The sequence below is a fragment of the Massilia rubra genome (assembly GCF_011682065.1).
Lineage (GTDB): Bacteria > Pseudomonadota > Gammaproteobacteria > Burkholderiales > Burkholderiaceae_D > Telluria_A > Telluria_A rubra.
Window position 1 is genome coordinate 1 of the sequence record NZ_VUYU01000006.1, and the last position, 57,671, is coordinate 57,671.

At 64.6% G+C, this 57,671-nt stretch carries 49 protein-coding genes and 2 tRNA genes (1 of these 51 running past the window's edge); 34 read left to right on the forward strand and 17 right to left on the reverse strand.

What is annotated here, in order from left to right; translation table 11 throughout:
- The first annotated feature begins 39 nt into the window (after positions 1–39).
- From F0185_RS10355 to phaP, 5 genes are all read left to right on the forward strand, one after another.
- A tRNA-Leu gene (locus F0185_RS10355) sits at positions 40–124 on the forward strand.
- A 69-nt stretch (positions 125–193) separates the two neighbouring features.
- Positions 194–278: transfer RNA gene (locus F0185_RS10360), tRNA-Leu, on the forward strand.
- 127 nt (positions 279–405) lie between these two features.
- Positions 406–1,461, forward strand: coding sequence for a serine hydrolase domain-containing protein (locus tag F0185_RS10365; RefSeq protein ID WP_167224091.1), 1,056 nt, complete (start codon positions 406–408; stop codon positions 1,459–1,461).
- A 116-nt stretch (positions 1,462–1,577) separates the two neighbouring features.
- The gene (locus tag F0185_RS10370; RefSeq protein ID WP_167224093.1) at positions 1,578–1,784 is read left to right on the forward strand and encodes a hypothetical protein; all 207 of its coding nucleotides are present in this window, start codon (positions 1,578–1,580) and stop codon (positions 1,782–1,784) included.
- Between the two features lie 74 nt (positions 1,785–1,858).
- Positions 1,859–2,404, forward strand: a complete 546-nt coding sequence (phaP, locus tag F0185_RS10375) for a TIGR01841 family phasin (RefSeq protein ID WP_166898760.1) — start codon at positions 1,859–1,861, stop codon at positions 2,402–2,404.
- A gap of 227 nt (positions 2,405–2,631) precedes the next feature.
- Here phaP and F0185_RS10380 read toward each other — a convergent pair whose 3' ends face one another.
- Positions 2,632–3,123 carry an Hcp family type VI secretion system effector gene (locus F0185_RS10380; protein WP_167224095.1) on the reverse strand — a complete coding sequence of 164 codons (492 nt, stop codon included), beginning with the start codon at positions 3,121–3,123 and terminating at the stop codon, positions 2,632–2,634.
- 251 nt (positions 3,124–3,374) lie between these two features.
- Between F0185_RS10380 and F0185_RS10385 the strand changes: the two genes are divergently transcribed.
- The 3 genes from F0185_RS10385 (at position 3,375) to F0185_RS10390 (ending at position 8,140) form a co-directional block, all read left to right on the forward strand.
- The gene (locus F0185_RS10385) at positions 3,375–4,142 is read left to right on the forward strand and encodes a hypothetical protein (protein WP_167224097.1); all 768 of its coding nucleotides are present in this window, start codon (positions 3,375–3,377) and stop codon (positions 4,140–4,142) included.
- Positions 4,143–4,244: 102 nt separating this feature from the next.
- Complete coding sequence (locus F0185_RS34415) at positions 4,245–5,888, forward strand: VRR-NUC domain-containing protein (RefSeq protein WP_223164488.1); 1,644 nt, start codon at positions 4,245–4,247, stop codon at positions 5,886–5,888.
- Complete coding sequence (locus F0185_RS10390; protein WP_370663999.1) at positions 5,885–8,140, forward strand: helicase C-terminal domain-containing protein; 2,256 nt, start codon at positions 5,885–5,887, stop codon at positions 8,138–8,140. Before F0185_RS34415 ends, F0185_RS10390 begins: the two co-directional genes overlap by 4 nt.
- A gap of 219 nt (positions 8,141–8,359) precedes the next feature.
- Here F0185_RS10390 and F0185_RS10395 read toward each other — a convergent pair whose 3' ends face one another.
- The 5 genes from F0185_RS10395 to F0185_RS10415 form a co-directional block, all read right to left on the reverse strand.
- The gene (locus F0185_RS10395; RefSeq protein ID WP_167224101.1) at positions 8,360–9,082 is read right to left on the reverse strand and encodes a LytR/AlgR family response regulator transcription factor; all 723 of its coding nucleotides are present in this window, start codon (positions 9,080–9,082) and stop codon (positions 8,360–8,362) included.
- Positions 9,073–10,131 carry a sensor histidine kinase gene (locus tag F0185_RS10400; RefSeq protein WP_167224103.1) on the reverse strand — a complete coding sequence of 353 codons (1,059 nt, stop codon included), beginning with the start codon at positions 10,129–10,131 and terminating at the stop codon, positions 9,073–9,075. Before F0185_RS10400 ends, F0185_RS10395 begins: the two co-directional genes overlap by 10 nt.
- Positions 10,131–10,865 (reverse strand): LiaI-LiaF-like domain-containing protein, encoded by a 735-nt coding sequence (locus F0185_RS10405; RefSeq protein ID WP_167224105.1) that lies wholly within the window; start codon positions 10,863–10,865, stop codon positions 10,131–10,133. The genes F0185_RS10400 and F0185_RS10405 overlap by 1 nt, the downstream gene beginning before the upstream one ends.
- Entirely contained in the window at positions 10,855–11,229 is a 375-nt protein-coding gene (locus tag F0185_RS10410) for a LiaF transmembrane domain-containing protein (protein WP_166898749.1), read from the reverse strand. The genes F0185_RS10405 and F0185_RS10410 overlap by 11 nt, the downstream gene beginning before the upstream one ends.
- A 111-nt stretch (positions 11,230–11,340) precedes the next feature.
- Positions 11,341–11,955: a LysE/ArgO family amino acid transporter gene (locus tag F0185_RS10415; RefSeq protein WP_167224107.1), complete on the reverse strand. Its 615-nt coding sequence runs from the start codon at positions 11,953–11,955 to the stop codon at positions 11,341–11,343.
- A 112-nt stretch (positions 11,956–12,067) separates the two neighbouring features.
- Here F0185_RS10415 and F0185_RS10420 point away from each other — a divergent pair, with 112 nt between their 5' ends.
- The gene (locus tag F0185_RS10420) at positions 12,068–12,961 is read left to right on the forward strand and encodes a LysR family transcriptional regulator ArgP (RefSeq protein ID WP_167224109.1); all 894 of its coding nucleotides are present in this window, start codon (positions 12,068–12,070) and stop codon (positions 12,959–12,961) included.
- Between the two features lie 73 nt (positions 12,962–13,034).
- On the opposite strand, the gene F0185_RS10425 is transcribed toward F0185_RS10420, so the two are convergent.
- The 3 genes from F0185_RS10425 to F0185_RS10435 form a co-directional block, all read right to left on the reverse strand.
- Positions 13,035–13,793, reverse strand: coding sequence for a hypothetical protein (locus F0185_RS10425; RefSeq protein WP_167224111.1), 759 nt, complete (start codon positions 13,791–13,793; stop codon positions 13,035–13,037).
- Positions 13,794–13,936: 143 nt separating this feature from the next.
- A complete protein-coding gene (locus F0185_RS10430) occupies positions 13,937–14,113 on the reverse strand; it encodes a hypothetical protein (RefSeq protein ID WP_167224113.1) in 177 nt (58 codons plus the stop codon).
- 95 nt (positions 14,114–14,208) lie between these two features.
- Positions 14,209–14,367 carry a hypothetical protein gene (locus F0185_RS10435; RefSeq protein WP_166888914.1) on the reverse strand — a complete coding sequence of 53 codons (159 nt, stop codon included), beginning with the start codon at positions 14,365–14,367 and terminating at the stop codon, positions 14,209–14,211.
- Between the two features lie 452 nt (positions 14,368–14,819).
- Between F0185_RS10435 and F0185_RS10440 the strand changes: the two genes are divergently transcribed.
- Positions 14,820–15,908, forward strand: coding sequence for an N-acetylmuramoyl-L-alanine amidase-like domain-containing protein (locus tag F0185_RS10440; protein ID WP_167224115.1), 1,089 nt, complete (start codon positions 14,820–14,822; stop codon positions 15,906–15,908).
- A gap of 188 nt (positions 15,909–16,096) precedes the next feature.
- On the opposite strand, the gene F0185_RS10445 is transcribed toward F0185_RS10440, so the two are convergent.
- Positions 16,097–16,747: a glycoside hydrolase family 19 protein gene (locus F0185_RS10445; RefSeq protein WP_167224117.1), complete on the reverse strand. Its 651-nt coding sequence runs from the start codon at positions 16,745–16,747 to the stop codon at positions 16,097–16,099.
- Positions 16,748–16,859: 112 nt separating this feature from the next.
- Positions 16,860–18,788, reverse strand: a complete 1,929-nt coding sequence (dnaK, locus tag F0185_RS10450) for a molecular chaperone DnaK (RefSeq protein ID WP_167224119.1) — start codon at positions 18,786–18,788, stop codon at positions 16,860–16,862.
- A 547-nt stretch (positions 18,789–19,335) separates the two neighbouring features.
- Here dnaK and F0185_RS10455 point away from each other — a divergent pair.
- The 15 genes from F0185_RS10455 to F0185_RS10525 all read left to right on the forward strand — a co-directional run bounded on the left by F0185_RS10455 (position 19,336) and on the right by F0185_RS10525 (position 35,863).
- Positions 19,336–21,264, forward strand: coding sequence for a polysaccharide biosynthesis protein (locus tag F0185_RS10455; protein WP_167224121.1), 1,929 nt, complete (start codon positions 19,336–19,338; stop codon positions 21,262–21,264).
- A 77-nt stretch (positions 21,265–21,341) separates the two neighbouring features.
- Complete coding sequence (locus F0185_RS10460; RefSeq protein WP_167224123.1) at positions 21,342–22,670, forward strand: nucleotide sugar dehydrogenase; 1,329 nt, start codon at positions 21,342–21,344, stop codon at positions 22,668–22,670.
- Positions 22,671–22,721: 51 nt separating this feature from the next.
- On the forward strand, positions 22,722–23,783 hold the full coding sequence (locus F0185_RS10465) for a Gfo/Idh/MocA family protein (protein ID WP_167224125.1): 1,062 nt from the start codon (positions 22,722–22,724) through the stop codon (positions 23,781–23,783).
- 2 nt (positions 23,784–23,785) lie between these two features.
- Positions 23,786–24,376 (forward strand): acyltransferase, encoded by a 591-nt coding sequence (locus F0185_RS10470; protein WP_167224127.1) that lies wholly within the window; start codon positions 23,786–23,788, stop codon positions 24,374–24,376.
- Positions 24,377–24,401: 25 nt separating this feature from the next.
- Positions 24,402–25,517, forward strand: coding sequence for a DegT/DnrJ/EryC1/StrS family aminotransferase (locus F0185_RS10475; RefSeq protein ID WP_167224129.1), 1,116 nt, complete (start codon positions 24,402–24,404; stop codon positions 25,515–25,517).
- A gap of 13 nt (positions 25,518–25,530) precedes the next feature.
- Positions 25,531–26,781, forward strand: a complete 1,251-nt coding sequence (locus F0185_RS10480; RefSeq protein ID WP_167224131.1) for a lipopolysaccharide biosynthesis protein — start codon at positions 25,531–25,533, stop codon at positions 26,779–26,781.
- A complete protein-coding gene (locus F0185_RS10485; RefSeq protein WP_167224133.1) occupies positions 26,778–28,043 on the forward strand; it encodes an O-antigen ligase family protein in 1,266 nt (421 codons plus the stop codon). Before F0185_RS10480 ends, F0185_RS10485 begins: the two co-directional genes overlap by 4 nt.
- The gene (locus F0185_RS10490) at positions 27,949–29,085 is read left to right on the forward strand and encodes a glycosyltransferase family 4 protein (RefSeq protein ID WP_167224134.1); all 1,137 of its coding nucleotides are present in this window, start codon (positions 27,949–27,951) and stop codon (positions 29,083–29,085) included. Before F0185_RS10485 ends, F0185_RS10490 begins: the two co-directional genes overlap by 95 nt.
- 308 nt (positions 29,086–29,393) lie before the next feature.
- Positions 29,394–30,047: a hypothetical protein gene (locus tag F0185_RS10495; RefSeq protein WP_229476897.1), complete on the forward strand. Its 654-nt coding sequence runs from the start codon at positions 29,394–29,396 to the stop codon at positions 30,045–30,047.
- A complete protein-coding gene (locus F0185_RS10500; protein ID WP_229476899.1) occupies positions 30,044–30,817 on the forward strand; it encodes a polysaccharide deacetylase family protein in 774 nt (257 codons plus the stop codon). The genes F0185_RS10495 and F0185_RS10500 overlap by 4 nt, the downstream gene beginning before the upstream one ends.
- 28 nt (positions 30,818–30,845) lie before the next feature.
- Positions 30,846–32,075: a glycosyltransferase family 4 protein gene (locus F0185_RS10505; protein ID WP_167224138.1), complete on the forward strand. Its 1,230-nt coding sequence runs from the start codon at positions 30,846–30,848 to the stop codon at positions 32,073–32,075.
- 160 nt (positions 32,076–32,235) lie between these two features.
- Positions 32,236–33,432 carry a DegT/DnrJ/EryC1/StrS family aminotransferase gene (locus F0185_RS10510; RefSeq protein WP_167224140.1) on the forward strand — a complete coding sequence of 399 codons (1,197 nt, stop codon included), beginning with the start codon at positions 32,236–32,238 and terminating at the stop codon, positions 33,430–33,432.
- Entirely contained in the window at positions 33,429–34,019 is a 591-nt protein-coding gene (locus F0185_RS10515) for a sugar transferase (protein ID WP_167224142.1), read from the forward strand. The genes F0185_RS10510 and F0185_RS10515 overlap by 4 nt, the downstream gene beginning before the upstream one ends.
- A gap of 10 nt (positions 34,020–34,029) precedes the next feature.
- Positions 34,030–34,623 (forward strand): hypothetical protein, encoded by a 594-nt coding sequence (locus F0185_RS10520; protein ID WP_167224144.1) that lies wholly within the window; start codon positions 34,030–34,032, stop codon positions 34,621–34,623.
- Between the two features lie 106 nt (positions 34,624–34,729).
- Positions 34,730–35,863, forward strand: a complete 1,134-nt coding sequence (locus F0185_RS10525) for an acyltransferase family protein (protein WP_167224146.1) — start codon at positions 34,730–34,732, stop codon at positions 35,861–35,863.
- Positions 35,864–36,050: 187 nt separating this feature from the next.
- On the opposite strand, the gene F0185_RS10530 is transcribed toward F0185_RS10525, so the two are convergent.
- The 4 genes from F0185_RS10530 to F0185_RS10545 all read right to left on the reverse strand — a co-directional run bounded on the left by F0185_RS10530 (position 36,051) and on the right by F0185_RS10545 (position 42,808).
- Complete coding sequence (locus tag F0185_RS10530) at positions 36,051–36,764, reverse strand: class I SAM-dependent methyltransferase (protein WP_167224148.1); 714 nt, start codon at positions 36,762–36,764, stop codon at positions 36,051–36,053.
- A gap of 54 nt (positions 36,765–36,818) precedes the next feature.
- Positions 36,819–39,170 carry a right-handed parallel beta-helix repeat-containing protein gene (locus tag F0185_RS10535; protein ID WP_167224150.1) on the reverse strand — a complete coding sequence of 784 codons (2,352 nt, stop codon included), beginning with the start codon at positions 39,168–39,170 and terminating at the stop codon, positions 36,819–36,821.
- Positions 39,171–39,403: 233 nt separating this feature from the next.
- On the reverse strand, positions 39,404–41,677 hold the full coding sequence (locus F0185_RS10540; protein ID WP_167224153.1) for a polysaccharide biosynthesis tyrosine autokinase: 2,274 nt from the start codon (positions 41,675–41,677) through the stop codon (positions 39,404–39,406).
- A gap of 21 nt (positions 41,678–41,698) precedes the next feature.
- A complete protein-coding gene (locus tag F0185_RS10545) occupies positions 41,699–42,808 on the reverse strand; it encodes a polysaccharide biosynthesis/export family protein (RefSeq protein WP_167224155.1) in 1,110 nt (369 codons plus the stop codon).
- Positions 42,809–42,986: 178 nt separating this feature from the next.
- Here F0185_RS10545 and F0185_RS10550 point away from each other — a divergent pair, with 178 nt between their 5' ends.
- Both F0185_RS10550 and F0185_RS10555 read left to right on the forward strand, forming a co-directional pair.
- Positions 42,987–45,080, forward strand: a complete 2,094-nt coding sequence (locus F0185_RS10550; RefSeq protein WP_167224157.1) for a PAS domain-containing hybrid sensor histidine kinase/response regulator — start codon at positions 42,987–42,989, stop codon at positions 45,078–45,080.
- 47 nt (positions 45,081–45,127) lie between these two features.
- The gene (locus F0185_RS10555; RefSeq protein ID WP_167224159.1) at positions 45,128–45,721 is read left to right on the forward strand and encodes a hypothetical protein; all 594 of its coding nucleotides are present in this window, start codon (positions 45,128–45,130) and stop codon (positions 45,719–45,721) included.
- A gap of 39 nt (positions 45,722–45,760) precedes the next feature.
- Here F0185_RS10555 and tolA read toward each other — a convergent pair whose 3' ends face one another.
- Together tolA and F0185_RS10565 are read right to left on the reverse strand one after the other, a co-directional pair.
- The gene (gene tolA, locus F0185_RS10560) at positions 45,761–47,551 is read right to left on the reverse strand and encodes a cell envelope integrity protein TolA (protein WP_167224161.1); all 1,791 of its coding nucleotides are present in this window, start codon (positions 47,549–47,551) and stop codon (positions 45,761–45,763) included.
- 145 nt (positions 47,552–47,696) lie between these two features.
- Positions 47,697–48,506 (reverse strand): EAL domain-containing protein, encoded by an 810-nt coding sequence (locus F0185_RS10565; protein ID WP_167224163.1) that lies wholly within the window; start codon positions 48,504–48,506, stop codon positions 47,697–47,699.
- Between the two features lie 210 nt (positions 48,507–48,716).
- Between F0185_RS10565 and F0185_RS10570 the strand changes: the two genes are divergently transcribed.
- The 7 genes from F0185_RS10570 to F0185_RS10600 form a co-directional block, all read left to right on the forward strand.
- Positions 48,717–49,544, forward strand: a complete 828-nt coding sequence (locus F0185_RS10570) for a class II glutamine amidotransferase (protein ID WP_167224165.1) — start codon at positions 48,717–48,719, stop codon at positions 49,542–49,544.
- A gap of 47 nt (positions 49,545–49,591) precedes the next feature.
- Positions 49,592–49,810, forward strand: a complete 219-nt coding sequence (locus tag F0185_RS10575) for a TOBE domain-containing protein (protein WP_054267531.1) — start codon at positions 49,592–49,594, stop codon at positions 49,808–49,810.
- A 42-nt stretch (positions 49,811–49,852) separates the two neighbouring features.
- Positions 49,853–50,593: a substrate-binding periplasmic protein gene (locus tag F0185_RS10580; protein ID WP_167224167.1), complete on the forward strand. Its 741-nt coding sequence runs from the start codon at positions 49,853–49,855 to the stop codon at positions 50,591–50,593.
- A 230-nt stretch (positions 50,594–50,823) separates the two neighbouring features.
- Positions 50,824–52,206 (forward strand): MBL fold metallo-hydrolase, encoded by a 1,383-nt coding sequence (locus F0185_RS10585; protein WP_167224169.1) that lies wholly within the window; start codon positions 50,824–50,826, stop codon positions 52,204–52,206.
- A gap of 183 nt (positions 52,207–52,389) precedes the next feature.
- Positions 52,390–53,094, forward strand: a complete 705-nt coding sequence (locus F0185_RS10590; protein ID WP_167224171.1) for a FadR/GntR family transcriptional regulator — start codon at positions 52,390–52,392, stop codon at positions 53,092–53,094.
- 199 nt (positions 53,095–53,293) lie between these two features.
- Entirely contained in the window at positions 53,294–55,999 is a 2,706-nt protein-coding gene (locus F0185_RS10595) for a TonB-dependent receptor (protein WP_167224173.1), read from the forward strand.
- A gap of 30 nt (positions 56,000–56,029) precedes the next feature.
- On the forward strand, positions 56,030–57,671 hold the 5' portion of the coding sequence (locus tag F0185_RS10600; RefSeq protein ID WP_167224175.1) for a glycoside hydrolase family 28 protein. The gene runs 182 nt beyond the window's last position; only the first 1,642 of its 1,824 coding nucleotides appear in the window; it begins with the start codon at positions 56,030–56,032; the stop codon falls past the right edge of the window.

Here is a 57,671-nt window from a genome sequence, read left to right on the forward strand (position 1 = left end):
AGCAAAAGAAGTGCAGCAACAGTAGTAAAGCAGCAGCATGCCCACGTGGCGGAATTGGTAGACGCGCATGGTTCAGGTCCATGTGCCGCGAGGTGTGGGGGTTCGAGTCCCTCCGTGGGCACCACTCCCTGGAAGAAGTTTTCCGAGAGTACCAAGTAGTAAAGTAGTAAATTGTTGTAGTAGCTGTATCAGTGCCCACGTGGCGGAATTGGTAGACGCGCATGGTTCAGGTCCATGTGCCGCGAGGTGTGGGGGTTCGAGTCCCTCCGTGGGCACCACTCTACCGGGTTAGATTATTTCCCGCAAAATTCCGGAAGCGCCGCAGTCCTTGCATAAAGGCTGCGGCGTTTTGCGTTGCGCGGCCGGTTTCATGCACGCCCCATATATCCGATTCAGGAATACGCCATGATTGATCATTTGCCCGGCCGCGTGCTGGCTGTTGTCCTCCTCGCACTCTGCGGCGCCGCGCATGCCGACCCGGTTGACGACATCGTCAACGCCGAATTGGCGCGCCAGCGCATTCCCGGCGCCGCCATCGCCATCGTCAAGGATGGAAACACCATCAAGGAAGGCGCTTACGGCATGGCCAACCTGGAACACCAGGTCGCCGTCACGCCCGATACCGTGTTTCAGTCCGGTTCGCTCGGCAAGCAATTTACCGCCGCGCTGGTCCTGTTGCTGGCATCCGACGGCAAACTGACCCTGGACGACCCGATTTCGCGCCATCTTGCGGCCACGCCGCCAGCCTGGAAAAAGATCACGGTGCGCCATTTGCTCAATCACACCTCGGGTTTGCGCGATCCGGACCATATCATCAAGCTCAACCAGGACTACACCGATGCGCAATTGCAACGCGCGGGCAGCAAGTTGCCGCTGCAGTGGGCGCCGGGGACGGCATGGGCATACAGCAATTTCGGCTACCAGCTGCTGGGCATCCTGTGCACCCGGGTGGGCGGCAAGCATTATGGCGAACAGCTGCGTGAGCGCATTTTCGCACCGGCGGGCATGCAGGCGCGCATCATCAGCGAGCGCGACATCGTGCCGCACCGCGCCGCCGGCTACGACCTGGTCGAAGGCGCATTCAAGAACCAGGAATGGGTCTCGCCCACGCTCAACACCACCGCCGACGGCAGCCTGTACCTGACCGCGCGCGACCTGGCCAAATGGCATATCGCGCTCGATGGCGACCAGGTGCTGGGCGCGGCGCTCAAGCAAGCCATGTGGCGCCCGACCACGCTCGCCAGCGGCGGCGCCAAAGCCTACGGTTTCGGCTGGGAGACATCGCCCACCCTGGAGCGGCGCTCGGTCTGGCACGATGGCGCATGGCAGGGATTCACCACCCAGGCTACCCGTTTCGTCGACGATGGGCTGGCGGTGGTGGTGCTGACCAACCGCTCCGAGACCGACATCGCCAGGCTGCTCGAACTGGTCGCCGCCCACTACCTGCGCGCGCCACGCTGACCTTGGGGGCTGGCGCGCCTGCCGGCGGTCGCGGCCGGCGCGCCCGGGAGCTGAAGCGCTGCGCGCACGCCGCACACTTGACTTGCGGCGCCAACAGGCTATGCTCGCTCTGGCATATGACAACTTTCCGCAAATCCGCTGTGGCCTTTCTTCTCGCCTGCGCAAGCGCAGCGCTGCTGGCCGCCCCGGCGCCCTGGTTCACCTGGCGCAGCAAGGCCGACGGCAAAATGGTATGCCACCAGACGCCGCTCGGACCGGGTTGGGAAAAGGTCAACGGCCCCTATCGAGATAGCCATTGCATGAAGTTGCTTATTGCTAAATAATAGTGAAAAAACATAGAGGAGAAACTTGAAGGTTGAGGGTTGTCAGTACATCCATTCACACTGAGGAGAAGTCCATGTTTACGAATCCCGAACAATTTGCATCCGCCACCAAGACGCTGTTTGAACTCCAGATGATGACTTTTAACGCCCTCACCAGCAAAGCGGTGCAAGGCGTGGAACAGGTTGTCTCGCTGAACATGACGACTGCAAAAAATTCGGTGCAAGGTTCCATGGCGATGGGCAAGGAAATGAGCCAGGCCAAGGACCCGAAAGCGGCGATCGACGTTGCCACCGCCCACGCCAAGCCGATGGCCGGCGCGGTGCAGTACGGCGAGCAGCTCAAGGTGATCATCGACGACATCCACAGCGAATTCACGCAGGCCGCCGACGCCCATATCGCCGAAGCCAAGAGCGCCCTGACGGCGCTGATCTACGACGTGACCCAGAACGTCAAGCCGGGCTCGGAAAACGCCGTCGAAATCATCAAGACCGCGATCGACAATGCCTTCCAGGGCTACGAGCAGGTGACCAAGGCCACGCGCCAAGCCGTGCAAGTGGTGGAAGAGCAGATTGCCAAGGCCACCGCGCAGGTTGCGCCGGCCGAGAAAAACGCCGCCTGATTGCTTCAGGCATGAAAAAGCGCCGTTCCCGGCAATCCGGGACGGCGCTTTTTTCCGATTGGAATGCGCTGCGTCAGGCGACCACGCCGCTGCAAACGATGATCACCAGCACCAGCAGGGTAATGCGCTTGCGCGTGGCGAGGCGATCGACCGCCCGGTGTGCATATTGTCTCACTCTGTTCTCCCGATGGAGCCGCGGCGTGCGCCACGGCGGTTGCGTCTGCGTGTCAGACAACTTTGTTGGTGGCCAGGTCCCATCCGCCCGAGGTATTACCGCCCGTTCCGCCGCCGACTTTTTGCTGCGTGTACTTCCATTTCACCTTGGAATACTTCAAGCCCAGCTGCTCGTTCAGGATGTCGCCTTCGGTCACGGACGGGCTGACGGTGCTGATCAACACATTTTCCAGTTCCATCTCGAAATACTTGATGCGTTCCCCCTGGCCGTCTGCGCGCATGAATTCCAGCTTGGCTTTCGGCAGCGTCTTGCCGGACGAGCAGTTTTGCAGCAGCAGCGGCGTGGCCAGGTCGGCCAGCTTGGCGATGAACAGCTCGCTGTGTTCGCAGCGCTCGGCGGTATGGCCTCCGCCGGTCGACGCGGTGGCCGACTTGGGCTGCGACACGCTCCACGACACCGACTGGCATTCGATCCAGTCCTTGTGCAGGTTATCGGTCGATTCGCCCTTGATGCCGTCGATTTGCAAGTAGACGTCGATTGCCATGTTGAACTCCATGTGTGAGGAATAAGACCGCGAGATATTGAACGCAAACCCCATTATTGGAGCGGCGAAGCGACCCGCGATTGCGCACGATCAAGCTCGGCTCAGTTCGCTTGAGGTCTTGCTCAATCGAGGCACGATTGATCTCGATCAAACAGCGCCTTGCGCTGGAATGAAAGCACGACAAATATCATGAAGGTGCCGGGCGGAATTGTTTCTAATTGGAATGCATCCTCACCTTCAGGGAGTCGTCCGTGTCCATTTCCGCCCAGAATACTTATTCCAGCATCAAGCCCGAGCTGCGCCAGGGCAACCGGCGTTCATCCGATATCGAACAGCAAGCGTACGCGGCCGTGGGGCGCAGGTTCGCCACCGGCGCCGCCAGCAGGGTGCGCTACGTGCGCCTTGTGCTGGGTGCGGCGGCGTCGATCACGGTCGTGATGCTGGTCACGCTGGTGGCGCTGCTGACGTACGACAACATCAAGTCGCCGCATGTGCTCAAGGCCGCCTCCCCCGCCAAGGTCGAGCCGCGCGCGGCCGCCGTGGCGCTGGCGGCGCGTGCCAAGCCGGTCGTGATCATCGATGAAAAAGAGGATGCGCCGGTGCGGCCGGTGGTGGCCCCGGAACCGATTCCACCGCTGGTGCTGCTGGCGCCGGAGGCGGTTCAGGCGTCGGCGTCGCCGGCCCCGGCACGGCTGGCGAGCCCGGTCAAGGCGTCGGCCAGGCTGCGCGAGCACCTCAAACCGGCCGCCGCCGCGGGCAAGCATGTCGCCGTAAAAGCGGGGAAAACGGTGCCACAGCCGGCGCTGCGCAAGGCCAGCCGCAGCGAACCGCGCAAGGCGCCCGCCGCCGTGAAACGCAAGGTGGCGTCGATGGCGGCGCCGGCGCGGCAAAGCGAGCACGGCGGCGCGCTCATCACCGTGCTCTCGAACACCGGCGCGCAGCAGCGCTACCTGGCCCAGTCCGGGCCGACGCTGGCGTCCCGCCACGCGCCGCGCCGGCGCCACCTCGCCGAGCCCTGAAAACCACGCCGCCCCGTATCCGAGGCGAATTTGCTGGGGTTTGCCGGCCACTGACGATATACTGTACATAATTACAGGGTTTGGTCGATGGTCCGCAGCACAATGCGCAAAGTTCTTGAGAATGAGTTCTACTATCTGGATAATTTCCATCAGGTACTGGAATGGATTGCCGGGCGTTACAACGACTTGCTGACCGAGGAGGAGCGCGCGTTCATCGCCACGTTCCCGTCGCTGCCGCAAGCCTCGCGCGCGCTGCTGGTGCGCATGGTCATGCGCAAAGGCACGGTTTTTCGCGCCAGCAAGCTCAATTACGCCGAAATCGGCTGCGCGGTCGAGGCTGCGCGCCACCTGCTGCCCACCGGCTGGGTCCACGCCGACCCGGTGCTGACGCTCGACGCGCTGTTCGACCTGCTGCTCAAAGCCGAGATCGGCGCCATTTTCAGCCTGTCGCTGCACGAAAAGAGCGCGCGCAAGGGCGAACAACTGGCCGCCCTGCGCGATGCCTTCGGCGACGCGCGCGCGTTTTCAGCCTGGTACCGCGACTCGCCCGACACTGTCTACAGCATCACCGTCAAGGACCTGTGCGACCGCCTGCGCCTGATCTTCTTCGGCAACCTGCGCCAGGACTGGACCGAATTCGTGCTGTCCGACCTGGGCTTGTTCCAGTACGAAAAAGTGGAATTTTCGGCTTCCTCGCGCGGTTTTCGCACCCGCCGCGATGTCGACGATTACCTGGCCCTGCACCAGTGCAAGGAGCGCTTTCGCGCCGGCGACGCCCTGGACGAGGTGCTGGCCACGCTGCCGCGCGAGCGTTTTGACAACGAATGGATCGACAGCCGGCGCGAACGGCTGATGTTCCAGATCGCGCAACACGTGGAAAAGCAAAAAGACTGGGGCCAGGCGTTCGAGTTGTACGCCTGCTGCAATTATCCCGGTGCGCGGGCGCGCGCCATCCGCGTGCTGGAAAAACACGAGCGCCATGCCGAGGCGCACGCGCTGCTCGAACGCGCCCAGGCTGTGCCCGAGAGCGACGCCGAGCGTCAGCAACTGCTGCGCATCGCGCCGCGCCTGCGCCGCAAGCTCGGGCACCAGGCGCTGCCGTCGCGGCGCACGCCGGCGGTGCGGCGGCTCGACCTCTGCCTGCCGATGCCGCTTGAAGCGAACTGGTGGGTAGAAGGCATCGTGCGCGACCATCTGGCCAGCGCCGACGCACCCGTGTTCTACGTCGAGAACGCGCTGATCAATTCCCTGTTCGGGCTGCTGTGCTGGGGGCCGATCTTCAGCGCCATTCCGGGCGCGTTTTTCCACCCGTTCCACCGTGGCCCGGCCGACCTGCACAGCGCCGATTTCTATCGCCGGCGCGAGCGCGAATTCCGCGCCTGCCTCGACCAGTTGGACGACGGCCGCTACCAGGACAGCATCCGCGCCAACTACGACAGCAAGCGCGGCATCGTCTCGCCGTTCGTGGCCTGGGAAGCGCTCAGCGCCGAGCTGCTCGGGATGGCGCTGGCCTGCATCCCCGCCGAGCACCTGAAAAAATGGTGCGAGCGCATCCTGCTCGACATCAAGGCCAACCGCAACGGCTTTCCGGACCTGATCCAGTTCTGGCCGCTGGAGCGGCGCTACAACATGATCGAAGTCAAAGGCCCGGGCGACCGCCTGCAGGACAACCAGCTGCGCTGGATCGAATACTGCGCCGCGCATCAGATGCCCATTTCCGTGTGCTACCTGCAGTGGGCGCAGTGAGCTACGTCGTCGCGGTGCGCGCCCTGTGCGAATTTTGCGCCAAGCAGGGCGACCTCGACCTGCGCTTCACGCCCTCGCCCACCGCCCAGGAAGGCATCGCCGGCCACGCCGTGGTGACCGAGCGGCGCGGCCCCGGCTACCAGAAAGAGGTCAGCCTGGCGGGCGAATACGGTCCGCTGCTGGTGCGCGGGCGGGCCGACGGCTACGACCCGGCCCAGAACCTGATCGAAGAAATCAAGACCTTCCGCGGCGACCTCGATCGCATGCCAGCCAATCATCGCCACCTGCACTGGGCGCAGGTGCGCGTCTACGGGCACCTGCTATGCGCGCAGCTCGGCCTGGAGCAGGTGTCGCTGGCGCTGGTCTACTTCGACATCGGCAAGCAGACCGAAACGGTGCTGCGCGAGACCCACAGCGCGTTTGATTTGCGCGCCATGTTCGCCGACCAGTGCGAACGCTTCGTGGCGTGGGCCGCGCAGGAGCTGGCGCACCGCGAGGCGCGCGACGCGGCGCTGGGCGCGCTGCGCTTTCCGCATCCGGCGTTTCGTCCCGGCCAGCGCGACCTGGCCGAAACCATCTTCCGCGCCAACAGCGGCGCGCGCTGCGTGCTGGCGCAGGCGCCGACCGGCATCGGCAAGACCATCGGCACCCTGTTCCCGGCGCTCAAGGCGGCGCCGCTGCACCGGCTCGACAAGGTGTTTTACCTGGCCGCCAAGACGCCGGGACGCAAGCTGGCGCTCGACGCGGCCGACGCGATCAAGCGCAGCGCGCCCGGCCTGCCGCTGCGCGTGCTGGAACTGGTCGCGCGCGACAAGGCGTGCGAGCATCCCGACAAGGCCTGCCACGGCGACTCCTGTCCGCTGGCGAAGGGCTTTTACGACCGCCTGCCGGCGGCGCGCAGTGCCGCGCGCGCCGTGCCGCTGCTCGACCGCGAGGGCTTGCGCGCGGTCGCGCTGGCGCACCAGGTCTGCCCGTATTACCTGGGCAGCGAAATGGCGCGCTGGAGCGACGTGGTGGTGGGCGACTATAACTACTACTTCGACATGGGCGCGATGCTGTACGGGCTGGCGCTGGCGAACCAGTGGCGCGTGAGCGTGCTGGTGGACGAGGCGCACAATATGGTCTCGCGCGCGCGCAAGATGTATTCGGCCGACCTGGAACGCGGCGCCTTGCGGGCGGCGCGCGCGGTGGCGCCGGCGCACTTGAAAAAGGCGCTCGACAAGGTGGGGCGCAGCTGGCCGTCCAAGGATGGCGCCGATTACGAAGTACTGGGCGCGCCGCCCGAAAAACTGCTCGATGCGCTGCAGGGCGCGTCAAGTGCGATCACCGACTACCTGGCCGACAATCCGGGGCCGATGGAACCGGACCTGCAGCGCTTCTACTTCAGCGCCCTGCACTTCGCGCGGCTGGCCGAGACCTTTGCCGAGCATTCAATGGTCGACTGCACGCGTGACGGCGCGCACGCGTCCACCCTGGCAATCCGCAATATCGTGCCGGCGCCGTTCCTGAAACCGCGCTTCGCGCTGGCGCATGCGACGGCGCTGTTTTCGGCCACGCTCAGTCCCTGGAACTACTACAGCGACGCGCTCGGCCTGCCGGCCGATACGGCCTGGGTCGACATCGACTCGCCTTTTGTCGCCGACCAGTTAAGCGTGCATGTGGTGCGCGATATCTCGACGCGCTTTACCCACCGGGCCAGGTCGGTGGCGCCGATTGCGGCCTTGATCGCGCGTCAGTATGCGCAGGCGCCGGGCAATTACCTGGCGTTTTTCAGCAGCTTCGATTACCTCGAGCAGGTGGCCGAGCGGGTCGAGCGCGATTATCCCGACATTCCCGTGTTCCGCCAGCCGCGCCGTATGGCGGAGACGGAGCGCGACGCTTTTTTGGGGCGCTTCACGCTGGACAGTCGCGGAGTCGGGTTCGCGGTGCTGGGCGGCGCGTTCGGCGAAGGGATCGACCTGCCGGGCGCGCGCCTGATCGGCGCCTTCATCGCCACGCTCGGGCTGCCGCAAATGAATCCGGTCAATGAGCAGATCCGCCAGCGCATGCAGGCCACGTTCGGGGCGGGCTACGACTACACATATTTGTATCCCGGGATGCAGAAGGTGGTGCAGGCGGCCGGGCGCGTGATCCGTACGGAGGGCGACCGCGGGGTGGTGTATCTGATCGATGACCGCTTTGCGCAGCCGGAGGTGCGCGAACTGCTGCCGCGCTGGTGGCATGTGGACCAGGCGGGATTGCCGGTGTCGTAAGCCGCGATGACCAGCCGTCCTCAAAACCGTCGTCATTCCCGCGCAGGCGGGATTTAACCCGTCGTCATTCCCGCGCAGGCGGGAATCCAAGTTAGTAGATTCGCGACTGCGGTGCGAACTTGGATTCCCGCCAAGGGGGCCGCCGAGGCCGGGAATGACGGTTTCGAGGTTAGCGCAGGAATGACGGTTTTTGAAGGTTGACGCGGGAATGACGAGGTGTCAGCCGACAAGCGCCCTGACCTTCTGGTAGCCACTGCGGCTGATCGGGATGCGGGTGGCGTCCTTGAGAATCGCGGTATGGCTGTCCCTGCCCTGCTCGATGCGCTCGATCGCGCCCAGATTGAGCATCCAGGACCGGTGAACGCGCACGAAAACAGCCGGATCGAGCTGGCTTTCGAGTTCCGTCAGCCGCTGGTTCTTTAAATAGTGCCTGCCGCCGGCGCTGATGCGCACGTAATCGTCCTGCGCTTCGATATAGTCGATCTGCCCGGCGGCGATGATGTGCACGCGCGCGCCATCGCGAATCAGCACCCGCTCGAGCGGCTTGCTGCGTAGCGCCGACTCGCGCAGCACGGCGTCGACGCCGCCCTGCCTGACGCTGGTGCGCGCATGCGCCAGCGCCGCGTCGAGCCGCTGCTGACTGAAGGGCTTGAGCAGGTAATCGACGGCGTGGATATCGAAAGCCTTGAGCGCGTACTGGTCGAAGGCGGTCACGAAGATATAGCGCGCCCCGGCGCCGGCCAGTTCCACCACCTCGAAGCCGTTCAACTTGGGCATCTGGATGTCGAGAAAGACCAGGTCCGGCGCCAGTTCGGTGATGGCCTTGACGGCGTCGAAGCCGTTGGCGCATTCGGCCACGATCTCGATATCGGCGTGCATCGCCAGGAACTCGCGCACCAGGGCGCGCGCCAGGTCTTCATCGTCGACGATTATCACGCGCATGCTTGTCTCTCGGTGGTGTGAAAGGGCAGCGACAGCGCCACCCGGAACTGGTGCGCCTCGCGCGTCCAGTGGATGCTGGCCTCATTGCCATAGGTGGCCGCCAGGCGCTGGCGCACGTTGGCCAGGCCGATCCCGTGGCTGGCGGCGGCCGGCGGATCGTTGTCGATATCGTTTTCCACCACGATTTTCAAAATCGAGCCGGCGCGCCGCGCCGCGATGCGGATGGTGCCGCCGCCGGTCAGGTGGGCGATGCCGTGCTTGATGGCGTTTTCAATCAAGGGCTGCAGGATCATCGGCGGCAGCAGGCAGTCGAGCGCGCCGGCGTCGAGCGCCTGCTCGATGTTCAGGCGCGCGCCAAAGCGCACTTTTTCGATGGCGACGAAGTGCATCGCCATCGCCGCTTCCGCTTCCAGGGTGACCTTGCGGCTCGCCTCCAGGCCAAGGCTGTGACGAAAAAAATCGGCCAGTTGCAAGGTCATGTCGCGCGCGCGGGCGGGGTCGATGGAAGTGAGCGCGCTGATCGAATTGAGGCTGTTGAACAGAAAATGCGGATCGATCTGGGTGCGCAGCATGCGCAGTTCGGCGTCCTGCGAGGTCAATGCCGCTTCCAGTTCGCGCCGTTCGGCGGCGCGCGCGCGCTGGAATTCGAACGCCAGGTAATGCGCCACGGCGCACAGCGCGTACAGGATCACGCCCAGGCCGAAGATCGCCGCTTGCAGGGGGGCGCTCATGGCGATGGCGGCGCAGGCATGGTTCCAGCCGATGCACAGCGCGGTCCACGCAAGGCTGGCCACGACGGCGGCGACGGCGAACACCAGCAGCACGGAAATCGCGCTGCGCTCATTGAGCGGATAGGCGCGGCACAGGTAGTAGCTTGAAAACCCGGTGGCGCAGGCATACAGCAGCGTCACCGGTACGGTAAAGAGCAAGCCGTCGGTCCACGCGGCGCCGCTGGCGGCCACGATCAGGCCCGCGAACACGATCGCCAGCAGCAGCCACGCGAGCAGGTACAGCCCGGCGCCGCGCCGCGTGGAGAACGGTCCTTGCATCAGTTGCGCACTTCCACGCCGCCCATGATGGCGTAGCCGCGGATGGTGAGGCGCTTGCCGGCGTCCGCGGCGGGCGCGGTCCTGTCCTCGAAGCCGCCGAGCACCGGCACGCCTTTCAGTATGATGGTCCAGTCGGGCGGGCACTTGATGGTCACGCCGCCCATGACAGCGAACACATTGATCTCGGCCTCGCCAATGATCGACGACTCGCGCAGGTCGAGCATGCAGTCGCCCATGAATGCGCTGATGTCGCCGCCACGAAACGCCGGCGTGCTGAGGCGGCGCCGGAATCCGCCGAGGATGGCGGTGATATCGACCACGGCGTCGGCGTCGGCGTCGGCCGAGAACGTGGCGCCGGCATCGTCCTTGAGCGGCACGCCGGGCGCCGTATCGCGCTTGCGCAACGCTTTGTGGATCACGCCGATACCGAACAAAATCAGCAGCACCGGCCACAAGGTGCGGGCGTTGAAGAAGTAGCCGTAACCGAGGCGGTTGAGGGTGAGGACGACGCCGGCGGCGGTGATCAAGCCGAACAACATGCGCTCGTGGCGCGAATCGGCTTCGGCGAACTTGACCAGGCCGCCGATGATGACCAGCACGGGCCAGAAATGCATGACCTGGCGGCGGTCAATGATGTACAGGTTATCGAGCAGGTACAGCATGCCGAAGCCGATCACCGCCAGGCCGAGCCAGACCTGGTTGGGGACGCCGGAGGTGCGGGCTTTACTTTTCATTGGTCGGCTCCGTGCCGGGCGCGAGGCGGCGTTCGATGAACGGTTCCAGGATCATGGTCACGCCACAGAAGATGACCGGAACCGGCCAGCCGTTGCTGAAGGTCAGGCCGAACAGGTGTTCGAACACGGCAAACAGCCACAGGCTGCCGAACACCTCCCACAAGCCCCTGGTGAAGTCCTTGGCGGTCGGGAAACCGATCATTCTGTTCACGCCCATGACGGTGAGCACCAGTGGCGAGTAATGCCAGATGTTATCGACGTGGTACACATCGAGCCGGTCGAGCAGCACGACGGTGCCGAAGCCGATCAGCAGCAAGCCCCACATCAACTGCTTGCGCCATTCGTAAGAGGATTTATTGGACACGATTGCTCCTGTAGTCAGTTCAGGCGCCACGATACATCGGCGCGGCGGCGCTGCACAGGGGATTTCGGCCAATGGCCGCTGGCGCCCGGTGAACGGCGGCGCGAGCGGCTGCTAGGAACCGAACGCCACCGAGGCCGACAGCGCCAGCATCATGGTGCCGGTGAGGCCATCGATCCATTTCCATGCGGCGGGGCGGGCAAACAGGCCGGACAGCCGGGTGGCGCCGTAACCGAGCGCGCAGAACCACAACGCCGAGGCGCTCATGGCGCCGAGTGCAAAAGCCGGGCGTTCCGGTGGCGCGAAGTTGCCACCGATGGCGCCGAGCAGCACCACGGTGTCGAGGTAGACGTGCGGATTGAGCAGGGACAGCGCAACCACGCTGGCCAGGGCCTGGCGGGCACTGCTGCGCAGAGTGGCCGGCCCGACCGTGAGCGCGGCGTTGGCGAACACGGCGCGCCAGCTGCGCAGGCCGTACCACAGCAAAAATGCCGCCCCGCCCCAGCGCGCCGCGCCCAGCAGTAGCGGCGACGATTGCACCAAGGTGCCCACGCCGGCCACGCCGAGACCGATCAGGGCGGCATCGATGAGAATGCAGGCGAACACCGTCAAGCCCACGTGTTCGCGCTTGAGGCCCATGCGCAGCACGTGGGCATTTTGCGAGCCGATGGCGACGATCAGCCCGAAACACAGGGCCAGGCCGTTGAAAAAAGTGGAAAGATAGGGCATGCACACTCCGGTTGATCGCTAAGAGATGCGAGTGTGCAATATCGATGCGCGCAAGTGAAGCCAGATTAACTTCTTTACGTATAATTAAATTTTTCTAATGTTGGATGCGCAGATGCTCGATACACGCAAGGGCGAAGCATTGCTTGCCGTGCTGGACAGCGGCAGTTTCGAGCAGGCAGCCGCCCTGCTCCACCTGACGCCGTCGGCGGTATCGCAACGGGTCAGCGCGCTGGAAAGCGAGTTGGGCATGCCGCTGCTGGTGCGCAGCAAACCCTGCCGCGCCACGCCCGCCGGGCAGCGCTTGGTGCAATACCTGCGCCGCAGCCGGCTGCTGGAAGCGGAGTTTCTGGCGGAATCGGCCGACAGCGATGCGCATCCTTTGACCATTGCCCTGGTTGTCAACAACGATACGCTGGCCACCTGGCTGCTGCCGGGGCTGGCGTCCTTCCTGATCGAAGAACAGATCCTGCTCGACATCGCGCTCGACGACCAGGACCATACCTACACCTTGCTGTCGCAGGGAGCGGCGCTGGCGGGCGTGTCGAGCGAAGCGCAGCCGATGCGGGGATGCACGGTGGAGCGGCTGGGCGCAATGCGCTACCGCCTGCTTGCCACGCCGGCGTTCGTCGCGCGCTGGTTTCCCGATGGCTTGCAGCGCGAGGCGGCGCGGCGCGCGCCCGTGATGGTGTTCGACCGCAAGGACGCCTTGCAGGCGGTATTCCTGCTGCGCGAACTGGGGCTGCCGGCCGGCAGTTATCCCTGCCATTTCATTCCGTCGAGCGACGCCTTCACCCAGGCGGTGCGACTGGGGCTCGGTTACGGCATGGTGCCGGAACAGCAGTTCAGGGACGATATCGACAAGGGCGCGCTGGTCGACCTGGCGCCCGACAAGCCGACCGACGTGATGCTGTACTGGCACGCGTGGCGGGTACAGTCGCCCAAGCTCGAGCGCCTCAGTGCGCGCCTGATCGAGGTGACGCGGGCGGCGTTGCGCCAGCCGGCGTAAAGGCGCCGGCCGTCGGGCACGGCATCAGGGCGTGCTGGCGGATAAGCCAAAACAATTCACGGACATGTCGAGGCTATGGCTTGCATGTCGCGTTGACGTCCTTGCCGATCGAACGGAATCTGAGCAGTTGGCCTTGCGCATCCATTGTAATGACGGCCGTTCTCTCGTCTGCCAGATGGGCGTTGTAGCTCAGATTCCTATTCGGTTCAATCTTGACGCGCTCGAGCGTCGCCTTGTTCAAGTCGAAAACCTGGTCGGCCACTTTCACAATACCGTTGGCCAGCTGATAGTCAACCTCGGTCTCTTTCTTGCTCGTGTTGAACAGGCATGTCAACTTCATCTTCGCGTCGAGCGTGCCGGCATAGGTGGTGTACAGGCTTTGCCTGGCGATCTCGAAGGGCCGCTCGATCTTGCATCGCGTGGCGTTTGGCTCCACCCCAAAACTGGCGATCCGGGCTCCTTCCGCAGGCGCCATGAATGAAACCGTCCGGGCGTCCTTGTTCGCCAGGACCGACAACGACACTGCGCCATTCGGCTCGCGGAAGCGGCTCAACAAGACACCCATGTCAGCCAGGGAAGCCTGGGCCAAGCCGGCGCCGGTGACGTTCCCGTCCGCGCTCACCACGACCGGACCTCTGGTCCCGGCAGCGCCGGGCGCATCCGGATACATCTGGGTGCACTCGCTGTCGTAGGTGCCGGCGACGCTCGCCAATACCGGAGCCCAATAGTCGGTTTTCGGCATGGCCGCTGCTTGCGTCACGCCGCAGGCAAGTAACAGCCATGCTGCCGCCAATGGCATGGACAGTGGTTGCAGTCGAGGGGATATGCTCATCTACTTACTCCGGTTAAATGCAAAATTTACAATAGCATCATAATCGAAGTCGGACGGCACAGTCGGCATGCCGGCGAGTCGGGCACAACAAAAAACCCGCAGCGTTGCCGGTGCGGGTTTTTTGTTGTGCCCTCAGGCGGACATCAGGCCGGTGGCAGGAATACCTCTGGCGCAGGCTGATTGCGGACCTGGTTGCGGTATTTGGAAGCGGCAATCGCTTTCTTGATGGCTTCGCGCGCGATGTTGGTGCGCTTGATGTCTTTTTTCTCGGCTTTGCCACGATGCTGGGCGATGTCTTTGTTACCGATTCGATTTGTCATTTGAACCTCCTGTGTTGATGTTTTTAGGATTATGGTAGAACGATGCTACAGAAAAAATAGGACAAAGTGCAAGGATCTTGTAGGACAGGAAGCGGTCAGCGGCGGATCGGCGCCAGTTTCAAGCCCGGAAGCAGCAAGCCCCAACCGAGTTCGCGACGGATTTCTTCGGGCGATGGTGGCGGCTTCGGATCACGCGAGCGGCGCTGAAGATATTCGCGTACCAGGTGCTTGGGTGGCTGGGTGATGGCAGGCATGATGACCTCCGCTTCGGTTTGTTTATCAAAGCCAGCGCACAGATGCGCTGACATCAAGAATTGGTGCCGATCCTCGAGGCGACCGGCTAACCTGCTGAGGAGGCGTCACCGTTGGACTGTGCCGCTGGGCCCCTCACTCACACAGCTGCATCTTAAAGGCTGAGCCGGAACCCAACCGTTCGTTGGCGCACACTTGCGCCAACATCGCTCCCGCAATTGTTCGCTCCCATTGCAGGGAGCCTGTACCTGCGGGCGCCATGCGATGGGATGCGCTGGCGGCACATCGACGGCCTGGCGCGGACATCACGGCGCACGCATGCTATTTCATCTATCACTCCATGCAATGCCGGAACGGCAAGCTGCAACTTCCTTGTGCGCGCGCAACACATTTCCATTGTCAAACGCGGTGACAGCGGTTAGCTTGTCGCTTTAGCGTTCAATATTGATTCCCGATGCGTCTTGCTCCCCTCCTTGTACTTAGTGCCATCCTGGCCGGTTGCGCCAGCGCACCGCCGGCCCCGCCTGTCGTCATAGCGCCCGCCGTCGTGCCGCCGCCCGTGGCGCCCGAACCGGTGGCGCCACCCGCGCCCGCGCCGGTAAGCGCGGCGCCGCTGGCTCCGGTCGCGCCACCGTTCGACCTGGCCACCTTGCTGCGCAAGCAGATTTACCAGATGACGCCGGCCGAAGTCGGGCGTTACATCGCCTATATGCATACCGCCGAACCGGACTTGCGCAAGCGCATCGCCGCGATCGGCCGCAAGAATATCGGCCAGCCGTATGTATTGAACCTGCTGGGCGAGTATCCGTACGAGCTACACGACAACCTGCCGATGTTCAGCCTGCAGGCGAGCGACTGCGTGGTGTTCGCCGAACACACGTACGCGATGGCGCTGAGCCAGTCGTGGGAAGAATTCTTCTGGATGTTGCAGCGCATCCGCTACAAGGATGGCGTGATTGGCGTGGCCACGCGCAATCATTACACCGAAGTGGACTGGAATATCAACAATGGCTGGCTGGTGTCGGACGTCAGCGCCTTGCTGGCCGGCGCCGAGGCTGCGGCGTACGAGATGAAGATCGACCGCGCGGCGTTCCTCAAGATGCGTCACAACACGGCCAGCAGCATTCCGGTGCAACTGAGCCTGGAAACCTATGTGGCCAAGGACAAGGTTGCCAGCGTTGTCGGACAATTGCAGGATGGCGACCTGGTCAACGTGATTTCCACGCGCGGCGGCAAGCTGTGGGCTTCGCACGTCGGCCTGATCGTGGTCGATGCGAACGGGCAGCGTAACTTTTTGAATTCGGCCGAGCCGCAGGTGCGCGAAGATAGCTTCGACGCGTTTTTTGCACGCACGGCGGCGCGCGAGGAACGCAACGGCAAGAATGGCATGAAGCTGGCGGGGTTCAAGTTCTTGCGCCTCAATGATCATATTGTGGTGCCGCCGGCTGCGCCGCAGCCACGTCCGGGCGCGCCGGTCGCGGTGGTGCCAAGGACGACGGCGACGGCGGCTGTGAAAGGGCCGGCGGGGTCGGTTAGTCGTTGATCATTGCACAGAGGGCGCTGAATTGAACGCCTCCGCTGCGCACGGATGGGTTCAAGATTTCTTGTTCGTCGCTGGCCACGGGGCGAACTTGGACCCCCGCCTGCGCGGGGGCGACGGCGATACGCTAACGTTGACGGAAGCAAGTCGCACCACACTTTACTCGCGCAGCACTTTACTCAAACGACAATTTACTCACGCCACACCTCGCGCGTGCGCGCCAGCCAGCGGCGGCGCTCGGCAAGGCCGATCGTGCCGCCGTTGATGCGTGTCGTCACCAGCACGATGTCGTCATCGTCGGCTGCCTGGTTGCAATCCTTGGCAAGCCAGATCGCCGCCGCCGCGCCCAAACACCACCGTGCCGACAGCACCGCGTCCGGATCGGCGACGAAGTCCGGCGCCGATGGATAAGCGCTCTGGAGCGTTGCAGTCGCCTGCGCATAGCTGTCCTTTCCAGTCAGCTGCAACAATCCGCGACCGCGATACAGGTAGCCGTCGCCGGGACGATCGTTTCCCAAACGACCGCCATAGACTGCGTTGGCAAGCCTGGCTTCATCCTCGGCGTAGCTGGCGGGATCGAGCGGCCCGCGCGGAAGAAAACGCTGCGGCCAGACCTTGACCAGCCGCTGCGCGCTGTAACGCAGGTTTTCAACCGTGCGCGTCAGGGCCGCCGATTCGTGCATGACCTGCGCCATGAAATGGCTCACCCGCAATACGGACGCGGCGATGCCGAACTGAAGCAGGAAATGCTGCTCGTCGCTGAAGGCCGTGCGGTAGACCGGCAGCGCGCGCGGAGCAAGCTGGTCGATCTGGCCGAGCGTGATGACGACAGGCCCGGCCATGGCGGCTCCTTCGCTGTGCGGTAGCTCCCATCGTATTGACTCCGCCAGCGCCGCATACCGAGCGCATCAAACGATGCCGCTTTACCAGCCCCAGCCCATGCCGTATGGAATTTCAGCCGTCGCGCACCTCGCGGAAATCGGCATCCACCACGTCGTCACGCCCCGCTTTCGCTTGCCCGGCGCCAGCCTGCGCGGCGCCGCCCTGCTCCGGTCCTCCATCTTGCTGCTGGTACAGCTTTTCGCCAATGGCCTGCGCGGCGCCGGACAGGGCCGCGATGCGCGTTTCGATGTCCTCCTTGCCGCCGGTGCGCAAGGCATTGTCGAGATTGTCGATGGCGGCCTGGATGCGCTCGCGCACGGCGGCGTCGAGCCCGGCGCCATGTTCGTCGAGCTGCTTGCGCGTGGCATGCACCAGCGCATCGCCACGGTTGCGCGCATCGGCCAGTTCGCGCGCGCGCCGGTCTTCGTCGGCGTGGGCCAGCGCGTCCTGCACCATTTTCTGGATCTCCGTTTCGCTCAGGCCCGAATTGGCCTTGATCGTCACCTGGTTGGCCTTGCCGGTGGCCTTGTCGAGCGCGCTGACATGCAAAATGCCGTTGGCGTCGATATCGAAACTGACCTCGATCTGCGGCATGCCGCGCGGCGCCGACGCGATGCCGACCAGATTGAATTCACCCAGCAACTTGTTGCCGGCAACTACCTCGCGCTCGCCCTGATACACCTTGACGGTAACGGCCGGCTGGTTGTCGTCGGCGGTGGAAAACACCTGGCTGAACTTGGTTGGAATTGTGGTGTTGCGAGGGATCATTTTGGTCATCACCCCGCCCAGGGTTTCGATGCCGAGCGACAGCGGGGTGACGTCCATCAACAGCACATCGGAGCGCTCGCCCGACAGCACCGCCCCCTGGATGGCCGCCCCGACCGCCACCGCTTCGTCGGGATTGACATCCTTGCGCGCATCGCGCCCGAAAAATGCGCGCACCTTTTCCTGCACCTTGGGCATGCGCGTCATGCCGCCCACCAAAATCACGTCGCCAATCTGTTCCCGGGTGAGGCCGGCGTCCTTGAGCGCCAGCTGGCACGGCGCGATGGTGCGGTCGATCAGCTCGTCGACCAGGGCCTCGAGCGTGGCGCGCGACAGGCGCAGGTTGAGGTGCGCGGGCGCGCCATTGGCCATGCCGATGTAGGGCTCGTTGATCTCGGTCTGCTGGGTCGTGGACAGCTCGATCTTGGCGCGTTCGGCCGAGCTCTTGATGCGCTGCAAGGCGATCGGATCGCGCCCCAGGTCGATCCCGCTCTGCTTCTTGAACTCGCCGATGATGTGGTCGATCACGCGCTGGTCGAAGTCCTCGCCGCCGAGAAAGGTGTCGCCATTGGTGGACAGTACCTCGAATTGCTGGTCGCCTTCGAGCTCGGCGATTTCGATGATGGAAATATCGAAGGTGCCGCCGCCCAGGTCGTACACGGCCACCTTGCGCTCGCCCCGCGCAGCCTTGTCGAGCCCGAACGCCAGCGCGGCGGCGGTCGGCTCGTTGATGATGCGGCGCACTTCCAGCCCGGCGATGCGGCCGGCATCTTTGGTGGCCTGGCGCTGGGCGTCATTAAAATAGGCGGGCACCGTGATGACGGCGTCGCTGACCGGCCCGCCCAGATAATCCTCGGCCGTCTTTTTCATCTTGCGCAGCACTTCGGCCGACACTTGCTGGGGCGCCAGGCGCTTGCCGCGCACCTCGACCCAGGCGTCGCCATTGTCGGCGCGCACGATCTTGAAAGGCATCAGGTGGATGTCTTTTTGCACTTCCGGCTCGTCGAACTTGCGCCCGATCAGGCGCTTGACGGCGAACAGCGTGTTTTGCGGGTTCGTCACCGCCTGGCGCTTGGCCGGCGCGCCCACCAGGATTTCGCCATTATCCTGGTAGGCCACCACCGACGGCGTGGTGCGCGCGCCCTCCGCGTTCTCGATCACCCGGGCCTGGCCGCCTTCCATTACGGCGACGCAGGAGTTGGTGGTGCCGAGATCGATACCGATGATCTTGCTCATGTCCTCCTCCTTGAAATAGTTTGCCAGCCCGCACACCCGAAGCGCGCGGCACAGTCATACAGGAATAGACCGCGCGCGCGCCAAAACGCTCCCGTCACAATGGGCAGAGTCGATCTATATCAAACTTAACGGTTTTCACGATCCGTACATCGGTCGAGTCCGATTGCTTTTCGCCGCCGTTTGCTGCGCGCTTTCCCACAACCGTTGGGATAATCGCCCGATTCCTCCTCTGCGCCTGCCAGAATAATATTTCCATTTGCAATTCATTCTAAATCCCAATCAAAGACAATCGGCAATATTTAAGCTAAGTCAGCCGTTGATGATTATCAAATCAATACGATCAAGGCGGCAGGATAATAAACTTACGCGTGGATAAGTGCTCTAAGCCGCCGCCTGACATCGAATATATACATGTAAATACATGGTGGCGCTGAGGCGGCATTCCATGCTATTCACCACATTAACCCAGGTCCATTTCAATTCCATTCCAGCCATGCAGACGCATATTCCAAAACCGCTCGGCCAATTCTGTACCGAATTGGTCAGCATGAACCGCACCGCCAAAATCGCGCTGATGGTCGTGGTCGATCTGCTGGCCCTGCCGCTGTGTTTTCTGGCGGCGATGCTGCTGCGGGTGGGCGATGCCGCCTCGGCCATGCAATACCCGCTCGCGGCCTATGTCCTGGTGCCGCTGCTGACGGTGGGCGCGTTCTCGCTGTCGGACCTGTACCGCGCGGTGATCCGCTTTATCGACCAACGCATGCTGGCGGTGACCGGCTGCACCCTGGCCTTGGCGACCCTGTCGGTCTATCTGATCCTGATGGGCATGAACGATGACAAATTCCCGCGCAGTACGCTGATCATTTACTGGTTTATCGCGTTTTCGTACGTGGTCACCTCGCGCATGGCGGTGCGCAACTTCTTGCGCAGGCAGATGAACGACGCGCCGCAGCCGGACCACGCGGTGGCCATCTACGGCGCCGGCGAACCCGGCGCGCAACTGGCGTTGACCATGCGCACGAGCAATGAGTATCGCCCCGTTTGCTTTTTCGACGACAAGCGCGCCCTCCACCAACGCAGCATCGCCGGCTTGCGCGTGTTTCACACCGAGCACCTGGCCGAGACCGTGCGCAGCCTGGGCGTGCGCTCGGTGATCATCGCGCTGCCGTCGGTGTCGCCGCAGCGCTTGCGCGACATCATGGAACGCTTGTCGATGGTGGGCGTCAACACCCGCATCCTGTGCCGCCTGCTCGACCTGGCCGATGGCGCCACGCCCGTGCACACGGTACGCGACCTGAAGTTCGAGGACTTGCTGGGGCGCCAGCCGGTGCCCCCGCGCGCCGACCTGTTCGACCGCTGCGTGCGCGGCAAGCGCGTGCTGGTGACCGGCGCCGGCGGCTCCATCGGGAGCGAGCTGTGCCGCCAGATTGCCACCCTGGCGCCGGCCGAGCTGCACCTGATCGACCATTCCGAGTTCGCGCTGTACACCATCCGCCAGGAATTGCTCGGCCGCCATCCGGAGCTGCGCATCAGTGCACACCTGGGCTCGGTATGCAGCGCGCGCCTGGTGGAACGTATTTTCCAGGAAAACCCGATCGATACGATTTACCACGCGGCGGCCTACAAGCACGTGCCCCTGGTCGAGAGCAACATCGTCGTGGGCCTGCGCAACAATGTGCTCGGCTCGCAAGTCATCGCGGCGGCGGCCGGCAAGTTCAAGGTGGGCACCTGCGTGCTCATTTCCAGCGACAAGGCGGTGCGCCCGACCAATATCATGGGCGCGAGCAAGCGCATCGCCGAGCTGATCTTCCAGGCGGCGGCCGCCGTCCACGGGCCGGACACAACCTTTTGCATGGTGCGTTTTGGCAATGTGCTGGGTTCCTCCGGCTCGGTCATTCCCCTGTTCCAGCGCCAGCTGGCCGAGGGCGGACCGCTGACCATCACCCATCCGGAGGTGTCGCGCTACTTCATGCTCATCGCCGAGGCGGCCCAGCTGGTCATCCAGGCCGGTGCCATGGCCAAGGGCGGCGACGTGTTCGTGCTCGATATGGGCGAGCCGGTGCGCATCGTCGACCTGGCGCGCACCCTGATCATGATGTCGGGCCTGACCGAAAAGACGGCGCAGAACCCGGCCGGCGATATCGGCCTCAAGTTTGTCGGATTATTTCCTGGGGAAAAGCTTTATGAGGAATTGCTTACCGACGGCAAGGTTTTCCCCAGCGACCATCCGCGCATCATGCGCATGAAAGAACACGCGCTCGATCCCGGCGTGCTCGACACCTATATTACTTGCCTGATGCTGGCCTGCAATACGCATGACCGCGCCATGATCGCATCGATGGTCAAGGCGATCGTGGCGGAATATATGCCGCAGCCGAATGGCGCCGCGCCGGAAAATCCTGCGCCGACGGTGGCACCGCCCGATAAAAACCGGCCCGCCTTATTACGCAGCTTCTCGCCGCACCGCATCGAATAAATAGCGGGAATAAATAGAAACATCAAACCGCGATTTCACCTCGAATTAATTCTGATTCATGTACGGAGATATTATCCATGAGCGAACAACATTCAAGCGACCATTTGTCGAAACTGATCGCCAGATTTGAACAACGCACCGCGGTAGTCGGTATTATCGGCCTCGGTTATGTGGGTTTGCCGCTCAGCCTGCGTTATTCGGAAGCCGGTTTCCGCGTACTCGGCATCGATATCGATCCGGCCAAGGTCAGGCGTTTAAATGCCGGCGCCAGCTATATCAAGCATATTTCCGGCAGCGCCATCGCGGCCGCGCTGGCGGCCGGGTTCGAAGCGACCGGCGATTTCGCCCGCGCGGCCGAAGCCGACGCCCTGATCATCTGCGTGCCGACCCCGCTCAATGCCTACCGCGAGCCGGACTTGTCGTTCGTGCTGGCCACCGCCGACGCCCTGCTGCCCTACCTGCGCGCCGGCCAGGTGGTGTCGCTCGAAAGCACCACCTATCCCGGCACTACCGACGAGGAACTGCGCCCGCGCCTGGCCTCGCGCGGGCTGACCGTCGGCGAAGACATCTTTTTGGTGTTTTCGCCCGAGCGCGAAGACCCCGGCAACCCGGACTTTGAAACGCGCACCATTCCCAAGGTGTGCGGCGGCGACACCGCAGCCTGCCTGCGCGCCGGCGTCGCCCTGTACAGCCCGGCCATCGACCAGGTGGTGCCGGTCAGTTCCACCCGTGCCGCCGAGCTGACCAAGCTGCTTGAAAACATCCACCGCGCCGTGAATATCGGCCTGGTGAATGAAATGAAAATCATTGCCGACAAGATGGATATCGATATCCACGAAGTGATCCGCGCCGCCGCCACCAAGCCGTTCGGCTTTACGCCCTTCTACCCGGGGCCGGGGCTGGGCGGGCACTGCATTCCGATCGACCCGTTCTACCTGACCTGGAAAGCGCGCCAGTACGGCCTGCACACGCGCTTTATCGAGCTGGCGGGCGAGATCAACAGCGACATGCCGCACTGGGTCATCGGCAAGCTGGCGGACGCGCTCAACGAGCGTTCGCGTTCGATCAAGGGCAGCCGCGTGCTGGTGCTCGGCATCGCCTATAAGAAAAACGTCGAGGACATGCGCGAGTCGCCCTCGGTCGAGCTGATGGAAATCCTGCGCGCCAAGGGCGCCCTGGTCGACTATTCCGACCCGCACGTGCCGGTGTTTCCGAAGATGCGGGAACATCATTTCGACCTGGCCAGCGTGCCGCTGACGGCGGCGACCATCGCGTCCTACGACGTCCTGCTGCTGGCCACCAGCCACAGCGCATTCGACTACGACCTGATCCAGCAACACGCCGCCCTGATCGTCGATACCCGGGGCGTCTGGCTGGACCGGCTGCCGAACGTGGTCAAGGCCTAGACAGGCAGTACCTGACCGGCCGTACCTGAATCACAGCGATTGGAGAACCTCATGCGTACCTTTCCGCCCCCCGTCACCGACCGCCGCATCCGTTTCGCGCTGGTCGGCTGCGGGCGCATTGCCAACAACCATTTCAACGCCATCGCCCAGCACGAAGAGCGCTGCGAACTGGCCGGCGTGTGCGATATCGATCCGGTGGCGCTGGCCGCCGCCGCCGCCCGCACCGGCGCCCGCCCCTACCGCACCCTGGCAGAGATGCTGGCCAAATGCGACGCCGACGCCTTCATCATCTGCACGCCCTCCGGGCTGCATCCGGAGCAGGCGGTCCAGATCGCCGGCGGCGGGCGCCATGTGATCACCGAAAAACCCATGGCCACGCGCTGGGAAGACGGCAAGCGCATGGTGGCCGCGTGCGACACGGCCGGCGTGCGCATGTTCGTGGTCAAGCAGAACCGGCGCAATGCCACTTTGCAGCTGCTCAAAAGTGCGGTCGACAAAAAGCGCTTCGGGCGCATTTACATGGTCAACCTGAACGTGTTCTGGACCCGCCCGGACGACTATTACAACAGCGCCAAGTGGCGCGGCACCTGGGAATACGACGGCGGCGCCTTCATGAACCAAGCCAGCCATTACGTCGACCTGATCGACTGGATCGTCGGCCCGGTCGAAAGCCTGCAAGCCTACACCGCCACCCTGGCGCGCGATATCGAGGTGGAAGACACCGGCGTGATCAGCCTGCGCTGGCGCAACGGCGCGCTGGGGTCGATGAACGTGACCATGCTGACCTATCCGCGCAACCTGGAAGGCTCGATCACCATCCTCGGCGAGCGCGGCACGGTGCGCATCGGCGGGGTGGCCGTCAATGAAGTGCAGCAATGGGAGTTTGCCGAGCCGGACGAGGACGACGCGCGGATCGGCGACGCCAGCTACCAGACCACCTCGGTCTACGGTTTCGGCCATCCGCTGTATTACGACAACGTGATCAAGGTGCTGCGCGGCGAAGCCGAGCCGGAAACCGACGGTCGCGAGGGACTCAAGTCGCTCGAGGTGCTTATTGCGGCCTATAAATCCGCACGCGACGGCAAGCGCGTGGCCTTGCCTTTGGAGTATTGACTATGGACCAGGTCATGATCGAAGCGAGCGCCATTGTCGACCCCGGCGCCATCCTGGGCGCGGGCACGCGCGTCTGGCATTTCGCCCACGTGTGCGGCGGCGCGCGCATCGGCGCCGGCTGTTCGCTGGGGCAAAACGTATTTATCGGCAATGACGTGCGGATCGGCGATCGCTGCAAGATCCAGAACAATGTGTCCGTGTACGACGCCGTGACCATCGAAGACGAGGTGTTTTGCGGCCCGAGCATGGTGTTTACCAATGTCTGGAACCCGCGCGCGGCCATCGTGCGCAAGGATGCCTACCGGCCCACCCTGGTGCGGCGCGGCGCGAGCATCGGCGCCAACGCCACCATCGTGTGCGGCGTGACCATCGGCCGCTACGCCTTTATCGCGGCCGGGGCCGTGGTCACGCGCGACGTGCCCGACTTTGCGCTGATGGCGGGCGTGCCGGCGCGCCAGAGCGGCTGGATCGGCCGCCATGGCGAGCGCCTGGCGCTGCCCCGGGGCGCGGACGGCGATGCCACCTGCCCCCATACGGGCGAACGCTACCAGGTGCGCGGCGGTGTCTGCCGCCTGCTGGACGCCCCTCTTTGAACTGTCAGCGATCGGAACCCCAATCATGGAATTCATCGACCTCAAAACGCAATACCAGGTGGGCCGCGAAAACATCAACGCCCGCATCCAGGCCGTGCTCGACCACGGCCAGTACATCATGGGACCGGAAGTGGAGGAACTGGAAACGCGCCTGGCCGCGTTCACCGGGGCGCGCCATTGCATCACGGTGTCGTCCGGCACCGAAGCGCTGATCATTTCCCTGATGGCGCTCGGGATCGAAGCGGGCGACGAAGTCATCACCACGCCATTTTCCTTCATCGCCACGGCCGAAGCCATCGTGTTGCTGGGGGCGACGCCCGTGTTTGTCGATATCGACCCGGCCACCTGCAATATCAACCCGGCCCTGATCGAAGAAAAGATTACCGGGCGCACCAGGGCGATCATGCCGGTGTCGCTGTACGGCCAGCCGGCCGACATGGAAGCCATCAACGCGATCGCCTGGCGCCACAAACTGACCGTGATCGAAGATGCCGCCCAGAGCTTCGGCGCCACCTATGGCGGCAAGCACAGCTGCAACCTGTCGGCCATCGGCTGCACCAGTTTCTTCCCCAGCAAGCCGCTCGGCTGCTATGGCGACGGCGGCGCCATCTTCACCAGCGACGATCAACTGGCCACGGCCATGCGCGAAATCCGCGTGCACGGCCAGTCGCGCCGTTACGTGCACACGCGCATCGGCGTCGGCGGCCGCATGGACACCTTGCAGTGCGCGATCGTGCTGGCCAAGCTCGACTATTTCGACTGGGAATTGAAGGAGCGCATGCGCGCCGCCGCCAGCTACGACGCCCTGCTGTCCGGCAAAATCGGCCTGGTGGCGCGTCCGCGCGACCGCAGCAGTGTGTTCGCGCAATACACGGTGGTGGTGGAGCAGCGCGAGCAGGTGCGTGCCGCCTTGCAGGCGGCCGCCATTCCGACCGCCGTGCATTATCCGGTACCGATGCACCTGCAGCCGGCCTACGCGCGCTGGAGCGAGCCGCACAGTACCCCGGTGGCGACGGCCATGGCCGCCAAGGTGCTCAGCCTGCCGATGGGTCCGTATCTGGACGACGCCAGCATCGCCCGGGTGTGTGCGGCGCTGCTCGCCGCGGTGGGCGGCGAAGCCGCCGTCTGCCGCCTGGATTGAGGGGAGCGGCGTCATGACTGCACGGCTACCGGCCTACTGGCGCAACGTGATCACCGTGCTCGGCGGCGCGCTCGGGGCGCAAGCCTTGCCGCTGCTGGCCGCGCCGCTCATCACGCGCCTGTGCACGCCGGCCGACGTGGGCGCTTTCAGCGTCTGGCTGGGCGTGGTGGCGGTGGCCGCCATCGGCGCCACCTTGCGCCTGGAAGCGGCGATGATCCTCGACCACGACAGCGCCGCGCAGCGCACCTGTTTTTCAGTGGTGGCCTACAGCGCCAGCATCACCGCCGTGCTCATGACCGCGGGCGCGGCACTGGCGCGCCTGTGCGGGGTGCCGATCGCCGCGCAGCTGTCGTGGCCGGCACTGCTGACAATCGGCGTCGCCACCTGGATGACCGCCTACATGCAAACGACGCTGGCCTACGCCACCTCGCACAATGCCTTCGGCAAGGCGGCGCGCGCACGGGTGTGGAGCGCCGCCAGCATCGCCGCCGCGCAGGTGGGACTGCTGGCGCTGGGGATCGGCGGGCTGGCCCTGGTCGCCGGCCAGCTGGTGGGGCTGGCGGTCGGGCTGCTGGCCGCCATGCTGCTGCTGGCGCCGCCGCAGGCATGGCCCGGCTGGCTGCCGGACAGCGCCCAGCGTGCCTACCTGCGCCGCCACGACAAATTCTGGCGCTTCTCGCTGCCCTCGAACCTGCTCAACGTCATCGTCGGCCAGTTGCCGCTCCTGATGATCGGCGCGCGCCACGGCGCCCTGGCGGCCGGCCTGTTCGCACTGACCCAGCGGGTGCTGGGCGCACCGATCGCCCTGCTGGCCGCGTCGGTGCTGGAAGTGTTCAAGCGCCAGTCGGTGCACGATTTCCAGACCCAGGGCAATTGCCGCGACGCTTATCGCTACACCTTCAAGGCGCTGGCCCTGCTCGGCATCGGCCCCTCGCTGGTGTTGCTGCTGTTTTCACCGCCACTGTTCGCCTTTGCCTTCGGCGAAAACTGGCGCGCCGCCGGCGAGCTGGCGCAAATCCTGGCGCCCCTGTATTTCCTCAATTTCATCGCCAGCCCGCTCAGCTACGTGTTCTTTGTCGCCGGCAGGCAGAAGACCGACCTGGTGTGGCAGGTAGCGCTGTTCGCGATGACCTTGTCGGTGTTCCTTGCGCCCGGCACCTTGCGGCAAAGCGTGCTGTGGTATGCGATCGGCTATTCCCTGCTCTACCTCGTCTACCTGCGCATGTCGTACCAGTGCGCACAAAACCGCATGGTGGCCGCATGAACCCGATCGCACCGTCCATGGGACGCGAACAATGGATCGGGATGCTCGGTTTTTTTGCCTTGTTTCCCGGGTTCTTCTTTTATCACACGGCGCTGGGACTGGGAAAAATCCCGGCTGTGCTGGGCGGCTATTTCGCACCGGTATCGCTGCTACTCCTGCCGCTGCTGTTTTTCTTCTACACCAGCAAAGTCCGGCAAGACCGCGATTACCTGGGCAAGAGCGACCTGGCGTTTTTCCTGTACCTGGCCTACTTTGCGCTGATCGTCGGCGTCAACGCCATCGCTGGCGCAAAGATGGCCATTGTCACGAATCACCTGTTCGGGATCATTTTCATGCTGAATGTGTTCTTTGTGTTCCGTATGATCGCCCCGGACGAGCGGCGCTTTCGCCTGATGGCGCTGGGCAGCCTGTTTGCCATGTCGGCCATCGTGTTCGCGTATGCGATCGATGGCGCGTTTTACCTGGCGCCACTGGGCAATGCCAAAAATCCCGAAAGCCTGGCCTCGTACCAGGGGTTTTCGCGCTCCTACCTGTTCACCTTCGCGCTCGCCATTGCCTGCACCCGCGCGCTGTCGCTGCGCGTGCTGCTCTATTGCGTGGCCGCGTCCACCCTGTTCATCAATACCGCGCGCAGCGAATTTGCCGCCATGCTGTTCATGATTCCCATCATCGAGCTGTATTACACCCGCCAGAAAGTGCTGATGGCGGCCGGGTTCCTGTTCCTGATCCTGATGGTCTATTCCAACCTGGAGGAACTGTTATCGATGCTGCCTTCCAACCGGATTCTCGAGTTGCTCGACCTGTCCCACTCAAGCTCGGCCAACGCGCGCCATCACCTGAGCACCTACGCCCTCAATTCGATCGCGCAGTTTCCCGTTTTTGGCGATTACGCCAGCTATTCGCCCGGCCTGTATTCGCACAATGTGCTCTCGGCCTGGGTCGATACCGGCATCTTCGGATTCCTGTTCGTGCTCGGCCTCCTGATCGTGCCGGCGATTCTCCTGTTTTTCAAAGGCTACTTCTCGCGCAATCGCTCGGGTGCATTCATCCTGGCGTTTTCGCTGTGCTGCATCACCCTGCTGCTGCTGATTACCTCGCACTATTTTACCGACATGCTCATCGGCGCCACCATGGCGGCTTTTTCTTCCTACCGGTACGGAATGACACATGCTCACCATCGCACATCTGACATCGGCCCACCCGCGCCGCGACACCCGCATCTTCATCAAGCAATGCCGGGCGCTGGTACGGCAAGGATATGAGGTCACGCTGGTCGTGGCCGACGGCTTGGGGGACGAACGCGACAGCGGCGTCCACATCACCGATGTCGGCCACATCCCGGGGCGGCTGGCGCGCATGCTGGGCAGCACCCGGCGCGTCTTGCTGCGCGCGCGACAGGTCGACGCGGACATTTATCATCTGCACGATCCGGAATTGATGCCCGCCGGGCTGGCCCTCAAGCGCCTCGGCAAAACCGTCATTTTCGACGCTCACGAAGACTTGCCGCTGCAATTGCTCGGCAAACCGTATCTGACACCCGGCCTGCGCGGCGTACTGTCACGCGCCAGCGCCGCCTACGAGCGCCACGCCTGCCGCCAGTTCGACGCCATCGTAGCCGCGACGCCCTTTATCCGTGACAAATTCCTGCGGATCAATCCAAACACCATCGACGTCAACAACTATCCGGTGCCGGGCGAATTCGATGCCGAGGCGCCCTGGAGCGAGAAGCGGCAGGAAGTGTGTTACGTCGGCAGCCTGTCGGCCATGCGCGGCATCGGCGAACTGGTCGCGGCGGCGCAGTTGCTGCAGTCGCCGGCGCGCATCACCGTGGCAGGACGCTTCTCGGAGGTGAAGCTGGAAAACGCCTTGAGCGCGCTGCCCGGCTGGCAACGCCTGAACCGTCCCGGCCACCTCGACCGCGACGGCGTGCGCGCCGTCATGGCGCAAGCCCTTGCCGGCCTGGTTACCCTGCATCCCGAACCCAATTATCTCGACGCCCTCCCGGTCAAGATGTTCGAATACATGGCGGCCGGCATTCCCGTTATCGCCTCCGATATTCCCCTGTGGCGCGGGATTATTCAAGACCATCAATGCGGCGTGTGCGTCGATCCGCGCGATCCGGCCGCCATTGCCGCCGCCATCGACTATTTCGTGCGCAATTCGCAGATTGCCCAACGCATGGGGCGCAATGGACGGCGTGCCGTGATCGAGAACTATAACTGGCCGAGCGAGGCGGAAAAACTCATCGGACTGTATCGCCAGTTACACGCGTCAATTGGCAATATGCGGCGCGCCGGCACATAAACCTGTGCATTCGTATCTTCGCTGAAATGAATAAACGCCGATGCGCTGAGCGATCACAAACAAGCGCGCTTAGGCCGGTTCGATTTACGCCACTTCAAATACGCCGGCGCGCCGTCTGGCTACAGTAAGAAAAGCCCGGGCGCTTGCCGGCCCGGACCGTGCAAGCACCCATGCACGCCACATTCATTCGATTAACCAGTCTGGAAAGCCAACTCCCGACCAACAAGAAAAGGCGGTTAACGCCGCGATGACCCGCAATGACTACCCTACTTTCCACTCTGTCGGACCACCTTGCCACCGTCAGGCAAATGCTACGACTACCTGTCGCCCATTTGTTTTTCGACGAGGCCATCGCGCCCGTCAATGTGCGTTCGACCTACCGCTATTACACCAAGCGCCACCCGCGCTACAAAATCATCCAGCACAAAAGCTGGGGCGCCGCCCTGATCGACCTGCAACGGTTTAACAACCGCAACGACTACTTCGACAGCATCAAGGGCCGCAACTGGGGCGCGCAGCACATCAAGCGTGCGCGCACGCGCGGCTACCGGCTCGCCGAAATCGAGCGCAACGACTATGTGGACGCCATCTTCGACATCAATACCTCGGTCGAGGCGCGCCAGGGCCGCGCCATGGACCAGACCTACCTGGAAAAGCAGCAATGCTTCGACAAGCTGGTCAACTTCCGCTACTACGGCGTGCTGAGCCCCGACAACCGACTGGTCGCCTACGCCAACGTCGGCCATTACGGCAACTTTCACGCCTTCGAGCGCTTGATCGGCTACCGCAACAACGACGGCATCATGCACTTGCTCGTCGGCGACATCACGGCCGGCCTGATCGACCAGGGCCTGGCGCACTACCTGATGTACGACACCTACTTCGGCGCCTTGCCCGGGCTGCGCCAGTTCAAGACCATGCTCGGCTTCACCCCCTATCGCGCGCTGTACCACCTCCGATGAATAATCTGTTCCGACGCCTCTACAGCGATTACCTGATGCCCTCGCGCCTGCCCGAGTACGAGGCCCTGCTGCGCGAGGCCACCGAACGCGGCTACGCGCAAGTGTCGGTGCGCGAATTCCTGCGCCCGCCCCCGCCGGGCGGACGTGTGCCCACCATCGTGCACCGGCACGACATCGACAGCGACCTGCGCACCACCGCCAAGATGTTCGCGCGCGAGGTGCGGCGCGGGGTGCGCTCGAGCTTTTACTTCCGCCTTTCGACGCTCGACTTCGGCCTGATGCGCGACATCGAAGACTACGGCAGCGAAGCGAGCTACCACTTCGAGGAAATCGCCAGTTTCGCCAAGCGTCACCACATTCATGATGCCGGGGAAGTGCGGCGCCACTTCCCCGCCATCCGCGAGGAATTCGCGGCCAACCTGCGCCGCATCGAGGATGGCCTCGGCAGCAAGATCAGCACGGTGGCCAGCCACGGCGACTTTGCCAACCGCAAGCTCAAGCTGATCAACAAGGAACTGCTGGCCGACAGCGCCCTGCGCGCCCGTTGCGGCATCGCCTGTGAAACGTATGACAGCGCCCTGCTCGAACAGTTCGAGCTGTATATCAGCGACCGCCCGCCGCCGCTGCTGTACCACCCGATCAGCCCGCACGCGGCGCTGGGGCGCTACCGCACGATCTGCCTGCTGACCCATCCGGTGCAGTGGGAAACCAACTGGCGCGAAAACACGCGCTGCAATCTGCGCCGCCTGGTCGAGGGGCTGACATGGTGAACGCATCACGCCTGCGGGAGCCTGGACCATGAACATTCTCCTCATCAATCACTACGCCGGCTCGCTCAAGCATGGCATGGAATACCGCCCCTTCTACCTGGCGCGCGAATGGGTGCGCCTCGGGCACACGGTGCGCATCATCGCCTCGTCGCAGTCGCACATCCGGGCCCAGGCGCCGCAACTGCATGGCTGCGACCAGCTCGACGAAACCATCGACGGCGTCGGCTACCGCTGGGTCGCCACGCCGGCCTACCGCGGCAACGGCGGCGCGCGCGTGGCCAATATGCTCGCCTTCGTGACGCGCCTGCACCTGCAGGCGCGCCGCCTCGCCGCCGAGTTCGCACCCGACGTCGTCATCGCCTCGAGCACCTATCCGCTCGATATCTGGCCGGCGCACCGCATCGCCCGCTGCGCCGGCGCGCGCCTGCTGTTCGAACTGCACGACCTGTGGCCGCTCTCGCCGATCGAACTGGGCGGCTATTCGCGCCGGCATCCGTTCATCATGCTGCTGCAGGCAGCTGAAAACTACGCCTGCCGCAACGCCTGCGCCATTGTCTCGATCCTGCCCAAGGTGCGCGACCACCTCGAAGCGCACGGCATGGCGCCGCATAAGCTGCACATCGTGCCCAACGGCGCCGATCCGGCCGAATGGCTGGCCGCGCCGCCCGCGCTGGACGGCATCGCCGGCGCGCGCCTGGCCGCGCTGCGCAGCGATGGCAAGTTTATCGTCGGCTACGCCGGCACCCATGGCCTGGCCAACGCGCTCGACACCCTGCTCGACGCCGCGCGCCTCGTGGCCGACCAGCGCATCGCCTTCGTGCTGGCCGGCGGCGGGCCGGACAAGGCGCGACTGGTCCGGCTGGCCATGGAACGCGGCCTGCACAACGTGCATTTTCTCGACCCGGTGCCCAAGCAACAGGTACCGGCCCTGCTGGCGCATTTCGACGTGGCCTACATCGGCTGGCAACGCCAGCGCCTGTACCGCTACGGCATCGCCCCCAACAAACTGATCGACTACATGATGGCCGGCCGTCCCATCCTGCATTCGGTCGAGGCCGGCAACGACCCGGTCGCCGAGGCCGGCTGCGGCCTGACCGTGGCGCCGCAAGACCCGGTCGCGGTGGCGCACGGCCTGCTGGCCCTGTTCACGCTCGACCAGCAGGAGCGCGACGCCGCCGGCGAACGCGGACGCGCCTACGCCATGGCCAAGCTGAGCTATCCGGTGCTGGCCCGCCGTTTCTTGCAGGCGTGCGCATGATGAGCCCCGTTCATTCCCGGCAGCGGCCATGCGTTGGCGCAAGGAGCGCAAGGAGCGCAAGCGCACAAGGCATCGGCATGCGGCGCGGCGATGCCGACCGAACAACACCTGCGCGTGCGGTGCAGCCGCGCCGGACCACCAAACCCATGGAGCCTTGATCATGCCTGAAGACCTGACACCCACAGCGGATGCGGCCGCGCTCGATTCACCTCCTTTCCTGCCCTTCGCCCTGCCCGACATCGGCGATGAAGAAATCGCCGCCGTGGTCGACTGCCTGCGCTCGGGCTGGGTCACCACCGGCCCGCGCACGCGCCAGTTCGAACACGCCTTCGCCGCCTACCTCGGCGGCAACGTGGACGCCATCTCGGTCAACTCGGCCACCGCCGGCCTGCACCTGGCGCTCGAAGCGCTCGGTATCGGCCCGGGCGACGAAGTCATCGTGCCGACCCTGACCTTCACCGCCACCGCCGAGGTGGTGCGTTACCTCGGCGCGCACCCGGTCCTGGTCGACGCCGACCCGGACACCCTCAATCTTTCCCTGGCAGCCGTCGAAGCGGCCATCGGGCCGCGCACCCGCGCCATCATTCCCGTCCACTACGCCGGCCTGGCCTGCGACATGGACGGCGTGCTGGCCCTGGCCGCCGCCTACCGCCTGAAGGTGGTCGAAGACGCCGCGCACGCCTTCCCGACCTTGTACAAAGGCCGCCTGGTCGGCACGCTGGCGAGCGACGCCACCGTGTTCAGCTTCTACGCCAACAAAACCATGACCACCGGCGAAGGCGGTATGGTCGTCACGCGCGACGCCGCCGTGGCGCGCCGCGTGCGCCTGATGCGCATCCATGGCATCAGCCAGGACGCCTTCGAGCGCTACACCTCGCGCACCCCGGCCTGGTTCTACGACGTGGTCGCGGCCGGCTTCAAGTACAACCTGACCGATCTCGCCTCCGCCATGGGCATCGAGCAGTTGCGCAAGATCGACCGCTTCCTGCTGCGCCGCGAACAACTGGCGCAGGCTTACGGCAACGGCCTGCAAGGCTTGCCGCTGCGCTTGCCGCCCGCCCCCGAGCCCGGCAGCAGCCATGCCTGGCATCTGTATGTGATACGGCTGCAAGCGAACGCCAGGCTGGACCGCGACGAGCTGATCGCGCGCCTGTCCGAGCGCGGCATCGGCACCAGCGTCCACTTCATTCCCCTGCACCGCCACCCGTTCTGGCGCGACAGTTGCCGCCTCAGTCCGGAACAGTTCCCGGTGGCCGAAGCCAGCTTCGCCTGCATGCTGTCCTTGCCCCTGTACACCCGCATGAGCGACGCCGACCAGCAGCGCGTCATCGATAAGCTGCGCGAGTTGCTGACATGATCAAGCGCCTGTTCGACCTCGTGGCGGCGCTGGCCGGGCTGCTGGTGCTGGCCCCGCTGTTGGCCGTCATCGCCATCTGCATTCGATTGGACTCGCCAGGGCCGGCTTGGTTCCGTCAACAGCGCGTCGGACGTCACGGCGCGCCGTTCGACATCATCAAGTTCCGCACCATGCGCGTCGACCAAGGCGGCGGCCCCCAGCTCACCGTCGGTGCGGACGCGCGCATCACGCGGGTCGGCACGTTCTTGCGGCACTACAAGCTCGATGAATTACCGCAGCTGATCAACGTGGTCCTGGGCAGCATGAGCCTGGTCGGGCCGCGCCCGGAAGTGCCACGCTACGTTGCCTGCTATCCACCCGAGGTGCGCGCCATCGTGCTGTCGGTCGCGCCCGGCATCACGGACTGGGCCTCGATCTGCTACAAGGACGAAAACGCCATCCTCGGACGCAGCGCCGACCCCGAGCGGGCCTACCTGGATACCATTTTGCCCGCCAAGCTGGCCTACAACGTGCGCTATGTGCACGAGCGCGGCTTCTGGACCGACCTGCGCATCATTTTCAGCACCCTTGCGGCGCTGGCGCGCTGAGGTGCCGGCCATGAGCGAGCTGACCTTCCTCCTGCACCTGGGCGACCCGCGCGTGACGATGCCGCTCGGCACGGCCCTGCTGGCGTGGATGCTGGCCGCGCGCGCCTGGCGCCTGGCGCTCTGGTGGGGCTTGCTGCTGGGCGCCGGACTGGGCCTGGTGGCGGTCAGCAAGATCGTCTTTCTCGGCTGGGGCGGCGGCGTGCCCATGCTCGGTTACAAGGCACTGAGCGGCCACGCGGCCGGCGCCAGCGCGGTTTTTCCGATGCTGTTCTGGATGCTGGCGCTGGGCCGCGCCGACGGCTGGCGCGAGCGCGCGCTGCGCCTCGGCCTTGGCGTGGGGGCGCTGACCGGCGCGCTGCTGGTGGCGGATGATCAGCACAGCGTGGCCGAAGCGCTGGCCGGCTGCCTGCTGGGCGCGGCGATCAGCCTCGGCAGCATCCGGCTGGGGGCCGCCGGCGTGAGCGCGCTGTCGTTGAAGGGCTTGCTGCCGGCCATGGGGGCGCTGCTGGCGACGGCGTGGCTGATGAAGTGGGCGCACCTGGGCTACTGGATGATCCGCGCTGCGCGTCTGCTTACCGGCAACACCCAGGTCTACCCCTTGTAGATCGACAAACCAATAACGCATATAACTCATGGGAAAAAGCATCATGAAACCGCATCCGATGCCCAGCATTCGCTTTCTGAGAGAAAGCCAGCTGGGGGAAGACTCCTTGCACTCCCTGCTCATGTCCTTGCTGCGCGGCCTGGCGGCGATCGAGGTGGCCGCCGCCCACGTGCGCGCGGGATTTTTTCCCGGCCTGCGCACCCTGGACGATCCCGCCTTGTGGTACCAGGCGCTGTCGTTCCTGACCGGTTTCGCGCACCAGGCCGTTGTGGTGTTTTTCCTGATCAGCGGCTGGTTGGTCGGCGGCAGCCTGCTCAACAAACTGGGCCAGCCGCAGGCGATCAAGGCGTATGCGATCGACCGGATCACGCGCCTGTGGACCGTGCTGCTGCCGACCTTTGTATTGATCCTGGCGAGCGGCATCGTCAGCGGCGCGATCGATCCGCACACACCCGATTTTTCGCGCGCTAACGATTACTCGGTCACGACGCTGGCCGGCAACCTGTTCGGACTGCAAACCATCGTCGTGCCGGAATTTGGCGGGAACTTCCCGCTCTGGAGCCTGTCCAACGAAACGTGGTACTACATTATGTTTCCCTTGCTGGTCATGTGCCTGGCGGCGGGGAGCGGCACGCGGCGGGCGCTGGCAACGCTCGTATTGCTGCTGATCGGCATGCTGCTGCCTTTCGACATGGTGCTGTACTTCACGATCTGGCTGCTTGGCGCGGCGTTCTCACGGGTTCGCGTGGAATGCGGCACGTCCCTGCGCGCGCTGCTGCTGGTAGTGCTGGGGATGGCGTCGGTGGTGTTCCGCTTAAAGGGTAGCAATGACGACATGGTCATTGCCTCGTTTCCGCAGGACCTGTTGTTGAGCGTGCTGTTCTTGCTGTTTTTGTCGAGTACGGTAAATCCCTTGCCGGCGGACCAGCGGTTTGTCGGGCCGTTGCGGCGCGTGGCGGTGTTCTTTTCGAACTTTTCGTTCACCTTGTACGTGGTGCATATTCCGTTACTGGGCATCATTGGCTACGTCGGCATGACCTTGTTCGGGCGCCGGCAGTTTTCCGCCGACAGCGTGGGCGACCTGGGAATCTACCTGGGCATGCTACTTGCGGTGATTGTGGGCGCGTACGGCTTCTATCTGCTGTTCGAAGCGCGCACTTACGCGGTGCGGCGCCGGATGAAGGCGTGGTTGATGGGCCGGGCGGATAGCGCGCCGCAGCCGGCGCCTGCCAAGCGGTAAGCATGGGCGGGCCCGCGCACCGCCGTCGCGCGACCGTCGCATCCGCCGCCGTCGCACCCGCGAAGGCGGGTGCCCAAGTTTGCTGCTCAGTCGGTGGCTGCGCTACGAACTTGGGCACCCGCCGAGGACCGCGGTGTGACGCCGGTGTGACGGGCGGGGTGACCCGAGTGCGCGGATGCGACCCCGCTCAGCCAGGCTTGCGCGCCATATAGATGAAGTGCGAACGCAACGGCGGCGCGAAGGTCGCCAGCAACTCGGACAGGATGCGCGGCGCGCCAGCGAGCCGCCGCGCGATCGGCGGCGCCAGTACCAAGGTGCGGTAGCGGCTCTCAGACGCCGGCCACATCCGGCGCAGCTCGCCACGCGTGACGCGGCGCACATTCGGGTTGCGCGGGTTGTTATAGCGGAAGTCGAACAGCATGCACCAACCGCCCGGCGCCACGCTGCGCCACATGTCGCGCGCCAGCGCCGCCCGCGCATCCGCTCCCAGGATCGATGAAAAGACGGTGTTGGCCACCACCAGGTCGACACTATCCGGTGCCGCAAAGTCGAGGTCGCCCAAGTGCCAGCGGATGCCCGGCGCACTGCGCATGCGCGCCAGCACCAGTCGCTGTTCCTGGTATTCGGTGCCCACCAGCCGGCAGGGATCGGCGCCCCAGTCGACCAGCTGGCGCAGGAAACCGCCCGAACCGCAGCCCACGTCGACCACGCGCAGCTTGCCGAGCTCGGGGCCGAGCGTCTGCGCCAGCAGCTCGCCGGCAACCCGCGAGCGCGCCGCATCCTGCTCCATGACCTCCGGCCGGTGCCATGCGTACGCGGCCATCCGCTCTTCCGCCAGCCAGGCGCGGTAGACGGAGCGGATCCGTTCTTGTTCGATGGAATGTTCGTCGCGTGAACCCATGCCACCATCCTACCAAGCATGGCATGGGCTTTCCTTGACACTGCCAACACGCGCTCAATGCTGGTATGCGCCCATGTCATAGCCGGTCGTCGCATTGCGCGGCTTATTGTCGAAATCGACCGGCGGGGCATTGGTTGGCGTCCCCTTCCCGATCGCCGGGGAGCTCGGGCGCAGGTGCAGGTCCGGCGTGCCGCTGCGCGTGTAGGAAACGAATTGCGGATCGGCGCTCACGGTCGCGCTGTGCGTCAGGCCGTTCTTCAGGCTGAAGTTGTAGGTCGGGTTCTGGAACACCAGGTTGTTGGTGTAGCGGTTGCGGGTGCCGGTCTGGCCCTGCTCCGAAATCCCCATCGCGTTGTCGTACACAATGTTGTTGGCAACGATGGTGTCGTTGTTCGGGCCGGTGGTGTGATAGTAGTCGCCGCCGCCGACAATGATGCCGGTGTGCGATGTCGTCACCGTATTGTTGGTGATGATCACGTTGTTGGCATCGTGCCAGAGATGGATACCCCCTTCCGCCACGCGATACACCACGTTGTTTTTCACCGTGCCCGAGGTGCTGACGTAAATACCCTGAACGTATCGGCAGCCAGCCGGTCCAATATCATGAACGAGATTGCCGACAACGTCGGACTTGATGCCGTGATAGTAACTGTCCACGCCAATGGCCGAACCGCCCGCGCTGGTGCACGAGACGTTGGTGGCGATATGATGCACCCAATTAGCGCGAATCATGTCATAGGAGCCGCCGTTGTAGATGCCGTGCGTCCATTTGGTACCGCTCTGCGCACTGGTGCCGTCGATGTGGAAGCCGATGATGTCGGTATAGTTTCCACGGTTGTCCCATGCGGTGTCGTTCGATGAGCTGGCGGGCGGTACGATTTTCGCCCCCCATTTTGTGCTGGAGACATAATAAATGCGGCCGGCCGCGGTGCCGCTGACCGTTGTCTTGAAGCCGCCCGGATACGTGCCGTCCGCTACGTGGATGGTCGTGCTGGGCAAGGCCGCGCGCGAGGCCCGCGCAATCGTCTTGAACGGCGCCGATTTGGTGCCGGCAGCCGTGTCGGAGCCATTCGATGCCACGAAAAAGTTGTAGGTCGTCGGTGGGATGGTCGGCTCCGGTGTCGGTGTCGGTGTCGGAGTAGGAGTAGGAGTCGGCGTAGGCGTCGGAGTAGGAGTCGGCGTTATGCCCGCATGCTGGTACGCGCCAATGTCGAAGCCCGTCTCGGCCGTGCGCGGCTTGCCGTCGAGGTCGGTTGCAGGCGCATCAGCCGGCAGCGCCGCCCCGTTGGCTGGCGAGGTGCTCGCCGGACGGTAGTCGCCGCCCCCGGTACGCACGTAGTTGACGAACCGCGGTTCGGCCGCCACCGTGCCGACCGGCTGCAGTCCGTTGTTCAGCATGAACGGCGTGCCGTTGCCGAAAATCAGATTGTTGCTGTAGCGATTGTTGAGACCCGTGGAACCGACTTCCTGCACGCCGTACCGGGCATTATCGTAAAGAATGTTATTGCTGACTCGCGTGTGGTCGTTCGGCACGCTGCCGTTGTAGCCGCCGTCGCCGCTGACCACGATCCCGGTGGCGGCGTTGAACACCGTGTTGTTGACCACCACGACGTTGGTCGCGTCGTGCCACAGGCGGATGCCGGCGTCGCTGACCGCGTACACCAGGTTGTTATCGACCCGGCTGCCCGCCGTATTGATATAGATGCCGAGGTAGTTGGCGCAGCCGGCCGGCCCGACGTCGTGCACGACGTTCGCGCTGACATCGTTGGCGCTGCCCTTGTAGTAACTGTCCGAGCCGATGCCGCCGCCGCTGGCCGCGCAGGGGACCGTGCGCGCGATGTGGTGCACGTGGTTGTTGCGCACCGTGCTGTACGAGCCGCCGGTGTACAGGCCCGTCAGCCATTTGGCGCCGGCCTGGACGCCGCTGCCATCGACCTCGAAGCCCGCGATCTCCACGTAGCTGCCGCGATTATCCCAGGCCGCGGTGCTGGTGGAATTGGCGGACGGCACGATTTTGGCGCCCCACGGCACTTCCGACACATAGCGGATGCGCGCTTCGGCGGTGCCGCTGGCATTGGTGCGAAATCCGCCGGCGTAAGTGCCCGGCAGCACGCGGACGGTGGTGCCCGGCGTTGCGGCCTGGGCCGCGCGGGCGATGGTCTTGAAGGGCGCCGCCTGCGTGCCCGCATTGGTATCGGCGCCGGTGGGTGACACATACAAGTCGAGCGGCGCGAAGGCGCCGTTATACGTGACGGCCGACATGACGGCTGCGAACTGCGGCGCCGGGGTCGGGTTGCTGCCATTGCTGCTGGTACTACCGCCGCAAGCGGACAGCAATACGGCAACGCCGCCGCAGATGCTCGCGTTAAAGCGGAAATCCGACGCAAAACTGGATAGCTTGTTCATCAAAAGTTCCTCGCTCAATCAAGTAAATGAGCAAGGTTTGATCTGCGTCAAATGTTTAGGTTCAGTGTTTACTGAAGTAAATTTACCTGTGTAATCAAATGATCAAAAGCATTTTCTTAATGGAAATATCAAATGACAAAAACGCGGCGGGCCGGTGCCGGCCTGCCGCGTTTCTAGAGTGAAATTGATTAGAAGATGCTACCGTTGAGTGCGCTCGCCCCTGCGCCAGCCGCTCACTGTTCCAGTTGCGGCACCTGGGTGTACTTGAACTGATACGCGTAGCTGCCCACGCGCAAGGCCATATCATTGAACAACACACCCTGCGGCGTGATGCCGGCGTGGTTCAGGCGCTTGATCGACTCGGTGATTTCGACCGCGGTCGTCACCCCGGCCCGCGCCAGGATGAATACCGCCCCGGCATGCGCGCCGATCATCAGCGCGTCCGACACCGCCAGGATCGGCGGCGGATCGATCAGCACGATGTCGTAGCGGCTGCCGACCACCTCGAGCAAATTGGAAAAATTTAGATGCTGCAAGAACTCCGAGCGATTCGGCGGCAGCGCGCCGGTCGGGATGAAATCGAGATTGTCCAGCACGCCACGATGAATCACCTCGTCGATCGTCTGCGCGCCGCCAATCGCCTGGGTCAATCCACGCTCGCGGCTGATCCCGAAATACCGATGCAGGTGACCATTGCGCAAGTCCGCATCGATCAGCAACACGCGCTTGCCGCTGGCCGCCAGCACGGCGGCAAAATTGACCGACAGAAACGACTTGCCCATCGCCCTGCCCGGCCCCGCCAACATCACGATGTTGTTCTTCAAGGACGGCATCGTATACATCAATGCCGCGCGGAAACTGCGCAAGCTTTCGATGGCGATGTCTTCCGGCGCCACCTGCGCCAGGATTGGCAGCACGTTGCCGCCCCGCGCCCTGCGTTCCAGACGTTCCTGATGCGTGCTGTGAGGAATGCTGGCATACACGACGCGCGCGCCGAGGATGGTTTCGATGCGCTGCGGATTGTCGATCCCGCCCAGGAAGGCCTTGCGCGCAAACGCCAGCAGCACGCCCAGGAACAGGCCGGTGACCACCGCCAGCGCCACGATCAGCGGCCGGTTGGGCTTGAGCGCGCGTTCGGGCGCCATCGGCGCGTCGATCAGGCGCACATTGCTGACCCGGCCCACGGAAATCAGGCGCAATTGCTGAGCGGTATTCGACAGCGCCGTGTACAGATCGGTATTCACCTTGATCTCACGCAGCAGGCGCGATTCGTCCTGCTCGAGCACCGGCAAGGTACGGATCCGCTTGGCCACTTCGGCAATCTCGGCCTCGACTTCGCGCCGCTGCTGGTTGATCCCCTGCACGATCGGATGGTTTTCCGTGAAGCGCTGCAGCAACTCGGTCTTCTTCTGCTCCAGTTCCAGGCGCCGCGTCTGCGCCGCGGCCGCCTGTTGCAGGCTGATACGCGCTTCTTCGCGCATATCGATGCTGCCCTTGCTGTTGCGGAAACCGTTGTACTTTTCCTCGGACTCTTCCAGCTGGCGTTTGAGCGCAGGCAACTGCAAATTCAGGAAGGCCAGCGATTTTTCCGCTTCCTCGGTCTTGCGCGCCAGGTTCTGGCGCATGTACTCGCGGCCGATTTCGCCCAGCAGGCTGTTGATGCGCTGCGCGTCCGGCCCCTGCAGGCGCACTTCGATGATGCCCGACTGCTTGCCCTGCTCGGTGATCACCAGCGCCGTCTGGATGCGTTCGATCGCGGCCAGGCGCGAGCTGCGCGTCAGGCGGAACTGCGCTCCCGGCAGCGCGCGCAGGCGGTCGACCCGCAGCTCGAAAGCGGCCCCGGCCACCGTGGCGCGCAAGGTGGTGCCGACCACCCCTTCGTAGGCGGACGGCAAGCCGCCGCCGGACAGGTGATAGCGTCCGTTACCGGCCGCGGTCAGCGTGAAGGTGCGGTTGTACCAGGCCTCGGGCACCTCGAACACCGACACGTCCGCCTTTTCCGGCCCCCACACATAGCCGCCGCGCCCGAAAATGCCCGGTTCGGTCAGCTCGTTCGACTTGCGGTTGGCAAACCAGAAACCGACCACGGGGAAATACTTGGGCCGCACATCGACAAACAATTGCAGGTTGTCGACCGCGTGTGAAATGACCATGCGCGAGCGCAGCAGTTCCATTTCGGCAATGGCCGCCTTCTTGGTTTCGAACAGGGAAGACACTTCGCTGAGGATGTTTTTTGACGCGTTCGGGCTTTCTTCCTCGACGTGGATCATCAGGTTCGCCTCGTACACCGGGCTGGCGACGAGCGCATACATGATCGCCAGCATGGTCACCACGGCGGTGACCGCCCCGATCAGCCAGCGGCTGTCGTACAGGATGTTGACGTAGCCCTGCAGGTCGATCTCGTGCGGCTCGGCTTCGTGCCCGGGCGGCGGCGCCGGCGGCGGCAGGCTGGGCACCGGCAAGGGCTTGGGGGCGGGCAATGGACGCAGGTCGTCGGCATAGTTCATATGAATGTCCTCGATGCAAGTTCAGGGGCGGCTGAGCGTGACCGCCTGCGTCAGCGCGCCGGGGAACAGCATGCTCACGCTGCGGTACCAGTTGGCCAGCGGCGAGGCTGCCACATAGATCAGGTCGCGCGGTTCGAGTTCGAAGGCCTCGGCCATCGCCAGCGCCCCGGCGCGGCGCGCGTCGAGCTGGTACACACGGGTGCCCTCGGGCGCGCGGCGCACCACGTACACCTGGCGCGCGTCGCCGCTGAGCGGGCTGATGCCGCCCGACTCGCCCAACGCCTCGTTCAGGGTCAGGCGCCCGTCGTGCATGGTCAGCGCCTTGGGCGTGATCACTTCGCCCGACACGAACACCTTGCTCTCGTCGCGCGAATGAACCCGCACCACGTCGCCGGGCGCCAGCAGGATGCTGCCCGGATTGATGCCGCGCGCCACCAAGCCGCGCAAGCCGACCTGGTAGCGCGCGTCGCCGCGCTCGAGCACGATGCGGCTCTGGTCGGCGCTGGGCAGCATGCCGCCGGCGCGGTTGAGCGCCTCGACCAGGGTCATGGGAATATCGTTGATCGACTGCAAGCCCGGCAAGCGCACTTCGCCATCGACATACACGCGCTTGCTGCGGTAAGCCTGCACCCGCAAGGTGACCAGCGGCTTGGTGATGTAGTGCGCCAGGCGCTTGGTGAGCAGCGCGCGCGCCTGTTCCTCGGTCAGGCCGGCCAGGGTCAGCGCCCCGGCGAACGGAAACTGCACCCGCCCCTCGTGATCGACCACGAAGCCGGCCGGCGGCGGGGCGCCCGGGCTATTGGAGTCCACCGCCGTGGACGAGGCCGCAACGCCCTGCCCCGCCAGTTCCGGATGGTCCCACACCACGATCGAGAGAATGTCGCCGCTGCCGATCACGTACGGCGGCGGATTGCGCACCACCAGGTGCGCCAGGCTCTGGCTGCCGCGCTGGGCGCGCAAGGCTTTTTCGGCGCTGATCAATTGCTCTGTGATCAACTCGGTCGGCGGCACCGGGCCGCTGGCCACGCCGGACAGCCTGGCGCCGGTGATGCGGTAACCGGCGCAGCCGGCCAGGGTGGCCAGCAACAGCAGCGCCGGCAGTGTCTTGGAAAGGTAGGTTGGCATTTTCATGGTGCTTATCAAGATAAACATTGTTCAGTCCAGAGTAAGTGAGCCCCACCGGCCCGGTCTTGCTCCACATCAAACCCCGTCCGCACGCATTTTTTTACAGCAGTGGCGACAGGAAAAACCCTTTTCTGGCAAGCTCGTGCTTAAATGCGAGCGACTAACTTTCTGTAAAAAAAGACCCATGCCCCACGCCTTTCCACCTAAGCACAACTGTACGACCGACAACACCGACCTCGCGGCGATCCGCCACGCTAGCGACGAGCTGCGCGCCAGCGAAGCACGCTATCGTTCGCTGGTGCAGGCGAGCAGCGCCATCCTGTGGCTGGCGTCGGCCGCCGGGCGCCTGGAAGGGGAACAGGCAAGCTGGACTCTATTTACGGGGCAATCGAAGGAACAGTTCAACGGCTGGGGCTGGCTAGATGCTATCCATCCCGACGACCGCGAGCGCACCGCCGCCGCCTGGCACGCCGCGCTGGCCACCAGCAGCATGTACCAGATCGAACACCGCCTGCGCCGCGCCGACGGCCAGCACCGCTATATGAATGCGCGCGCGGTGCCGATTTTCGACGCCGCCGGTGCGATCACCGAATGGGTCGGCATTCATATCGACGTCGATGAACGCAAGCGCGTCGAAGAGCGCCTGCGCCTGCTCGACGCCATGAGCCAGGCGACGCGCAACGCGGACGATTCCAAGACCATCATGGAGGTCACCACGCGCATGCTCGGCGAGCATCTGGGCGCCACGCGCTGCCCGTACGCCGACGTCGAAAGCGACAACGACCGCTTCACCATCCGCCACGACTGGACCGCGCCAGGCGCCGTCAGCACGGTCGGGGCTTACTCGCTCGACCTGTTCGGCGCGCGCGCCGCCAGCGACATGCGCGAAGGCCGCACCCTGCGCATCTGCGACGTCGACCGCGAACTCGATGAAGCCGACGGCGCCGCCATGTTCAACGCCATCGCTTGCCGTGCCATCATCTGCTGCCCGCTGGTCAAGGAAGGCAAGCTGGTGGCCATGATGGCGGTGCACCAGGACTGTCCGCGCCAGTGGACCGCTCCCGAAGTGGCGCAGGTCGAACAGGCCGTGGAGCGTTCATGGGCCCACATCGAACGGGTGCGCGCCACGGAAGCGCTGCGCGAAGCCGACCGCCGCAAGACCGAATTCCTGGCAATCCTCGCGCACGAACTACGCAACCCGCTGGCACCCATCAGGAATGGCTTGCAGGTGATGCGCATGGCCGAACACGACCAGGCCACGGTGGCGCGCGTGCGCGACATGATGGAACGCCAGGTGACGCAGATGGTCACCCTGGTCAACGACCTGCTCGACATCGCCCGCATCACGCGCGGCAACCTGGAACTCAAACCAGTGCGGGTCGAGTTGCGCGAACTGGTCGCCAGCGCGGTCGAAACGAGCATGCCGCTGATCGACGCCAACCGCCACACGCTCTCGCTCGACATCGCGCCCGAGTCGCTGCCGCTCGACGCCGACCCGACCCGCATCGCCCAGGTGATCGGCAATGTACTCAATAACGCCGCCAAGTACACCCCGGCCGGCGGTCGCATCAATGTGCTGGCGTGGCGCGACGGCGCGCACGCGCTGCTCTCGATCCGCGACACCGGGATCGGCATTCCGCCCGAATCGGCGCTGACCGTGTTCGAGATGTTTTCGCAAGTGGGGGCCTCGCTCGACCGCGCCCAGGGCGGCCTTGGCATCGGCCTGTCGCTGGCGCGCCGGCTGGTCGAACTCCATCACGGCACGATTGAACTGGTGCGCGACGCGACCGTCAAAGGCAGCCGCTTCGACATCCGCCTGCCGCTCGCGCCCGACGTGACGGCGCAGGCGCCCGGCGCGGACACGTCCTGCGGCAGCGTCGCCAACGGCCTGCGCGTGCTGGTGGTGGACGACAACCAGGATGCCGCCGACATGCTGTCGGAACTGATGGAAATCATCGGCCATACCAGCCGCGTGGCCAACGACGGCGCGCGCGCACTGGCGCTGGCCGAACAGTTCCGGCCCGACGTGGCCTTCCTCGACATCGGCATGCCCGGCATGAATGGCTACGACGTGGCGCGCCAGCTGCGCAGCATGGCGCAGCTGGAACCGCTGGTGCTGGTGGCGCTGACCGGCTGGGGCGACGACAACGACCGCGCGCGCAGCAAGGAGGCCGGTTTCGACCATCACCTGATCAAACCGGCCAACCTGGAGGCGGTCGAACGGCTGTTGGCCGCGCTGGTGGAGCAACGCAAGGGCCAGGGTTCGGCCGGGAAATGATCATGATATCGTGCGGCGTTTGCGCAAGATGATGCAAGCGGCGGCCGATGCCGCACAGCCTGGTCAATGTGCAAGGCATCAACTTATCCCCTCTGGCAAGCGTGCATGACGCATGCTGTTTCACCACACCGGCGTATGAGCAGGATCGAAGCAGGCGCAGGAAGGCAATCTATCCTGACCTCAGCCACTATTGGCTTGACTGGCTCCTAACGCCATTCAAACATCTGCAGGCCGCCGTGCTGTTCGTCGGGGCGGCCGTTATGTTCATGCCGGATCAAGCGCGCGCCGCCATACCCGCGTCGTGGTGCACCCACAGCAGCGCCCAGTGGCTCACGGGCGATGTGGATGGCGACGGCCGGCTCGATTTCGAGCTTTTCGACATCACGCGGGCTTTGGGTGGCGGGTATATCCTCCATGTCAGAAACAACGGAATCGTTGGCAACCTCGAAACGGTGCGATGCACGCCAATCACGGCTACGCGGAACATTTCCCGGCGCATTGAGGCCGGCGCGGTCGCCACGGTGGTCTTCCTGTCCACTCGCAGGGACGCGGTCCCCACGTGCTCGGTTGGAGGCCGGGGCGTCAGTGACGCGGAAGAACTGTTCATCTCGAACAACCAGTTGAGCAAGTTCGTACCGTAACCGTGCAGAAGGCGCATTTCCGCGCCTTCGCAACACGCGCTAGCGCACTTCTTCCATCAACTTGAGGTTGTCGCCGGACTGCCACACGCGGCGGATATCGATCACGTCGTAGCGCGCGGCGATATTCGGCGGGAACGGCGAGTAGCGCGCGTTCACGCGCACGATGCGCAGCACCGCTTCGTCCATGTCGGCGCGGCCGCTCGAACGCAGGATCGTCACGTCCTGCACGGTGCCGTCGCTGCGCACCGCCACGTTGACCATTGCGTGCGTGTGCTCCACATCGGCCCAGCCGCGCGGATAATTCGCGCTGCCATTGCGTTCGATTTTCTGGCGCCAGCTCTCGACGTACATACGCAAGGGCAGATCGCGTTCAGCCGCGCCGACGGCCACGCGGCGCTCGTCGCGCATCGGCGGCGGCGGTGTGCCGGAGAGGATATCGAGGCCCTTGACCATTTCCCGCGCGCGGTTCGACAGTTCACTTCCCAGCAGGTTCTTGGGGATGACCGCCTTGCCGCCGGCGCCGCTGCCAGCGCCGGCGGCGGTGCCGCCGGGCGGTGTATTGGCGGCCTGGGTGCCGCTGCCCTCGCGCCCGCCTTGCAGCGCCGCCTGACGGGCGGATTCGGCGGCTTGCGCGGCCTGGTCGGCCTTTTTCTGGGCAGCTTGCTCGGCCAGTTTTTGCGCGGCTTGTTGTTCGGCCGCCTTCTGCGCCGCCTGCTGCTGGGCCGCGAGCTGTTCGGCGCGTTGACGCTCGGCCTTCGCCTGTTCCGCGCGCAGCTGTTCGGCCTTTTGCTGATCGGCCTTTTGCTGATCGGCGCGTAACTGCTCGGCCTTCTGCTGGTCGGCCTTTTGCTGGTCGGCGCGCAGTTGCTCGGCCTTCAGTTGGTCGGCTTTTTGCTGGTCGGCGCGCAGTTGCTCCGCTTTCTGTTGCTCCGCTTTCTGTTGCTCGGCCTTCTGTTGCTCCGCCTTCTGCTCAAGCGCCAACTGCGCCGTTTTCTGCTGCTCGGCCCTGAGCACGCTGGCGCGTTCGCGCGCGGCGTCGGCCTCCACCTGCGCCTGCTGCGCCACGCGGGCCTGCTGCTCCTGTTGCTGCGCCGACTCGGCGGCGGCGGCCTTCTCCTGCTGCTGGCGTGCCTGCAACTCGGCCAGCTTGCGCGCCTCCTCTTCCTTCTCCAGCCTGCGCTGCGCAGCCAAGCGCTCGGCTTCTTCCGCGCGCCGGGTCTCGGCCAGCTGGGCTACGCGCGCCGCTTCCGCGACCTCGGCGGCGCTGGTCGCTTCGGTGCCATCGTCGGTGCCGTGCTGGGCTTCCTTGAGATCGATGGTTTTCTGCTCGGCTTCTTCCGGGCGCGGCATCGGCACCGCGAAATCGTTCACCACAGAATCCTGGACCATGACGCGCGAATCCATCGCCAGCGCATCGGTGGCCGGCAATGGCGGGCTGATGCGCTTGGCCTTGCGCGGCTTGTCCTTCTTGACAGCCAGGCGCGGCGTGACGGGGGTGGGAACGGGCGCCGGAGCCGGCACCGGATCGATCAGGCGCATGCCGCCGCTCGACGCTGCCGGCTTGTCGGGCTCGGGAAGGGGTGACGGCAAAGGCAATGGCGCAAGCGGAGCGGGCGTATCCAGCGGCGGCGCTGGCGTGGGCTGGTCGGCGACATCGGCCAGGCGCACCTCGATCGGCGTGGCCGAGCCGGGCAAACCGAGCGCGGGAATGCCGAACTGAAGCGATAGAATCAAGCCATGCACCAGCAGCGAAACGAGCAGGGCGCCGACCAGGCGCCGGCTACCCTGGTCCGGCGGCGAACGGCGCTGCCCTACCGCGCCAGGACGCATGCGACCATATCGTTACGCCCACCTGCCGCTGATGCCATACCTGCCCCTGCCCAAAATTCGTTAATAGCCCCCGAATTCTAAGCGAAAAGGCCCTTCCACTGAGAAATAATGCGTCGCGTGCACACCCCCGGCGCCGGGGTCAGGGTCAGGCGGCCACGGCGGCCTCTGTTACCAGCGACGCTTGCGGCTGGTCGAGGAAGAAGCCTTGTGCGTACAGCGGCAGGTCGGCGATCACGTCCGCCGTGGCGATCGCCGGCGCCGTCTCGACCCGCTTGAAGATCAGCCGCACGCCAGCCACCCGGGCTGCCTCGAGCAGCGGTTCGAGCGAGACGCCGCCCGACAGGTAGCGCGCGTCGAGCTTGATCGCGTGCGGCCGTTGCTCGGCCACCATCGCCTGCGCCTGCGCTACCGAAGCCGCATTCAAGGCCAGCCGGAAACCGTTGCGCCGGTAGTTGTCGGCCACGTAGTTGAGCAGCCATCCCTGCTGCGGCGTGGTAGTCGGCAGTTGCAGCACGATGCGCCCGACCGGCAAGTCCAGCGCGTCCAGGATGCGCTTGAAGGCATGCCCGTGATTGCTGCTGACCGCACTGAGCAGGCGGTCGTGCACGTTCAGGTACAGGTCGCTGTGCCCGGCTTCGTCCTGGCGGAAGAAATTGATCGCGTGCAGCATGCGGCATAGCCGGTCGAGCTCGATCGATTCGTCGTCGCTGGCGGCGTGGTCGAGCAGTTTCCACAGCGAAAGCCCGGCGTCGCCCGCCGAAGCACTGCGCGCCAGGCCTTCATAGGCGACGATGCGGCTGCTGCCGAGCGCGCGGATCGGCTGGAAGGCGCTGGTGATGGTGCAGTTGAAATACTTGCCCTGGGCGCGGCCCGCCGAGTCCAGCCACACGCTGCTGGCCGGACGGTCCGGGTCGGACAGGTGGGCCAGGTAAGTGTTCAAGGTAGGGAAAGGCATTGCATGTCTCGCTGTAGGTAAAGGGGAAAGTCTAGTCGCGCCGCGCATGCCGGCGAAGGAATCGTTTCGCCAATCGATATGCGGCCGGTGCATATCGATCCCAGGCGCTTATGCGCAAAATGCTTCTATCGAAACGCGAAAATAGTCGTTTGCAGATGCGCCCGGCGCGACTACGCTGGGGGCGACAGATGCAAAAAGGAAGCGACGCCCATGTGTGAATTACTCGGAATGAACAGCAGCAAGCCAGCGGCGCTGAACTTCAGCTTCGCCGGTTTCAGCGAGCGCGGCGGGCGGACCGGCGTGCATCGCGACGGCTGGGGCATCGCCTTTCACGAGCCGTCCGGCTGCCGCCTGATCATCGACGACCGCCCGTCCATCGACTCGCCCCTGGCGCTGGCGCTCAAGCACAATCCGGTCAAGGCGAAGAATGTGGTGGCGCATATCCGCAAGGCCACCCAGGGCGAGGTGGCGCCGCAGAACAGCCATCCATTCACCCGCGTGCTATGGGGCACGACCTGGTCGTTCGCCCATAACGGCGACCTGAGCACGTTCAAGCCGGCGCCCGATCCGCATTTCGTCCCGGCCGGCGAGACCGACAGCGAGCGCGCCTTTTGCTATCTGCTGGCCGGGCTGCGGCGCCGCTTTCCGGTCCAGCCGCCGTCGCGCGCGGCGCTATTTACTGCGGTGCAAACCATGGCGGCGGTGATCGCGCGCCACGGCACCTTCAATTTCATTTTATCGAATGGCGACTTTTTACTGGCGCATTGCTCGACCCAGCTGCATTACGTGGTGCGCGCCTATCCGTTCGCCAGCGCCAGCCTGGTCGATTGCGACCTGCAGATCGATTTTCGCCAGCATAACCACCTGGACGACCAGATCGTCGTGATCGCCACCCTGCCCCTGACCACCGGCGAAGAATGGCACCGCTTCGCGCCGGGCGAACTGAAATTGTTCGCCGGCGGCGCGCCGCAAGCGATCCACCCCGGCCCCGGCAGCGACAGCGGCAGCAAGCCGCTGCGCCTTCTTATGAGTTACTGAAACACATGAGTTACTGAAACACCCACCCCACCCACGAAAGGAACAGCATGGCTATCTCGGAAATCAACGTACGCAATCAGTTCAGGGGCAAGATCAAGGAAATCATCGCCGGCCCGGTGGTGTCCGAGGTCGATGTCGAAACCGCGCACGGCATCGTCACCTCGGTCATCACCAGCCGCTCGATCCAGGACCTGGACCTGAAGGTCGGCAGCGAGGTCATCGCCCTGGTCAAATCGACGGAGGTGTCCATCGCCAAGATCCAATAAGCCGCTCTGCCCTTGCCGGCGACGGCAAGGTATGATGGCGGCATGAAGAATGGTTTTGCGCTGCTGTCGTCCCTCTGTTCCATTGCACTGGCGCTGCCCGCGGGCGGCGCCGAACTCGTCTTTGGCGTGTCCACTGGCAGCGCCATGCCGATGACCCGTTTCCAGGGCATCGAGCTGGCCGGCGGCCTGCTCAAGGATGTCGGCGACGCCCTGGCGGGCGAGCTGAACCTGCGCCCGCGCTACCTGACCTTGCCGCGCAAGCGGGTCGAGGCCGCGCTGGCCGACGGCACGGTCGACCTGCTGTGCGACCTGCGTCCCGAATGGCTCGACGGCCAGCGCTGGCAGTGGTCGAACCCGATCTTTTCCAACAGGATGATCATCGTCGGGCGCATCGATACGGCGCCGCTGGGCAACTTGCGCGAGCTGGCCGGCGCGCGCACCGGCACCATCACCGGCTACCGCTACCCTGTGCTCGATCATGAACTGGGGCCGCAATTCGTGCGCGACGACGCCGTCAGCGACGACCTGAACCTGCGCAAGCTGCTGCGCCGCCGCTTCAATTACATGCTCACCAATTCCCTGTATTACGATTACCAGCGACGCGCCCACGCCGAACGCGCACGCCTGAGCCGTACGGTGCTGGCCATCGAACCGTTCGACACCTACTGCGCCTTGCCGCCCGGCGGCAAGCTGAGCTTGGCGCAAGTGAACCGCGCCCTGCTGGCGCTGCGCAAGAATGGCCGGATGCAGGCCATCCTGGAGAGCTACCAGCCCGCCAACTAAGCAGTTCAGGCCGCTTGCGCGGGATCAAAGCCGCGCACCCGACCGCCTTTAGTATGGGTAAACCTCCACCACGCGCAGGCCAGCCATGCAAGCCCATCCTCCATGCGCCCCGTCCGCCGCCTTCGAGCAAGCCGAGGGCGATGTCATCAAGGTGCTGCCAGTTCCATCCGCACCGGTCGCGCGGTTTTCACGGCGGCCGGTTTATCGCCCTCAGCTGACCCGGTGCCGCCATGAACCATAATCTGCTCACCTTCGTCAACCACGCTTGCTTTCACATCGCCAACGAGCATACCGTGCTGCTGGCCGATCCCTGGGTCGAAGGCCCGGTTTTCAACAATGGCTGGAGCCTGCTCGACGACAGCACGTCCAACGCGGCATTGATCGCTGAACTGGCCGCGGGGAAGCGCAACACCTTCATCTGGTTTTCGCAAGAGCATCCCGACCATTTTTCGGTGCCCTTCGTCAAGCGGCTCAAGCGCGATTTTGCCGGCAAGGTCACCATGCTGTTCCAGGAAACCAAGGACAAGCGCGTGGTCAACTTTTTGCGCGACAATGGCTTCGATGTCATCGAATGCCAGCCCGGCATTCCGGTCGCGCTCGATGGGGAGATGCGCATCACGGTGTTTCCGCATGCCGATGGCGATTCGTATTGCCTGATCAGCTCGGGCGGGCGTCACGTGCTCAACATCAACGACTGCGCCTTGACCAGCGCCGCCCAGTGCGCGCAGGTCAAGGCCAGCATTGCGCTGCTGTGCGAGCGGGTCGATGTCTTGATGACCGGGTTCGGTGTCGCCAACTGGGTCGGCAATCCCTTCCAGGCCGAACTGCGCTGCGCCGCCGCGGCCGAAAAGCTGCACCGCATCAAGCTGCAGATCGCCGCTTTCGCGCCCAGGATCACGGTGCCGTTCGCCTCGTTCGTGTCGTTTTCGCACATCGACAACTGCTATATGAACGATCACCAGAACACGCCGCAGCGCCTGGCGCAGTGGGCGCGCCTGTCGCGCGCGACCGATTCGGTGCGCTTTTTGCAGCCGCGCGACACCATCGCGCTGGGCGTGGACACCGCCGAAAGCCTGGCCTGGGCCAGCGATGCGGCCGTCGAGCACTGGGAACGCTTGCTCGGCGTGCCGTGCGAACTGTTGCCGTCCGAAGCGCCGGCCACCCCGGCCCAGGTGCGCGCCGCCGCCGACAACTACCGCAAGGGCGTCAACGCCAACTTGTTGGGGCTGCCTTGCCTGCTGGAACTGGTCGGATTGATCCAGCCGCTGGTGATCCGCATTCCCGACATCGCCCTGACCATCCGCGTCTCTTACCTGCGCGGCTGCACCCAGTTGCACGACGACGAACTGGCCGACATTTCCATGACCTCGCCCAGCGCGGTGTTCCTGTTCGCCAATGAATACGGCTTCAACACCACCCGCGTCAACGCCCGCTTCCGGCTCGGCGAGAGCGGCGCGCTGCAGCGTTTCAGCCGTTTTTTCATGCCGCAGAACCTGGGCCGCCAGGGCTACGGCGTGCAGCATCCGCTGGCCACCGTGCGCTATCTGCTGCGCAGCCTGATGGCCCGCCTGGGCCGGCGCCTGGCCGCCATGCAACGACGACTTGCGAAGTAGACCACTGAATGACCCGCCTCCCCCGCGCAGGCGCCTGCGCGGGGCAGGCGCTTTACCGACGCAGCACGTCCTCCTGCCCTTGTGATTCGCATCCGCCCCCATCTCCACTATTTTGGCCCGAGCACCTTGCGCGATTGGTCAGACCACTTTAGAATGGCCTGACCAAAAGATGTGCAGGCCGCCATGCTCAAGAAAGTCACACCCGCTCCCGACAACGCCCTCGCGCACGAACCGCGGCTGTACCGCATCGTCGCCGGACGCATCGAGGAACTGATCCGCGAACAGGGAATCGGCGCCGGCGAACGCTTGCCGCCCGAACGCGAGATGGCAAGCCGCCTGGCCGTCAGCCGCGCTTCCCTGCGCGAAGCCCTGATCGCGCTCGAACTGCGCGGCGTGGTCGACGTGCGCGGCGGCTCCGGCGTCTACGTCAGCCGCGTCGAGCTTCCCCGCCACGAGCTTGACGAAGCCGGCCCCGGTCCCTTCGAAGTGCTGGCCGCGCGCCGCCTGGTCGAAGCCGAGGTGTGCGCCAGCGCCGCCCGCATGGCCAGCGACAGCGCCATCGAGGCCATCCGCAGCGCCGTCGTCGAAATGGAACGCCAGCACGACAATTACAGCAGCAACGAACAGCTCGACCGCGACTTTCACCTGTCGATCGCGCGCGCCACCGGCAACAGCGCCATGGTGGGCGCGGTCGACCACCTGTGGAAGCAGCGCGGCCGCCTCTGGCACAAGCTCAAGGAACATTTCCAGACCGAAGAATTGCGCCAGGCCACTTTGCTCGACCACCGCCGCATCCTCGACGCCATCGTCGCCCACGATCCGGCCGAAGCGCACGCGGCCATGCGCGCCCACCTGGAACGGGTGACGCGCACCTTTTCGCGAGGATAAGCACCGACCTATATAGAGACCAGTGGAGAGCAGGCGCGCAGAACGCCGCACCACAAGTGCAAACCATTATTGACCATGTCGACCCCGGCTCGCGCCTTCGTCGCCATGGCACAGGATACGCGAGGTGTCCTGACCAGCTTTCCGCGCCATCGCCGGGAGCGTTTAATGTCAAACAATAATCCGCAGGAGACCGTCTCACATGAACAAGCACACCAGCTCGATCCACTCGAAACTCGTATTGTCGTCCATCACCCTTGCGGTGCTGACGGTGATGAACCAGGCCGCGGCCCAACAGGCGGAAGCCGGCATGCAGCGCATCGAAGTGACCGGGTCGAGCATCAAGCGCCTTGCCACCGAGATGGCCCTGCCGGTCTCGACCATCAAGGCCGAGGAATTCACCAAGCGCGGCATGACCAGCCTGGCCGATGTGATGATGGCGCTGCCGCAATCGAACTCGCTGGCCCCGTCCAACGCCGGTTCCGGCACCAACATCAACCTGCGCGGCCTGGGCGTGAACCGTACCCTGGTGCTGCTCAACGGCCGCCGCCTGGCCAATGAGGCGATCGCCGACGGCTACGCCAACCTCGACGTCATTCCGATGAGCTCCCTGCTGCGGGTCGAAATCCTGCGCGACGGCGCCTCCTCGATCTACGGCTCGGACGCCATCGGCGGCGTGGTCAACTTCATCACCAAAAACAGCGTCGAAGGCGGTTCCATCACCGCCCAGTATGTGCAGCCGGAAAAATCGGGCGGCGGCGACGAGCAGCGCGTTTCGGCCACCTTCGGCAAGGGTAACCTGGCCACCGACGGCTGGAATCTGTACGGCACCATCGACGGCCGCCAGCGCAGCCGCCTGGCCGCGCGCGACCGCGCCGAACTGAGCTCGCCCGAACTGCTGGCGGGCATCGGCCGCGCCCAGACCCTGGCCACCGGCGGCTACGCCAGCCCGGCCAACTTCACCACCGCCACCAACAAGACCGCCGCCAACCCGTACTACAAGTCCGGCTGCGCCGCGCCGTATTCGATCCAGGGCGCCAAGAACACCTGCGTCATCGACAACAACGAGTACGGCACCGCCCTGCACGAAACCGAGCAGCTGACCTTCTACGCGCGCGGCACCAGGCAGTTCTCGGACGACCACACGCTCAGCCTGGACTACATGCGCGGCGAGTCGACCATCTACTCGGCCCGCAATCCGACCCAGAGCGTGGCCGCCAAGGGCGTCAGCGCGCGCGTGCCGGCCAGCAGCAAGTGGTATCCGGGCGGCGCCGGCGGCGTGCCGGCGGTGGCCGGCCTGAAAGGCGAACCGCTGATCGTGACCTGGAGCGTGGCCGACCTGGGACTGGCCAGCAACAAGGACGTGCAGCTGAACCAGCGCCTGGCGCTGGTCGATGAAGGCAAGATCGGCGACTGGGATTACAAAGCCGGGCTGGTCTACGGCCACAGCAACCGCAAGAACTACTACAACACCGGCTACGTCAGCGGCCCCGGCCTGAATGCGGGCCTGGCCAGCGGCGTGCTCAACCCGTTCGGCCTGCAGGATGAGGCCGGCAAGGGTTACCTGCGCGACATCTCGGTCGACGGCCAGCTGAACCGCGATTCGACCAGCACCTTCGCCGGGTTCGACGCCACCGCCAGCCGCACCCTGATGCAACTGCCGGGCGGCTCGCTGGCGATGGCGGTCGGCATCGACATCCACCGCGACACCACCGAAGATACGCGCCTGGGCATCACCAACGAAGTAAGCTACGCCAACGCCTCGTCCTCGCATGGCGACGGCGCGCGCAATGTGTCGGCCCTGTACGCCGAGCTCGATATTCCGATCAGCAAGCAACTGACCGTCAACCTGGCCGCGCGCGACGATTATTTCAGCGACTTCGGCAACACCTTCAACCCGAAAGCGAGCTTTCGCTACGAGCCGTCGAAAACCCTGATGTTCCGCGGTTCGGCCAATACCGGCTTCCGCGCCCCGACCCTGTTCGACCGCTACGGCTATCGCCTGCCTGGCGCCAACGGCAACACCGCCGGCAAATGGGACGATCCGGCCCTGTGCCCCGGCGGTAAACCTGGCGTGGCCGGCAGCGGCACCGCCGTGGCCGGCGCGGTCTCGTCCGAAGTGTGCAACGTGGCCCTGCCCAAGCAGACCGGCAGCAACGACCAGCTGACCCCGGAAACCTCGCGCGGCTGGACTCTCGGCATGGTGGTCGAGCCGGTCAAGAACCTGACCGTCTCGCTCGACTACTGGAACATCCGCATGAAAAACATGCTGGCCAACCTGCCCGAGCAAGTCTACTTCCAGGACCCGGTCAAGTACAAAGACCTGTTCGTGCGTAATCCGGACGGCACCCTGGCCTACATCAAGAACGTGACGATGAACCTGGGCGGCCAGAAAACCGCCGGCATCGACCTCACCGCCAACTACGCGCTGCCGCGCATGGACATCGGCGAGTTCAAGTTCCAGCTCGATGGCACCTACCTGACCCAGTTCGACAACCAGCTCGAAAAAGACAGCGCCTTCGTATCCAACGTCGGCCGCTTCGGCCTGGCCAGCAACGGCACCACCAGCAGCTTCCCGATCATCACCTATCGCTGGAAGCACACCCTGTCGACCAGCTGGAAGCGCGGCGACTACAGCGCGCAGCTGACCCAGAACTACAACTCGCACTATGACGACCAGAACCTGGTGGCGGCCGAATACCATCGCGAAATCAAGCCGTACTCGGTGTGGAACCTGACCGGCACGTATACCGGCTTCAAGAACATCAGCATCGTGGCCGGCATCACCAATATGTTCGATGAAAACCCGCCGGTCACCAACCACAGCGGCTACACCTTCGGCTACCTGAGCAGCGCGGCCAACCCGATCGGCCGCTCGTACAATCTGCGCATGACTTACAACTTCTGACGTACAACTTTTGATACAACAGGCACCTTCATGAACAAGCATTCGATTGATACCCGGCGCCGCGCCCTCCTGCGCGGCGCCGGGGCCGCCGGCCTGGCCCTGGGCGGCGGCGCCATGTCGCTGCCGGCCATGGCCGACGAGAAGCCAGCCGACCCGTGGCAACAGGCGCAAGCCATTGCCGCGCGCTTCAAGACGCCGCTGGTATTTCGCAAGCAAGACTTTGTCATCACCGCGCACGGCGCCAAGCCCTGCAAGGTGAGCACCGTGAAAGGTTTTATCGGCCATCACGAGCCGGGCATGGTCAGCACGCCGGCCGCCGGCGCGCACGACTGCTATCCGGCCATTGCGGCCGCGATTGCCGCCTGCGCCAGGGCGGGCGGCGGGCGCGTGGTGATTCCCGCCGGCGCCTGGCTGTGCAAAGGCCCCATCGTGCTGCGCTCGAACGTGCATGTGCACCTCAAATCGGGGGCGCATGTGTTCTTCAGCAATGATCCGGACGATTTCGCCAAATACGGCGAGGTCGATTGCGGCCCCAACGGCAAGCTGACCCTGTCGCGCTGGCAGAGCAACGATTGCCTGAACTATTCGCCGCTGGTGTATGCGCACAAGCAAAACAACATCGCCCTGACCGGCGAAGACTGGACCAGCATTCTCGACGGCCAGGGCGGCGTGCCGCTGGGCGACGGCGACTGCTGGTGGGATTGGAAAAGCAAGCGCAGCGGCAGCAAGGAAGCGGCCTCGCAGGTGGCGGTCAACCCGGCCAATCCACCGAGCATCCTGACGGTGGCGCCGGACCTGACGCCGGCCCAGGTCAAGCTGATCGAAGGCGATTCGAGCCGCTGGCGCAACGACGAATCCTACCTGCCCTCGCTGTCGGAAGCGGGCGTCGCGGTCGGCAAGCGCGTGTTCGGGCGCGGCCATTACCTGCGCCCGTGCATGATCGAATTCATCGGCTGCGACAAGGTGCTGCTCAAGGGCTACCAGGTCAACCAGGCGCCGTTCTGGCTGCACCACCCGGTGGCCTGCCGCGATCTCGAAATCCGCAAGGTCCACATGGACAGCATGGGACCGAACAGCGACGGTTTCGACCCGGAAGCGTGCGACACCGTGCTGGTGGAAGACTGCACCTTCAACACCGGCGACGATTGCATCGCGATCAAGGCCGGCAAGAATCTCGACACGCAGTTCGGGCCGACCCAGAACGTGCTGATCCAGAAGTGCATCATGAACAGCGGCCATGGCGGCGTGACCCTGGGCAGCGAAATGTCGGGCGGCATCCAGCATGTGTACGCGCAGGATATCGAGTTCCGCAATGTAAACTGGGCCACCAGCCCGCTCAGCACGGCGATCCGCATGAAGACCAACATGAACCGTGGCGGCTTCCTGAAGCATTTTTACGTGCGCAACGTGACCATTCCCAACGGCGTGCAAACCACGCCGCAGTACTACAACCCGCTGCCGGGCTCGCCGATCGCCCCGAAAAGCGTGTCGTCCTCGGCCGGCGCGGTGATTACCATCGATTGCGATTACGCACCGACCGCAGACAACGTGCGCACGCGCCCGCCGGTGGTGTCCAACGTGCACATTTCGAACGTCAAGGTCGGCAACGTGAAGACCAAGGCCGGCACGTATTCGTGCTTCCAGGCGATCATGCTGCTCGGGCCTGTCGCTT

Coding starts and splice junctions, on each gene's coding strand:
- F0185_RS10365 (WP_167224091.1), top strand. CDS start 406: ATGATTGATCATTTGCCCGGCCGCGTGCTGGCTGTTGTCCTCCTCGCA.
- F0185_RS10370 (WP_167224093.1), top strand. CDS start 1,578: ATGACAACTTTCCGCAAATCCGCTGTGGCCTTTCTTCTCGCCTGCGCA.
- phaP (WP_166898760.1), top strand. CDS start 1,859: ATGTTTACGAATCCCGAACAATTTGCATCCGCCACCAAGACGCTGTTT.
- F0185_RS10380 (WP_167224095.1), bottom strand. CDS start 3,123: ATGGCAATCGACGTCTACTTGCAAATCGACGGCATCAAGGGCGAATCG.
- F0185_RS34415 (WP_223164488.1), top strand. CDS start 4,245: ATGCGCAAAGTTCTTGAGAATGAGTTCTACTATCTGGATAATTTCCAT.
- F0185_RS10395 (WP_167224101.1), bottom strand. CDS start 9,082: ATGCGCGTGATAATCGTCGACGATGAAGACCTGGCGCGCGCCCTGGTG.
- F0185_RS10400 (WP_167224103.1), bottom strand. CDS start 10,131: ATGCAAGGACCGTTCTCCACGCGGCGCGGCGCCGGGCTGTACCTGCTC.
- F0185_RS10405 (WP_167224105.1), bottom strand. CDS start 10,865: ATGAAAAGTAAAGCCCGCACCTCCGGCGTCCCCAACCAGGTCTGGCTC.
- F0185_RS10415 (WP_167224107.1), bottom strand. CDS start 11,955: ATGCCCTATCTTTCCACTTTTTTCAACGGCCTGGCCCTGTGTTTCGGG.
- F0185_RS10420 (WP_167224109.1), top strand. CDS start 12,068: ATGCTCGATACACGCAAGGGCGAAGCATTGCTTGCCGTGCTGGACAGC.
- F0185_RS10425 (WP_167224111.1), bottom strand. CDS start 13,793: ATGAGCATATCCCCTCGACTGCAACCACTGTCCATGCCATTGGCGGCA.
- F0185_RS10430 (WP_167224113.1), bottom strand. CDS start 14,113: ATGACAAATCGAATCGGTAACAAAGACATCGCCCAGCATCGTGGCAAA.
- F0185_RS10435 (WP_166888914.1), bottom strand. CDS start 14,367: ATGCCTGCCATCACCCAGCCACCCAAGCACCTGGTACGCGAATATCTT.
- F0185_RS10440 (WP_167224115.1), top strand. CDS start 14,820: ATGCGTCTTGCTCCCCTCCTTGTACTTAGTGCCATCCTGGCCGGTTGC.
- F0185_RS10445 (WP_167224117.1), bottom strand. CDS start 16,747: ATGGCCGGGCCTGTCGTCATCACGCTCGGCCAGATCGACCAGCTTGCT.
- dnaK (WP_167224119.1), bottom strand. CDS start 18,788: ATGAGCAAGATCATCGGTATCGATCTCGGCACCACCAACTCCTGCGTC.
- F0185_RS10455 (WP_167224121.1), top strand. CDS start 19,336: ATGAACCGCACCGCCAAAATCGCGCTGATGGTCGTGGTCGATCTGCTG.
- F0185_RS10460 (WP_167224123.1), top strand. CDS start 21,342: ATGAGCGAACAACATTCAAGCGACCATTTGTCGAAACTGATCGCCAGA.
- F0185_RS10465 (WP_167224125.1), top strand. CDS start 22,722: ATGCGTACCTTTCCGCCCCCCGTCACCGACCGCCGCATCCGTTTCGCG.
- F0185_RS10470 (WP_167224127.1), top strand. CDS start 23,786: ATGGACCAGGTCATGATCGAAGCGAGCGCCATTGTCGACCCCGGCGCC.
- F0185_RS10475 (WP_167224129.1), top strand. CDS start 24,402: ATGGAATTCATCGACCTCAAAACGCAATACCAGGTGGGCCGCGAAAAC.
- F0185_RS10480 (WP_167224131.1), top strand. CDS start 25,531: ATGACTGCACGGCTACCGGCCTACTGGCGCAACGTGATCACCGTGCTC.
- F0185_RS10485 (WP_167224133.1), top strand. CDS start 26,778: ATGAACCCGATCGCACCGTCCATGGGACGCGAACAATGGATCGGGATG.
- F0185_RS10490 (WP_167224134.1), top strand. CDS start 27,949: ATGCTCACCATCGCACATCTGACATCGGCCCACCCGCGCCGCGACACC.
- F0185_RS10495 (WP_229476897.1), top strand. CDS start 29,394: ATGCTACGACTACCTGTCGCCCATTTGTTTTTCGACGAGGCCATCGCG.
- F0185_RS10500 (WP_229476899.1), top strand. CDS start 30,044: ATGAATAATCTGTTCCGACGCCTCTACAGCGATTACCTGATGCCCTCG.
- F0185_RS10505 (WP_167224138.1), top strand. CDS start 30,846: ATGAACATTCTCCTCATCAATCACTACGCCGGCTCGCTCAAGCATGGC.
- F0185_RS10510 (WP_167224140.1), top strand. CDS start 32,236: ATGCCTGAAGACCTGACACCCACAGCGGATGCGGCCGCGCTCGATTCA.
- F0185_RS10515 (WP_167224142.1), top strand. CDS start 33,429: ATGATCAAGCGCCTGTTCGACCTCGTGGCGGCGCTGGCCGGGCTGCTG.
- F0185_RS10520 (WP_167224144.1), top strand. CDS start 34,030: ATGAGCGAGCTGACCTTCCTCCTGCACCTGGGCGACCCGCGCGTGACG.
- F0185_RS10530 (WP_167224148.1), bottom strand. CDS start 36,764: ATGGGTTCACGCGACGAACATTCCATCGAACAAGAACGGATCCGCTCC.
- F0185_RS10535 (WP_167224150.1), bottom strand. CDS start 39,170: ATGAACAAGCTATCCAGTTTTGCGTCGGATTTCCGCTTTAACGCGAGC.
- F0185_RS10540 (WP_167224153.1), bottom strand. CDS start 41,677: ATGAACTATGCCGACGACCTGCGTCCATTGCCCGCCCCCAAGCCCTTG.
- F0185_RS10545 (WP_167224155.1), bottom strand. CDS start 42,808: ATGAAAATGCCAACCTACCTTTCCAAGACACTGCCGGCGCTGCTGTTG.
- F0185_RS10550 (WP_167224157.1), top strand. CDS start 42,987: ATGCCCCACGCCTTTCCACCTAAGCACAACTGTACGACCGACAACACC.
- F0185_RS10555 (WP_167224159.1), top strand. CDS start 45,128: ATGCCGCACAGCCTGGTCAATGTGCAAGGCATCAACTTATCCCCTCTG.
- tolA (WP_167224161.1), bottom strand. CDS start 47,551: ATGCGTCCTGGCGCGGTAGGGCAGCGCCGTTCGCCGCCGGACCAGGGT.
- F0185_RS10565 (WP_167224163.1), bottom strand. CDS start 48,506: ATGCCTTTCCCTACCTTGAACACTTACCTGGCCCACCTGTCCGACCCG.
- F0185_RS10570 (WP_167224165.1), top strand. CDS start 48,717: ATGTGTGAATTACTCGGAATGAACAGCAGCAAGCCAGCGGCGCTGAAC.
- F0185_RS10575 (WP_054267531.1), top strand. CDS start 49,592: ATGGCTATCTCGGAAATCAACGTACGCAATCAGTTCAGGGGCAAGATC.
- F0185_RS10580 (WP_167224167.1), top strand. CDS start 49,853: ATGAAGAATGGTTTTGCGCTGCTGTCGTCCCTCTGTTCCATTGCACTG.
- F0185_RS10585 (WP_167224169.1), top strand. CDS start 50,824: ATGAACCATAATCTGCTCACCTTCGTCAACCACGCTTGCTTTCACATC.
- F0185_RS10590 (WP_167224171.1), top strand. CDS start 52,390: ATGCTCAAGAAAGTCACACCCGCTCCCGACAACGCCCTCGCGCACGAA.
- F0185_RS10595 (WP_167224173.1), top strand. CDS start 53,294: ATGAACAAGCACACCAGCTCGATCCACTCGAAACTCGTATTGTCGTCC.